Annotated in this window: 50 protein-coding genes, 1 tRNA gene and 1 pseudogene (1 of these 52 cut by a window edge); 22 read left to right on the top strand and 30 right to left on the bottom strand. The window is 72.8% G+C overall.

Going from position 1 to position 57,118, the window contains the following annotated elements; all coding sequences use genetic code 11:
* From IF37_RS0122275 to rsmI, 8 genes are all read right to left on the bottom strand, one after another.
* Window positions 1–1,781 carry the 5' portion of a PQQ-binding-like beta-propeller repeat protein gene (locus tag IF37_RS0122275; RefSeq protein WP_030745223.1) on the bottom strand. Its footprint begins 34 nt before the window's first position, so the window shows 1,781 of its 1,815 coding nt (coding positions 1–1,781); its start codon is at window positions 1,779–1,781; its stop codon lies off the left edge, out of view.
* Window positions 1,782–2,189: 408 nt separating this feature from the next.
* A complete protein-coding gene (locus IF37_RS0122270; RefSeq protein WP_030745221.1) occupies window positions 2,190–3,998 on the bottom strand; it encodes an ABC-F family ATP-binding cassette domain-containing protein in 1,809 nt (602 codons plus the stop codon).
* Between the two features lie 102 nt (window positions 3,999–4,100).
* A complete protein-coding gene (locus tag IF37_RS0122265) occupies window positions 4,101–5,018 on the bottom strand; it encodes a 4-(cytidine 5'-diphospho)-2-C-methyl-D-erythritol kinase (protein WP_030745219.1) in 918 nt (305 codons plus the stop codon).
* Complete coding sequence (gene rsmA, locus IF37_RS0122260; RefSeq protein ID WP_030745217.1) at window positions 5,015–5,920, bottom strand: 16S rRNA (adenine(1518)-N(6)/adenine(1519)-N(6))-dimethyltransferase RsmA; 906 nt, start codon at window positions 5,918–5,920, stop codon at window positions 5,015–5,017. Before rsmA ends, IF37_RS0122265 begins: the two co-directional genes overlap by 4 nt.
* Before the next feature lie 124 nt (window positions 5,921–6,044).
* Window positions 6,045–7,499, bottom strand: coding sequence for a resuscitation-promoting factor (locus tag IF37_RS0122255; RefSeq protein WP_030745215.1), 1,455 nt, complete (start codon window positions 7,497–7,499; stop codon window positions 6,045–6,047).
* A 155-nt stretch (window positions 7,500–7,654) separates the two neighbouring features.
* Entirely contained in the window at window positions 7,655–8,554 is a 900-nt protein-coding gene (locus tag IF37_RS0122250; RefSeq protein ID WP_030745213.1) for a TatD family hydrolase, read from the bottom strand.
* A gap of 47 nt (window positions 8,555–8,601) precedes the next feature.
* On the bottom strand, window positions 8,602–9,033 hold the full coding sequence (locus IF37_RS0122245) for a hypothetical protein (protein ID WP_030745211.1): 432 nt from the start codon (window positions 9,031–9,033) through the stop codon (window positions 8,602–8,604).
* A 313-nt stretch (window positions 9,034–9,346) separates the two neighbouring features.
* Window positions 9,347–10,195, bottom strand: coding sequence for a 16S rRNA (cytidine(1402)-2'-O)-methyltransferase (rsmI, locus tag IF37_RS0122240; RefSeq protein ID WP_030745209.1), 849 nt, complete (start codon window positions 10,193–10,195; stop codon window positions 9,347–9,349).
* A gap of 125 nt (window positions 10,196–10,320) precedes the next feature.
* Between rsmI and IF37_RS0122235 the strand changes: the two genes are divergently transcribed.
* The 4 genes from IF37_RS0122235 (at window position 10,321) to IF37_RS0122220 (ending at window position 16,395) form a co-directional block, all read left to right on the top strand.
* A complete protein-coding gene (locus tag IF37_RS0122235) occupies window positions 10,321–12,078 on the top strand; it encodes a dolichyl-phosphate-mannose--protein mannosyltransferase (RefSeq protein WP_030745207.1) in 1,758 nt (585 codons plus the stop codon).
* Window positions 12,079–12,222: 144 nt separating this feature from the next.
* A complete protein-coding gene (locus IF37_RS39595; RefSeq protein WP_052845300.1) occupies window positions 12,223–12,789 on the top strand; it encodes a DUF4142 domain-containing protein in 567 nt (188 codons plus the stop codon).
* A 197-nt stretch (window positions 12,790–12,986) separates the two neighbouring features.
* Window positions 12,987–14,624, top strand: a complete 1,638-nt coding sequence (locus tag IF37_RS0122225; RefSeq protein WP_030745203.1) for a penicillin-binding transpeptidase domain-containing protein — start codon at window positions 12,987–12,989, stop codon at window positions 14,622–14,624.
* A 109-nt stretch (window positions 14,625–14,733) separates the two neighbouring features.
* Window positions 14,734–16,395 carry a penicillin-binding transpeptidase domain-containing protein gene (locus IF37_RS0122220; RefSeq protein ID WP_030745201.1) on the top strand — a complete coding sequence of 554 codons (1,662 nt, stop codon included), beginning with the start codon at window positions 14,734–14,736 and terminating at the stop codon, window positions 16,393–16,395.
* A gap of 52 nt (window positions 16,396–16,447) precedes the next feature.
* Here IF37_RS0122220 and IF37_RS0122215 read toward each other — a convergent pair whose 3' ends face one another.
* Window positions 16,448–16,786 (bottom strand): SsgA family sporulation/cell division regulator, encoded by a 339-nt coding sequence (locus IF37_RS0122215; protein ID WP_030745199.1) that lies wholly within the window; start codon window positions 16,784–16,786, stop codon window positions 16,448–16,450.
* Window positions 16,787–16,934: 148 nt separating this feature from the next.
* Between IF37_RS0122215 and IF37_RS0122210 the strand changes: the two genes are divergently transcribed.
* The 4 genes from IF37_RS0122210 (at window position 16,935) to IF37_RS0122195 (ending at window position 20,780) form a co-directional block, all read left to right on the top strand.
* Window positions 16,935–17,987, top strand: a complete 1,053-nt coding sequence (locus IF37_RS0122210; protein ID WP_030745197.1) for an energy-coupling factor ABC transporter permease — start codon at window positions 16,935–16,937, stop codon at window positions 17,985–17,987.
* Window position 17,988: 1 nt separating this feature from the next.
* Window positions 17,989–18,750, top strand: a complete 762-nt coding sequence (gene cbiQ, locus IF37_RS0122205) for a cobalt ECF transporter T component CbiQ (RefSeq protein WP_030745195.1) — start codon at window positions 17,989–17,991, stop codon at window positions 18,748–18,750.
* Window positions 18,738–19,505, top strand: coding sequence for an energy-coupling factor ABC transporter ATP-binding protein (locus IF37_RS0122200; protein WP_030745193.1), 768 nt, complete (start codon window positions 18,738–18,740; stop codon window positions 19,503–19,505). The genes cbiQ and IF37_RS0122200 overlap by 13 nt, the downstream gene beginning before the upstream one ends.
* Before the next feature lie 102 nt (window positions 19,506–19,607).
* Window positions 19,608–20,780 carry a serine hydrolase domain-containing protein gene (locus tag IF37_RS0122195; RefSeq protein ID WP_030745191.1) on the top strand — a complete coding sequence of 391 codons (1,173 nt, stop codon included), beginning with the start codon at window positions 19,608–19,610 and terminating at the stop codon, window positions 20,778–20,780.
* A 28-nt stretch (window positions 20,781–20,808) separates the two neighbouring features.
* On the opposite strand, the gene IF37_RS0122190 is transcribed toward IF37_RS0122195, so the two are convergent.
* From IF37_RS0122190 to IF37_RS0122180, 3 genes are all read right to left on the bottom strand, one after another.
* Window positions 20,809–21,090: a DUF1876 domain-containing protein gene (locus IF37_RS0122190; RefSeq protein WP_030745189.1), complete on the bottom strand. Its 282-nt coding sequence runs from the start codon at window positions 21,088–21,090 to the stop codon at window positions 20,809–20,811.
* Window positions 21,091–21,283: 193 nt separating this feature from the next.
* On the bottom strand, window positions 21,284–23,488 hold the full coding sequence (locus IF37_RS0122185) for an MMPL family transporter (protein ID WP_030745187.1): 2,205 nt from the start codon (window positions 23,486–23,488) through the stop codon (window positions 21,284–21,286).
* Between the two features lie 98 nt (window positions 23,489–23,586).
* Complete coding sequence (locus tag IF37_RS0122180; protein ID WP_030745185.1) at window positions 23,587–24,186, bottom strand: TetR/AcrR family transcriptional regulator; 600 nt, start codon at window positions 24,184–24,186, stop codon at window positions 23,587–23,589.
* A 156-nt stretch (window positions 24,187–24,342) separates the two neighbouring features.
* Here IF37_RS0122180 and IF37_RS0122175 point away from each other — a divergent pair, with 156 nt between their 5' ends.
* Complete coding sequence (locus tag IF37_RS0122175) at window positions 24,343–27,708, top strand: S41 family peptidase (RefSeq protein WP_030745183.1); 3,366 nt, start codon at window positions 24,343–24,345, stop codon at window positions 27,706–27,708.
* 142 nt (window positions 27,709–27,850) lie between these two features.
* Here IF37_RS0122175 and IF37_RS0122170 read toward each other — a convergent pair whose 3' ends face one another.
* From IF37_RS0122170 to IF37_RS0122155, 4 genes are all read right to left on the bottom strand, one after another.
* Window positions 27,851–28,057, bottom strand: coding sequence for a hypothetical protein (locus IF37_RS0122170; RefSeq protein ID WP_030745181.1), 207 nt, complete (start codon window positions 28,055–28,057; stop codon window positions 27,851–27,853).
* A gap of 89 nt (window positions 28,058–28,146) precedes the next feature.
* Entirely contained in the window at window positions 28,147–29,031 is an 885-nt protein-coding gene (locus IF37_RS0122165; RefSeq protein ID WP_030745179.1) for an SDR family oxidoreductase, read from the bottom strand.
* Window positions 29,028–29,981 (bottom strand): alpha/beta fold hydrolase, encoded by a 954-nt coding sequence (locus IF37_RS0122160; protein ID WP_030745177.1) that lies wholly within the window; start codon window positions 29,979–29,981, stop codon window positions 29,028–29,030. Before IF37_RS0122160 ends, IF37_RS0122165 begins: the two co-directional genes overlap by 4 nt.
* Window positions 29,978–31,546: an NAD(P)/FAD-dependent oxidoreductase gene (locus IF37_RS0122155; protein WP_253915819.1), complete on the bottom strand. Its 1,569-nt coding sequence runs from the start codon at window positions 31,544–31,546 to the stop codon at window positions 29,978–29,980. The genes IF37_RS0122160 and IF37_RS0122155 overlap by 4 nt, the downstream gene beginning before the upstream one ends.
* A gap of 214 nt (window positions 31,547–31,760) precedes the next feature.
* On the opposite strand from IF37_RS0122155, the gene IF37_RS0122150 reads away from it, so the two are divergent.
* On the top strand, window positions 31,761–32,381 hold the full coding sequence (locus IF37_RS0122150) for a MerR family transcriptional regulator (RefSeq protein WP_030745168.1): 621 nt from the start codon (window positions 31,761–31,763) through the stop codon (window positions 32,379–32,381).
* Between the two features lie 42 nt (window positions 32,382–32,423).
* Here IF37_RS0122150 and IF37_RS0122145 read toward each other — a convergent pair whose 3' ends face one another.
* The gene (locus IF37_RS0122145) at window positions 32,424–33,239 is read right to left on the bottom strand and encodes an exodeoxyribonuclease III (protein ID WP_030745167.1); all 816 of its coding nucleotides are present in this window, start codon (window positions 33,237–33,239) and stop codon (window positions 32,424–32,426) included.
* 80 nt (window positions 33,240–33,319) lie between these two features.
* Here IF37_RS0122145 and IF37_RS0122140 point away from each other — a divergent pair, with 80 nt between their 5' ends.
* The gene (locus IF37_RS0122140; RefSeq protein WP_030745164.1) at window positions 33,320–33,796 is read left to right on the top strand and encodes a GNAT family N-acetyltransferase; all 477 of its coding nucleotides are present in this window, start codon (window positions 33,320–33,322) and stop codon (window positions 33,794–33,796) included.
* Window positions 33,797–33,952: 156 nt separating this feature from the next.
* Here the strand turns inward: IF37_RS0122140 and IF37_RS0122135 are convergent.
* The 8 genes from IF37_RS0122135 to galU all read right to left on the bottom strand — a co-directional run bounded on the left by IF37_RS0122135 (window position 33,953) and on the right by galU (window position 39,568).
* Window positions 33,953–34,026: transfer RNA gene (locus IF37_RS0122135), tRNA-Ala, on the bottom strand.
* 92 nt (window positions 34,027–34,118) lie between these two features.
* On the bottom strand, window positions 34,119–35,357 hold the full coding sequence (gene glpR, locus IF37_RS0122130) for a gephyrin-like molybdotransferase receptor GlpR (protein WP_030745162.1): 1,239 nt from the start codon (window positions 35,355–35,357) through the stop codon (window positions 34,119–34,121).
* Window positions 35,358–35,382: 25 nt separating this feature from the next.
* Window positions 35,383–35,529 carry a hypothetical protein gene (locus tag IF37_RS44525; protein WP_158727367.1) on the bottom strand — a complete coding sequence of 49 codons (147 nt, stop codon included), beginning with the start codon at window positions 35,527–35,529 and terminating at the stop codon, window positions 35,383–35,385.
* Window positions 35,530–35,539: 10 nt separating this feature from the next.
* Window positions 35,540–36,178 (bottom strand): GNAT family N-acetyltransferase, encoded by a 639-nt coding sequence (locus IF37_RS0122125; protein ID WP_030745160.1) that lies wholly within the window; start codon window positions 36,176–36,178, stop codon window positions 35,540–35,542.
* Complete coding sequence (locus IF37_RS0122120) at window positions 36,175–36,723, bottom strand: molybdenum cofactor biosynthesis protein B (RefSeq protein WP_052845299.1); 549 nt, start codon at window positions 36,721–36,723, stop codon at window positions 36,175–36,177. Before IF37_RS0122120 ends, IF37_RS0122125 begins: the two co-directional genes overlap by 4 nt.
* A complete protein-coding gene (gene moaC / locus IF37_RS0122115; protein WP_030745157.1) occupies window positions 36,720–37,199 on the bottom strand; it encodes a cyclic pyranopterin monophosphate synthase MoaC in 480 nt (159 codons plus the stop codon). Before moaC ends, IF37_RS0122120 begins: the two co-directional genes overlap by 4 nt.
* A gap of 138 nt (window positions 37,200–37,337) precedes the next feature.
* The gene (gene glp, locus IF37_RS0122110) at window positions 37,338–38,660 is read right to left on the bottom strand and encodes a gephyrin-like molybdotransferase Glp (RefSeq protein WP_030745155.1); all 1,323 of its coding nucleotides are present in this window, start codon (window positions 38,658–38,660) and stop codon (window positions 37,338–37,340) included.
* A complete protein-coding gene (gene galU / locus IF37_RS0122105) occupies window positions 38,657–39,568 on the bottom strand; it encodes a UTP--glucose-1-phosphate uridylyltransferase GalU (protein WP_030745154.1) in 912 nt (303 codons plus the stop codon). The genes glp and galU overlap by 4 nt, the downstream gene beginning before the upstream one ends.
* A 94-nt stretch (window positions 39,569–39,662) precedes the next feature.
* Between galU and IF37_RS0122100 the strand changes: the two genes are divergently transcribed.
* Window positions 39,663–40,283, top strand: coding sequence for a 5-formyltetrahydrofolate cyclo-ligase (locus IF37_RS0122100; protein ID WP_079165830.1), 621 nt, complete (start codon window positions 39,663–39,665; stop codon window positions 40,281–40,283).
* A gap of 110 nt (window positions 40,284–40,393) precedes the next feature.
* On the opposite strand, the gene IF37_RS0122095 is transcribed toward IF37_RS0122100, so the two are convergent.
* Window positions 40,394–43,270, bottom strand: coding sequence for a penicillin acylase family protein (locus IF37_RS0122095; protein ID WP_030745152.1), 2,877 nt, complete (start codon window positions 43,268–43,270; stop codon window positions 40,394–40,396).
* A 223-nt stretch (window positions 43,271–43,493) separates the two neighbouring features.
* Here IF37_RS0122095 and IF37_RS0122090 point away from each other — a divergent pair, with 223 nt between their 5' ends.
* The 5 genes from IF37_RS0122090 to IF37_RS42335 all read left to right on the top strand — a co-directional run bounded on the left by IF37_RS0122090 (window position 43,494) and on the right by IF37_RS42335 (window position 48,886).
* A complete protein-coding gene (locus IF37_RS0122090) occupies window positions 43,494–45,008 on the top strand; it encodes a potassium/proton antiporter (RefSeq protein WP_030745151.1) in 1,515 nt (504 codons plus the stop codon).
* Window positions 45,009–45,366: 358 nt separating this feature from the next.
* A complete protein-coding gene (locus IF37_RS0122085) occupies window positions 45,367–46,665 on the top strand; it encodes an MFS transporter (protein WP_030745149.1) in 1,299 nt (432 codons plus the stop codon).
* A gap of 68 nt (window positions 46,666–46,733) precedes the next feature.
* Entirely contained in the window at window positions 46,734–47,054 is a 321-nt protein-coding gene (locus tag IF37_RS0122080; protein WP_030745147.1) for an FmdB family zinc ribbon protein, read from the top strand.
* A 120-nt stretch (window positions 47,055–47,174) separates the two neighbouring features.
* Window positions 47,175–48,008, top strand: coding sequence for an S-methyl-5'-thioadenosine phosphorylase (locus IF37_RS0122075; RefSeq protein WP_030745145.1), 834 nt, complete (start codon window positions 47,175–47,177; stop codon window positions 48,006–48,008).
* Window positions 48,009–48,358: 350 nt separating this feature from the next.
* Window positions 48,359–48,886, top strand: coding sequence for an RcpC/CpaB family pilus assembly protein (locus tag IF37_RS42335; RefSeq protein ID WP_106981826.1), 528 nt, complete (start codon window positions 48,359–48,361; stop codon window positions 48,884–48,886).
* A 134-nt stretch (window positions 48,887–49,020) separates the two neighbouring features.
* Here the strand turns inward: IF37_RS42335 and IF37_RS45905 are convergent, their stop codons facing one another.
* Window positions 49,021–49,191, bottom strand: a complete 171-nt coding sequence (locus tag IF37_RS45905; RefSeq protein WP_253915818.1) for a hypothetical protein — start codon at window positions 49,189–49,191, stop codon at window positions 49,021–49,023.
* On the opposite strand from IF37_RS45905, the pseudogene IF37_RS42330 reads away from it, so the two are divergent.
* A pseudogene (locus IF37_RS42330) lies at window positions 49,109–49,390 on the top strand (MscL family protein); the annotation flags it as partial. The gene IF37_RS45905 and the pseudogene IF37_RS42330 sit on opposite strands and share 83 nt — an antisense overlap.
* Window positions 49,391–49,564: 174 nt before the next feature.
* On the opposite strand, the gene IF37_RS0122055 reads toward IF37_RS42330, so the two are convergent.
* Complete coding sequence (locus IF37_RS0122055) at window positions 49,565–49,744, bottom strand: hypothetical protein (protein WP_030745137.1); 180 nt, start codon at window positions 49,742–49,744, stop codon at window positions 49,565–49,567.
* Between the two features lie 104 nt (window positions 49,745–49,848).
* Here IF37_RS0122055 and IF37_RS0122050 point away from each other — a divergent pair, with 104 nt between their 5' ends.
* From IF37_RS0122050 to IF37_RS0122035, 4 genes are all read left to right on the top strand, one after another.
* Window positions 49,849–51,087, top strand: a complete 1,239-nt coding sequence (locus IF37_RS0122050; RefSeq protein ID WP_030745135.1) for a low temperature requirement protein A — start codon at window positions 49,849–49,851, stop codon at window positions 51,085–51,087.
* A gap of 63 nt (window positions 51,088–51,150) precedes the next feature.
* Window positions 51,151–52,176, top strand: a complete 1,026-nt coding sequence (locus IF37_RS0122045) for a P1 family peptidase (protein WP_030745133.1) — start codon at window positions 51,151–51,153, stop codon at window positions 52,174–52,176.
* A 183-nt stretch (window positions 52,177–52,359) separates the two neighbouring features.
* A complete protein-coding gene (locus tag IF37_RS0122040) occupies window positions 52,360–53,580 on the top strand; it encodes an Ig-like domain-containing protein (RefSeq protein ID WP_030745131.1) in 1,221 nt (406 codons plus the stop codon).
* 157 nt (window positions 53,581–53,737) lie between these two features.
* Window positions 53,738–54,484, top strand: coding sequence for a DUF6227 family protein (locus IF37_RS0122035; protein WP_030745129.1), 747 nt, complete (start codon window positions 53,738–53,740; stop codon window positions 54,482–54,484).
* Window positions 54,485–54,579: 95 nt separating this feature from the next.
* On the opposite strand, the gene IF37_RS0122030 is transcribed toward IF37_RS0122035, so the two are convergent.
* Together IF37_RS0122030 and IF37_RS0122025 are read right to left on the bottom strand one after the other, a co-directional pair.
* On the bottom strand, window positions 54,580–54,831 hold the full coding sequence (locus IF37_RS0122030) for a hypothetical protein (protein WP_030745127.1): 252 nt from the start codon (window positions 54,829–54,831) through the stop codon (window positions 54,580–54,582).
* 122 nt (window positions 54,832–54,953) lie between these two features.
* Window positions 54,954–57,068, bottom strand: a complete 2,115-nt coding sequence (locus IF37_RS0122025) for a fructose-specific PTS transporter subunit EIIC (RefSeq protein WP_030745125.1) — start codon at window positions 57,066–57,068, stop codon at window positions 54,954–54,956.
* Window positions 57,069–57,118 lie beyond the last annotated feature (50 nt).

Genomic DNA, 57,118 nt, shown 5'->3' with positions numbered 1-57,118 from the left:
GAGTCGTCGTCGCCGGACAGCCGGCCCGAGGAGATGTAGAACCGCCCGCCGGTGAAGTCGACGACACCGTCGTAGAAGGTGTTCTCGACACCGGCGGCACCCCGCGGGTTGCGGAGCAGCCCGGTCGTCCGGTGGGAGGAGCCGGCGACCGGCACCGAGACCACCTGACCGCCCGTGTCGTACGACGGCTGCACATAGGCGATGAGCTTGCCGCCCTCGACCTTCACCGGTGCCATCGGCCGGTCGCCCGGGGACTTGACCCGCCACTTCTCCTTGCCGTCGGACAGGCTGATCGCGACGACCTCGTTGGCGCTGACGGTCGCGTCGGTGGGCAGGTAGAGCGTGTCGGCGTCGACCGCGACCCCCTGGCAGCCCTGGAGTTCGCGCTCGAGGACCGCCCAGCCGCAGCGGGGGGCGAACTTCTCGTCCACCTTCACCTCCGAGCGGAACTTGCCGCTGTCGGTGAAGGTGGAGATGTTCCACGTCTTCTTGTCCCGGTTGGTCAGGTAGACCACGAGCGGGTCGACCGAGTAGGCGCGGCTCACCTCCCAGCCTTTCTTGACCCGCTGGGTCCAGCGCACCTTGCCGCCGGCCGGGTCGAGCATCTGGATCTCCTCGTGCTCGTCCGAGGTGCCGACGCCGCAGGAGGCCACCTGGACCAGCCGGTCGGTGCCGCCCGCGTAGGCAGCCGGGAAGCAGGCCTGGCCGTACCGCTTCTTGTCGTACAGCTTCCGGCCGCTGTCGATGTCGTACGCCGTGCCCGACTGGGAACGGCCCACCATCAGCGTCTTGCCGCTCACCGTCAGCTCGATGGTGAGCGCGCTGTCGAACAGTCCGCCGTCGGGGACCTCGCCGCTCCAGCCCTTCTCGCCGGTGCGCAGGTCGAACTGCTGGAGCCGGTTGCACTTGGCGCGGTCGCTGCCGCCGCTCATGTACGCCACGACGATTTTGTCGTCGGCCGACTTCGCGGGGGTGACCGCGCATATCTTCTGCGGGAGCGTGACCGGCCCCCAGGCCGTGCCGCCGTCCGCCGCGCCGAAGGCGAAGACCTGCTTGTACGCCGCCTTGACCACCGTGTCACCGGTGATCCACATACCGGGCGCGTCGGCGCCGGACGCCGGCGCGTCGGGGGCCGGCGCGTACCAGAGCACCTTGGCCTCACCGGGCCCGCGCCCCTCGTTGAGGTGGTCCGGGTCCGCGCCGCCGGCGGCCGTCGGGGAGGCGGTGGCGGAGTGCCCGGGAGCGTCGCTCCGCTGGGCGACGGGCTTCTTCGTGCCGCCGCCGCCCTCGTCGTCGCCGCCGGTGAGCGCGAGCACCGTGCCGCCGATGACGACCAGCGCGGCCACCGAGGCCCCGACGATCAGCGCCGTCTTCTTCCGGGAGCCCGGTCCGCCGGGCGCGGAACCGGGCGGGCCCGGGTACGGCTGCTGCTGCGGGTGGCCGTAGCCCGGCTGCGGGGCGCCGTACGGGCCCGGCTGCTGCGGGGGTTGCGGATAGCCGTAGGGGCCCGGGGTACCGCCGTAGGGGCCGGGCTGCTGCGGGTGGCCGTAACCCGGCTGGGGCTGGCCGTAACCCGGCTGGTGCGGGGGTGCCGCGGGCGGCTGGGGCGCGCCGAAACCGCCCTGGCCGGGAGGCGCCTGCGGGGCGCCGAAACCACCCTGGGCACCGGGCGCCTGCGGGGCGCCGAAACCGCCCTGCGCGGGCGGGGCGCCGGGGCCCGGCGGCTGGTCCTGCGGTGGTCCGAACCCGCCGTGCGGCGGCTGGTCGGGCGGCTGGGTCATCAGCGCTCTTCCCCCTCGTTCACTGATTTTTAGCCACGCCCTGAGGCTCGTCACGGAGCCGAGGTCGTATCTCAGACAGTTCTCGGACGGCTCTTTCTATCACCCGGCACCGACAGCCCAGGGGCTCGTGTCCACCGCTGTTCCCAAGGGAGAACCGGCCCGTGATGCCCCTGTTACGCGCCTTCACGCCCCCTTCACGGGGCGCGCGCGACCGCGGCGGGCGCGGCCGGATCACACCGTCCGCGCCCGCCGCGCCCGTTCCGTCTGGCCCGGCCGTCCGTCTGTTCCGTCCGGCCCGGCCGTCCGTCGGTCCGTCGGTCCGACTGGCCCATCCGGCCCGTCCGGTCCGCCCGTTCAGCCCGTTCAGCCCGTTCAGCCCGTTCAGCCCGTTCAGCCCGTCACGCCGGACTACGCGTCCTCCGCCAGCTCCAGCCAGCGCAGCTCCAGTTCCTCGCGCTCCCCGGCGAGATCGCGCAACGCGGCGTCCAGTTCGGCCACCTTCGCGAAGTCGGTGGCGTTGTCGGCGATCTGCGCGTGCAGCCTGGACTCCTTCTCGGAGATCTTGTCCAACTGGCGCTCGATCTTCTGGAGTTCCTTCTTCGCGGCGCGCTGGTCGGCGGCGCTCTTCTCCACCGTGGCCGGCTTGGGTGCCGCGGCGGCGGTCTGTGCCGCGACCGCCTCCTCCATGCGCCGGCGCCGCTCCAGGTACTCGTCGATCCCGCGCGGCAGCATGCGCAGGGCGCCGTCGCCGAGGAGGGCGAACACCCGGTCCGTCGTCCGCTCCACGAAGAACCGGTCGTGGGAGATGACGATCATCGAGCCGGGCCAGCCGTCGAGCACGTCCTCCAGCTGGGTCAGGGTCTCGATGTCGAGGTCGTTGGTGGGCTCGTCCAGGAAGAGGACGTTGGGCTCGTCCATGAGGAGCCGCAGCAACTGGAGCCGGCGCCGCTCGCCGCCGGAGAGGTCGCCGACCGGCGTCCACTGCTTCTCCTTGCCGAAGCCGAACGTCTCGCACAGCTGCCCGGCCGTCATCTCGCGCCCCTTGCCGAGGTCGACGCGCTCGCGGACCCGCTGCACGGCCTCCAGCACCCGCCAGGTGGGGTCGAGTTCGGCGACCTCCTGGGAGAGGTAGGCCAGCTTGACGGTCCGTCCGACGGCGATCCGGCCGCCGGCCGGCTGCTCCTCGCCCTGGGTGCGGGCCGCCGCCGCCATGGCGCGCAGCAGGGATGTCTTGCCGGCGCCGTTGACGCCCACGAGGCCGATCCGGTCACCGGGTCCGAGCTGCCAGGTGACGTGCTTGAGCAGCACCTTGGGTCCGGCCTGCACGGTGACGTCCTCCAGGTCGAAGACCGTCCTGCCGAGCCGCGAGGAGGCGAACTTCATCAGCTCGCTGCTGTCCCGGGGCGGCGGCACGTCCGCGATCAGCTCGTTGGCGGCCTCGACCCGGAAGCGCGGCTTGGACGTGCGCGCGGGCGCGCCGCGCCGCAGCCAGGCCAGCTCCTTGCGGATCAGGTTCTGCCGCTTGGCCTCCTCCGTGGCGGCGATCCGCTCGCGCTCCGCGCGCGCGAAGACGTAGTCCGAGTAGCCGCCCTCGTACTCGTACACGTCACCGCGCTGCACGTCCCACATGCGGGTGCAGACCTGGTCCAGGAACCAGCGGTCGTGCGTCACGCACACCAGCGCCGAACGCCGGTCGCGCAGGTGGGCGGCGAGCCAGGCGATGCCCTCGACGTCGAGGTGGTTGGTGGGCTCGTCGAGGACGAGCAGGTCCTGCTCCTCGATGAGCAGCTTGGCGAGCGCGATGCGGCGCCGCTCGCCGCCGGAGAGCGGGCCGATCACGGTGTCGAGCCCCTTCGGGAAGCCCGGCAGGTCCAGCCCGCCGAACAGCCCGGTCAGCACGTCACGGACCTTGGCATTGCCGGCCCACTCGTGGTCGGCCATGTCGCCGATCACCTCGTGCCGGACGGTGGCGGCGGGGTCGAGGGAGTCGTGCTGGGTGAGCACGCCGATCCGGAGTCCGCCGGAGTGCGTGACGCGCCCGGTGTCGGCCTCCTCCAGCTTGGCGAGCATCCGGATGAGGGTGGTCTTGCCGTCGCCGTTGCGTCCGACGACCCCGATCCGGTCCCCTTCCGACACACCGAGCGAGACGCCGTCCAGCAGGGCACGGGTGCCGTACACCTTGCTGACGTTCTCGACATTGACCAGGTTGACGGCCATTTCACTCCTGTGCGCGGGGCTGAGTCGGCGTGCGGCTCCGCCGCATGGGTCAGCCTTCTAGCGTAGGGCCTCGGGAGTGCCCGGCGGGGCGCGAGGGGGTGGTCACCCTCCGGAGGGCCGGTCCCCGCGGAGCACCGTCGCGCCCGGCACGGGTCCCGCCGCGGTCCGCACCGTCCGGCACGTTCCCGACGTCCGCAGCGCCGCCGCCACCTTCCGGGCCGACTCGGCGTCGCGGGTGAGGAACGCCGTCGTGGGTCCGGAGCCGGAGACCAGCGTGGCGAGCGCACCCGCCGCGCGTCCCGCCTCCAGCGTCCGCGCCAGCTCCGGGAAGAGGGACAGCGCCGCGGGCTGGAGGTCGTTGGAGACGGCTCGGGCCAGCGCCTCCGCGTCCCCCTTCGCCAGCGCCTCCAGCAGTTCCGCCGAGGCCACCGGCTCCGGGATGTCCCGGCCCCGCGCGAGCCGGTCGAACTCGCGGAAGACCGCCGGTGTGGACAGCCCCCGCCCGGCCATCGCGAAGACCCAGTGGAAGGTGCCGCCGGTCTCCAGGGCGGTCAGCCGCTCACCGCGCCCCACGCCCAGCGCGGCCCCGCCCACCAGGCTGAACGGCACGTCACTGCCCAGCTCGGCGCAGATCTCGAGCAGCTCGGCCCGCGAGGCGCCGGTGCCCCACAGCGCGTCGCACGCGAGCAGCGCGCCCGCGCCGTCCGCGCTGCCGCCCGCCATGCCGCCGGCGACCGGGATGTCCTTGGCGATGTGGACGTGGACGTCCGGCTCGATGCCCCGGCGTCCGGCGAGCGCGATCGCCGCGCGCGCGGCGAGGTTGGTGCGGTCCAGGGGGACCTGGTCGGCGTCGGGGCCCTCGCAGGTGATCCGGAGCCCGTCGGCGGGGGTCACCGTCACCTCGTCGTACAGGCCGACGGCGAGGAAGACGTTGGCGAGGTCGTGGAACCCGTCGGGGCGGGCGGCGCCGACCGCGAGCTGGACGTTGACCTTGGCCGGAACCCGTACCGTGACGCTCACTCGCCGCTCTCCTCGTGCCCCGCGCCCTCGTGCCCGGCGACCGCGCCCTTGTGCTCGGCGATCCGCGCGAACTCCTCGACCGTCAGCGACTCCCCGCGCGCCCGCGGCGAGACCCCGGCCGCGACCAGGGCCGCCTCGGCCGCCGCCGCGGACCCGGCCCAGCCGGCGAGGGCGGCCCGCAGGGTCTTGCGGCGCTGCGCGAAGGCCGCGTCGACCACCGCGAAGACCTCCCTCTTGGAGGCCGTCGTCTTGATCGGCTCGGCCCGCCGGACGAGCGAGACGAGCCCGCTGTCGACGTTCGGCGCGGGCCAGAAGACATTGCGGCCGATGGCGCCGGCCCGCTTCACCTCGGCGTACCAGTTGGCCTTCACGGAGGGCACGCCGTACACCTTGTTGCCGGGCCCGGCGGCGAGCCGGTCGGCGACCTCCGCCTGCACCATCACCAGCGTCCGCTCGATGCTCGGGAACGTGTCGAGCATGTGCAGCAGCACGGGGACGGCGACGTTGTACGGCAGGTTCGCCACCAGGGCGGTCGGCGCGGGGCCGGGCAGTTCCCCGACGTGCATCGCGTCGGAGTGGACCAGTGCGAACCGGTCGGCCCGCTCCGGCATGCGCGCGGCGACCGTCGCGGGCAGCGCGCCGGCCAGGACGTCGTCGATCTCCACGGCGGTGACCCGGTCGGCCGCCTCCAGCAGCGCGAGGGTGAGCGAGCCGAGGCCCGGTCCGACCTCGACGACCACGTCGTCGGGGCGCACGTCGGCGGTGCGCACGATCCGGCGGACCGTGTTGGCGTCGATCACGAAGTTCTGGCCGCGCTGCTTGGTCGGACGGACACCGAGCGCTGCCGCCAGCTCGCGGATGTCGGCGGGGCCGAGGAGGGCGTCGGGGGTGGGGCTGCTCACGGGACAAGGGTACGGGGGTGTGGGTGCCCGGGTTGCCAGGTGCCCGGCGCGGGGGCCGGGCGATGGCCGGGCGGAGGCCGGACGGGGTGTCCCGCCGCGCCGCCGCGGGCCCGGACCCGCTCGCTCACCCCCGCAGCCGCGCCCCGCAGTGCGGCCAGGGGCTGGTGCCCCGGCGGATGTACAGCTTCTTCGCGCGGTACGTCTGCTCCGCCGCCGGCGCGTCCTCGGGGCGCCCCTTGCCGCCGAGGCTGTGCCAGGTGCGGGCGTCGAACTGGTACAGCCCGCCGTACGTCCCGGAGGCGTCGACCGCGTCGGCCCGGCCGCCGGACTCGCAGGCCGCGAGGGCCTGCCAGTCCAGGTGGTCGGCGCCGTGCACGGAGGGGGGCAGCGGCTTGGCGCCCACCTTCACCACCTGGGTGCGCGGCTCGCGCACCACCTCGGCCCGCTCCGGGCGCGGCTTCTGTCCGACCCCGTTGACGGTGCGCAGGTAGTAGGTGGTGCGCAGCAGTCCGGTCCGGCCGGGCCGGCTGACGACCTCGGTGCCCTTGAAGAGCGAGGGGTCCACGGCCCGCTCGACCCGGAACGGGATCGGTTCCTCGCGGACCTCGTGCCTGCCGCTCACCCGCAGCACGGTCACCGTCTGCCCGTCGCGCGGGAAGCTGTCCGGCGCGACGGAGAGGGAGTCCTGGCCGTGCAGGGCGATCCCGGCCTGCTCGACCGCCTCGCGGACGGTGGCCGCGTTGGTGCGGACGGTGCGGGTCCGGCCGTCCGCCAGCACCGTGACGGCGCGTTCGGTGCGCACGTCGAGCGTGAGCCCGGCGCGTCCGATGGACTGGGAGCGCGCGGCGGAGAGGTGGGCGCCCTCGGCGCGCACGCCCATCTCGTCCAGGGCGCCCTCCACCGTGCGGGCCGTCGTCCACACCTGGTGCCGTCGGCCGTCCAGGGTGAGCCGGACGGGCCGCCCGTAGCGCACGGAGATCGCGTCGCCGCTGGTGAGGGCCGCGCCGGTGGCGGGCGCGACCCTGTCGTGCGCCCCCACCCGTACGCCCTCCTCGGCGAGCAGTTCGCGCACGTCGTCGGCGAAGGTGTGCAGGGTGCGCTGCCGGCCGTCGACGTTCAGCTCGACCGCCTTGTCCTCGGCGACGAAGGCGGTGGTGCCGCCGGCCAGGAAGGCCACGACGAGCGCCTGGGGCAGCAGACGGCGCATGGCGGAGTCGGGGCGCCCGGTGTTCCGCGTCCCGTGCCGGCGCGGGGGCCGTCCGCTCGTCGCGCCGGGCACGTCCCCGTGCCGGCGCGGCGGCACCGCCTGGTCGACCAGCGTGGGCGCCGGGCCCCGCGCCACCACGGGCGCCGTCCCGGGCGCCGTCGTCGCGGGCGCCGTCGTCGCGGGCGCCGTCGTCGCGGGTGCCGTCCCGCGTGTCGTCGCGGGCGCCGCCACGGGTGTCACCGTCGGGTACGCCGTCACTCCGTACGCCACCGTCTCCGCGTCGTGCGGACCGGGCCAGGCGCCGCCGGGTGTGCCGGACGGCGCGGCGTAGGGGCCGTACGCCTCGTACGTCTTGTACTGCCAGTCGCTCACGCCGACACGCTCCAGGGGGCCAGAGGGGTCCGGTTCGGGCCCCAGAACCTAGCGGAGCGATGGAAACTCTCCAAAGCGGCGCGACTACGCTGAGTGCCTAATGGGGTGCGCGGAAGACCCGGCGGGGGTGATTCAGCCGGGCCGGGTCGCGACTCTCAGTAGTCGAAGGCGCGGGCGGTGTTCGCGCCCAGGGCCGTCGCCAGCGCGTCCTCGTCGATGCCGCGCACGGCGGCCATCGCGCGGACCGTGACCGGAACGAGATACGGGGCGTTCGGCCGTCCGCGGTACGGCGCCGGGGTCAGGAACGGCGCGTCGGTCTCCACCAGGACCAGTTCCAGCGGGGCGACGGCGAGGGCGTCGCGCAGGTGCTGGGCGTTCTTGAAGGTGACGTTGCCGGCGAAGGACATGAAGTAGCCCTCGCGCGCGCAGACCTCGGCCATCTCGGCGTCGCCGGAGTAGCAGTGGAAGACGGTGCGCTCGGGGGCACCTTCCTCCTTCAAGATGCGCAGCACGTCGGCGTGGGCGTCGCGGTCGTGGATGACCAGCGCCTTGCCGTGCCGCTTGGCGATCTCTATGTGGGCCCGGAAGGACCGCTCCTGGGCGTCCTTGCCCTCGGGACCGGTGCGGAAGTGGTCGAGGCCGGTCTCGCCGACGCCCTTGACGTGCGGCAGGGCGGCGAGCCGGTCGATCTCGGCGAGGGCCTCGTCCAGGGCGGCGTCCCCGCCGGGCACCCGGGCGCCCTGCCGGGACCATCCGTCGGGGTCGCCGTGGACGATGCGCGGGGCCTCGTTGGGGTGGAGGGCGACGGCGGCGTGGACGTGTTCGTGGGCGGCGGCGGTCTCGGCGGCCCACTGCGAGCCCTTGACGTCGCAGCCGACCTGGACGACGGTCGTGACGCCCACCGAGGCCGCCTTCGCCAGGCCCTCCTCGACCGTGCCCGACTGCATGTCGAGGTGGGTGTGGGAGTCGGCGACGGGCACCCGCAGGGGTGCCGGGAGCGGCGGTGCCGCGTTCTTGTCGTCGCCCTTGGAGCTCTGGCCGGCGTTCGAAGGCATGCCCCGATCCTACGGAAGGGGCACGCCGTCGCGGACCGGCGAGCGGGTCAGCCGGCCTTGCGCTGGAACGCGTGCAGGAGGTCGGACAGGTGCCAGTGGTGCGGCTCGCGGTCCGGCAGGGACGGCCGCGGCCGGTCGGCGGACACGGGCACCCGGGGCACCTCGACCGGTCCCGCCTGCGGCACCGGGTGGTGCGAGCCGTCGGCCGGTCCGCGCGCCGAGGAGACCTGGCCCGCGCGCATGATCCGCAGGACGTGACCCTCGCAGTTCTGGCAGTTCGGCCGGCTCAGCGGCGACGGCACGACCCGGCCGTCGGCCACGTAGAGCACGAACTCCTCCCCCTCGGCGTCCGTGTGGTGCTCTATCTCGTACGACTGTTCCCAGCCGTGCCCGCAGCGCATGCAGGCGAACGAATACGACTCGTGAACGACGGCTGTGGCGGTGCCGCGGAGGCCGGTCTGCCCTGCTATGTCACTCATGCCAGCTCCCTGTTGGACAGGTGCGTCCCTGTTGGGCGGGGTGCATCCCCGTTGGGCGGGTGCGTCCCTTCGACCAGTGGACGCCTCCCCTGGCCTGAATGCATCAGGTCTGTCGAGTGTTGGAGCCGATTTGGTCAGCGCTTGCCCGAAGGTCGCGCGTGGGGCGTCTGGGCTTTGCCATCGGCGCCGACGCTTTGCCCTCCCATGGGAAGCGGAGGGCGCCCGGCCCGCCCGGAGCCACCGCCGACCCGGAGCCACCGCCCGCCCGGAGCCACCGTCCGCCCGCTGTCACGGCACACCCGGGCGGGCCCCGTCACCCGTCGGCGCGCTTGGCCGCCACCACGGCGTCGAAGACGACCCGCTTGGGCAGTCCGGCCTCCACCGCCACCGCCGCGATGGCCTCCTTGCGGCGCTCGCCGGCCTCCTCCCGGACCCGGACCCGGCGGACCAGCTCGGCGTCGTCCAGCTCCTCGGGTCCGGCCTCGGGCGCGCCCTCGACCACCACGGTGATCTCGCCGCGCACGCCCTCTTCGGCCCACCGCGCCAGCTCCGCCAGCGGACCGCGCCGCACCTCCTCGTAGGTCTTGGTCAGCTCGCGGCAGACGGCGGCCCGCCGCTCCGCGCCGAAGACCTCGGTCATGGCGGCGAGGGTGTCGTCGAGCCGGTGCGGTGCCTCGAAGTAGACGAGGGTGCGCCGCTCGTCCGCGACCTCGCGCAGCCGGGACAGCCGCTCGCCGGCCTTGCGCGGCAGGAAGCCCTCGAAGCAGAACCGGTCGACGGGCAGCCCGGACAGGGCGAGCGCGGTGAGCACGGCGGACGGGCCGGGGACGGCGGTGACCCGGATGTCCTGCTCCACGGCGGCGGCGACCAGCCGGTAGCCGGGGTCGGAGACGGACGGCATGCCCGCGTCGGTCACCAGCAGCACGCGCGCGCCGCCGGCCAGCTCCGCGACCAGCTCGGGGGTGCGGGCGGACTCGTTGCCCTCGAAGTACGACACCACGCGGCCCTTGGGCGTGACGCCGAGGGCCTGGGTCAGCCGGCGCAGCCGCCGGGTGTCCTCGGCGGCGATCACGTCGGCGCCGGCCAGCTCCTCGGCCAGCCGGGGCGGCGCGTCCGCGATCTCGCCGATGGGGGTACCTGCCAGGACAAGGGTTCCAGTCACCCCTCCATCCTCCCAGGAGCCGCGGACCCGCCTCCGGGCACCCGTGGCGGAGCGAATCCGACCGTGTCCCGACCGGTACCCCGCATGCGCGGGACTCGCACAGCGCGGTTCCCTACGATGGCGCGGTGACCAGTACCGCGTCCTCCATGGACCTCCGGCAGGGCCAGGCACCGCACGAGGGGCGGCCGTCGTGGCGGCAGCGGCTGCGGCGATTCGGGTACGTACCGGCCGCGGACGCGCCCTCGGGCGACGTGCGCGACCGGCTGGTGCCGCCGTACGCGCAGCCCGGCCCGCGGCTGTGGCGGGCGCTCGGCGTGCCGCCGGTCCTCGCCGAGCGGATCACGCGCTGGTCGGGCTGGGGCGGCCCGCTGCTCGTCACGCTGATGGCGGGCCTGATGCGGTTCTGGAACCTGGGCAGCCCGCGCGCGGTGATATTCGACGAGACGTACTACGCGAAGGACGCCTGGGCGCTGGTCCACCGCGGTTTCGAGGTCAGCTGGGACCAGTACGGCAAGAACGCCAACGACCTGGTGCTCCAGCACCACGGGCGGCTGGCGGTCCCGACGGACCCGGCGTACGTGGTGCACCCGCCGGTCGGCAAGTTCGTGATCGGGCTGGGCGAGCTGATGTTCGGGTTCGACCCGTTCGGCTGGCGGTTCATGACGGCGCTGCTCGGCACGCTGAGCGTGCTGCTGCTGTGCCGGATCGGGCGCCGGATGTTCCGCTCCACGTTCCTGGGCTGCCTGGCGGGCGCGCTGATGGCGGTGGACGGGCTGCACTTCGTGATGAGCCGGACGTCGCTGCTCGACGGCGTGCTGATGTTCTTCGTGGTGGCCGCGTTCGGCGCTCTGGTGGTCGACCGGGACCGGGCGCGGGAGCGGCTGGCAGCCGCGCTGCCCGTGGGGGCGGACGGCCGGGTACGGCCGGACGCGTCCGTCGCGGACACCTTCCGCTTCGGCTGGCGGCCGTGGCGCTGGGGGGCCGGGGTGATGCTGGGCCTGGCCGCCGGCACCAAGTGGAACGGCCTGTACGTGCTGGCGGCGTTCTGCGTGCTGACGGTCCTGTGGGACGTCGGCACCCGCAAGGTGGCGGGCGCCCGCCAGCCCTACGTCGCGGCCCTCAAGTACGACACCGGCATCGCCTTCGTGGCGACGGTTCCGGTGGCGCTGGTGGTGTACGTGGCCTCCTGGACCGGCTGGATCCTCTCCCCGGCCGACGGCAACGGCGGCTATTACCGCAACTGGGCGGCGACCGACGGCAAGGGCGACACCTGGTCGTTCCTGCCGGACTGGCTGCGCAGCCTGTGGCACTACGAGCACGAGGTGTACAAGTTCCACGTCCACCTCGACCAGCCGCACACGTACCAGTCCAACCCGTGGAGCTGGATCGTGCTGGGCCGTCCGGTGTCGTACTTCTACGAGTCGCCCTCCCCCGGCGTCGACGGCTGTCCGGCGGACGCGGGGCAGAAGTGCGCCCGGGAGGTGCTGGCGCTCGGCACGCCGCTGCTGTGGTGGGCGGCCTGCTTCGCGATCGGCTACGTGCTGTGGCGCTGGGCGTTCCGCCGCGACTGGCGGGCCGGTGCCATCGCGTGCGGGATCGCGGCCGGCTACCTGCCGTGGTTCCTGTACCAGGAGCGGACGATCTTCCTCTTCTACGCGGTCGTCTTCCTGCCGTTCCTGTGCCTGGCGGTGGCGATGATGATCGGCGCGATCGTCGGCCCGCCGGGTTCCTCCGACACCCGCCGGGTGATCGGCGCCACGGCGGCGGGCGTCCTGGTCCTGCTGATCGCCTGGAACTTCATCTACTTCTGGCCCCTGTACACCGGCACGGCGATCCCGATCGACTCGTGGCGGGCGCGGATGTGGCTGGACACCTGGGTCTGAACCGGCCAGGTCAGGGGAGGTCCGGACGTCCTCGGTTTGCCGGGGAGTCCGTCCGGATGAACCATGGCATGGCCGCTTCTCACCCTTCGAGCACCGTGGATGGGGGTTTCACCGAGGCTTGCACGTGCGACCTGTGGAGGACACATGTACACGACTCGATCCCGCGCCCGTTTCGCCACCGTCTGCGCCACCGCCCTGTGCGTCACGGGAGCCGTGTCGCTCCCGGCCCTCGCGGCGTCGTCGCCCACGCCGTCGACGACCTCCGCGCTGGACCGGCAGTTCCTGGCCGCGGCCCACCAGGGGAACCAGTGGGAGATCACGACCGGCCGGCAGGCCGAGACCGCCGCGACCACCGCCTGCGTGAAGCGGATCGGCGCCGACTTCGTCCGCGACCACAAGACCCTCGACGCCGGTGTCGTGAAGACCGCGGCCCAGCTCGGCGTGACCCTGCCGGCCGGGCAGACGAACGCGCAGCTGAGGCAGACCGCCGCCCTCAATACCCTCGCCGGGACACCCGCGTACGACACCGCCTGGCTCAAGGCGCAGTACCCGGCGCACACACAGACCCTCGCGCTCATCGACAAGGAGATCGCCACGGGCACGAACCCGCTCGTGAAGTCCCTGGCCAAGAGCGCCCGCCCGGTGGTCGCCCAGCACACGCAGATGGTCAACCAGCACATGCAGATGGCCCACGGCATGTGCCACAGCTAGCCCCGGCTCACGGACGTGAGCGGGCGCCCGGTCCGCCCCGCCCCCGGTCGGCCGCGCGACGCGCTGACCGGGTGCGGCGTTCCGGGCCTGATCACGTTTTCGAAAACTGTCCTCCCGGTGACCCCGCGACCGCCTACAGTGCTCCCCGGCACCTGTTTTGAACGTGTTCAACGGTTGAACGGGAGGGGATCCGGGCCATGCGCACCGGGATCAAGGCCGTCGTCATCGGCGGTGTGTGCGTCACGCTGCTGGGCGGGGCCGGTTACGGGGTCTACAACCTCGCGTCCGCGCTGAACGGTGACGACGGCACGGCGGGCTCGGCGGCACCCGTGGAGACGGGGCCGCCCAGCGGTTCCGAGGTGCGGGAGACGACCCGGGCCTTCTTCGCCGCCTGGGCGAGGGGGGACGCGGCGACCGCGGCGTCGTACACCAACTTCCCGCAGGCCGCCGAGGAGTTGCTGACGGCCTACGGCGAGGACGCGCACATCGGCCGGATGCGGATCACGCCCGGTGCGGCGACCGGCGACACCGTGCCGTTCACGGTGCGGGCGACGGTGTCGTACGACGGCGGCTCCCACCCGCTGTCCTACCACAGCGCGCTGACCGTCGTACGCGGCGAGACCTCGTACCGGCCGCTGGTCGACTGGCGGCCCTCCGTCGTCCACCCGGACCTGCGCAAGGGGGACACGCTGCTCACCGGCGAGTCGGCCGCTCCGGAGATCGAGCCGGTGGACCGGGACGGGAAGGTGCTGACCCGGCAGAAGTACCCCTCGCTCGGCCCGGTCCTGGACGAACTGCGCCGGCGGTACGGCGACCGGACCGGCGGCCGGCCCGGGGTGGACCTGGTGATCCGGCACCAGGCGGCGGCCGACGGCAGCGAGGTCGCGGACACCACGCTGCTCACCCTCGTCAAGGGCAAGCCGGGCAGACTCCCGACGACGCTCAGCGCGAGCGCCCAGGCGGCGGCCGAGACGGCCGTCATGAAGTACCCCGAGTCCTCCGTCGCGGCCGTCGAACCGAGCACCGGCGAGATCCTCGCCATCGCCAACAACCGCCGGGACGGCTTCGACGCGGCGCTGCTCGGCGAACGCGCCCCCGGCTCCACGATGAAGATCATCAGCGCGGCGACCCTCATCGACATCGGCAAGACCACCGCGAACGGCCCGGCGCCCTGCCCGCCGTCGGCCGTCTGGCAGAGCCAGACCTTCCACAACCTCAAGGGCCTCCGGCCGGACGAGCACGCCACCCTCGCCGACAGCTTCGCCCGCTCCTGCAACACGGCGTTCGTGAAGTACGCGGACGAGGTGAAGGTCGACTCCCTCACCCGGGAGGCCGAGGACCGGTTCGGGCTCGGCCGGAACAACTGGCAGGTCGGCGTGACCTCCTTCGACGGCCGGGTGCCCGCCTCCGGCGGCCCGGACACCGCGGCCAACCTGATCGGCCAGGGCCAGGTCCAGATGAGCCCGCTGAACATGGCGTCGGTGACGGCGACCGCGGCGACCGGCGCCTTCCGCCAGCCGGTGATCGTGCCGCTGAAGCTGGACGGCCGCGAACCGGCCCGCGCGCGCGGGCTCTCGCCGGGCACGACGGGGCAGTTGCGCGCGATGATGAACCGCACCGCGCGCAGCGGCACCGCGGCCGGCGTGATGGCCGGGCTGGGCGGGGACATCGGCGCGAAGACCGGTTCGGCCGAGGTCGACGGCGAGGCCGGGTCGGACAGCTGGTTCGCCGGGTACCGGGGTGACGTGGCCGCGGCGGCGATGGTCCAGGAGGGCGGGCACGGCATCGACGCGGCCGGTCCGATTGTCGCAAGCGTGCTACGGAACGCGGGCTGAGATCACGGTTGTGATCACCCGCGGAGGCGGGGACCTTAGGGTGAGTGCCGTCGTTGGGGGAGTGTGAGGGCTGCGGAGACCCTGGGAAAGGCGCGGAGGAACTGAAACCGTGGGCAAGAGAAGGCACGCCGCCGAACGGCGCAAGACCCGGCCGGCCGTACTCGGCGGGATGATCGCCGTGGTGGTCGGCGGCGCCGGGGCCGGCGTCTACGCGCTGTACGACGGCGGGGCCTCCGCCGACGAGCGGACCACCGCGGCCCACCGGACCGTGAAGACCGGCCCGCTCAGCGCGGCCGAGGTCCGCACGGCCTCCACCCGCTTCCTCACCGCCTGGCAGCACGGCAAGGTCGCCGAGGCGGCGGCCGCCACCGACGACCCGTCCGCCGCGGGCAGCCTGCTCACCGGCCTCGCCAAGGACGCCCACCTGACGAACGTCACCCTCGCCCCCAAGGCGGCGAAGGGCGCCGTGGTGCCGTTCGACGTGAAGGCGACCCTGGCCTACCGGGGCCTCGCCAAGCCGCTGGCCTACGGCAGTTCGCTCACCGTCGTGCGCCGGACGAGCGACGGCGCGCCGCTGGTGGACTGGCACCCGGCCGTGGTCCACCCCGAGCTGAAGGACGGCGACAGGCTGGTGACCGGCGAGTCCGGCACCCCGCCGGTCAAGGCGCTGGACCGCGAGGGCGGCGAGATCACGACCGCCAGGTACCCGTCGCTGGGCACGGTGCTGGACGGGCTGCGGGAGAAGTACGGCAAGACGGCGGGCGGCAAGGCGGGCGTCGAGCTGCGCGTGGTGCGCGGCAAGGCGTCGAAGGCCGCCAAGCTGTCCGACAAGACGCTGGCCGAGCTGAGCGAGGGCACGCCGGGCACGGTGCGGACGACGCTCAGCCCCGCCCTCCAGAAGGCGGCCGAGGAGCAGGTGGACAAGCGCGCCCGGGCCTCGGTGGTCGTGCTGCGGCCCTCCACCGGTGAGATCCTGGCGGTCGCCAACAACGGGCACGGCTTCAACACCGCCTTCCAGGGCTCCCTCGCGCCCGGCTCCACGATGAAGGTCATCACCTCGTCGCTGCTGATCGACAAGGGTCTGGCGTCGGTGGACAAGCGGCACCCCTGCCCGAAGACGTTCACCTTCGGCGGCTGGAAGTTCCACAACGACGACGACTTCGAGATCAAGGGCGGCACGTTCCGGGCGAGCTTCGCCCGCTCCTGCAACACCGCGTTCATCAGCCAGGCGAAGAAGCTGAAGAACGACGACCTCACCAAGCAGGCCCAGCAGGTCTTCGGGCTGTCGATGAACAACTGGGCGATCGGCGTGCCGACCTTCGACGGCTCGGTGCCGGTGCAGTCGGCGGCGCAGATGGCGGCCTCGCTGATCGGGCAGGGCGGGGTGCGCATGAACCCGCTGAACATGGCCTCGGTCGCGGCGACCGTCGAGTCGGGCACCTTCCGCCAGCCGTACCTGGTGGCGCCGTCGGTGGACCACCGCACGCTGGCCACGGCCTCCCGCACCCTGTCGGCGAAGACGCTGTCCCAGCTGCGCGAGCTGATGCGGTACACGGCCGCGTCCGGCACCGCGGCGGAGGCCATGGCGGGGCTCGGTCCCGACTACGGCGCGAAGACCGGCTCGGCCGAGGTCGACGGCCAGAAGAAGCCGAACGGCTGGTTCACCGCCTACAAGGGCGACCTGGCCGCGGCGGGCGTCGTCCAGGCGGGCGGGCACGGCGGCGACACGGCCGGGCCCATCGTGGCGAAGCTGCTGAAGCTCGGGAGCTGACGCAAGCCGGCGGGTACCGACGAAGAGCCGACCCGGAACCGACCGGAGCCGGTCAGCCCCGCACCGGCTCCACGACGTAGGTCCGCCGCAGGAATCCGAGCAGGGTCTTCGACTCGAACTGCACCACTTCGACCCCGTGGTCGCTGTGGAACTCGACGACGGCCTGGACCCGCCCGCAGGGCCACACCCGGACGTCACCGCTCGCGGCCGGCGTCCGCAGTCCGCGCTCCAGCAGCGCGCGGGAGAAGGTCCACTCGTGCGGTCCGGGCAGCCCGACCCGGACCGAGCGGGGATCGTTGTCGGGGTCGTACCGCAGCACGACGGGTACCGCCCCCGGGTCCTCCTCGTCCGTGACGATATGAGCGCGCGCGTACTGTTCGACCACAGACATCGGACCGCCCTCTCACGCACCGTGACCTATGCGAAAGCCGTGCATCCGCTTTCCCTCAAGGCTCGCACATTTCCCGGCGGGCGCCCGGTGAGAGCCGAGACTCCGTCTCTCTTGCACATGCTTCGCAACAAGGCCCTAAAATCGTCGGGTGCATGTACCTGACGGATTCATAGACGCCCCGACCTCCGCGGTCACCGGAGTGGTCGCCGCCGGCGCCCTCGCGGTGAGCCTGCGCGGTGCCCGCCGCGAGCTGGACGAGCGCACCGCGCCCTTGGCCGGCCTGGTCGCGGCGTTCATCTTCGCCGTGCAGATGCTGAACTTCCCGGTCGCCGCCGGCACCAGCGGGCACCTGCTGGGCGGGGCGCTCGCCGCGATCCTCGTCGGCCCGTACACGGCGGTGCTGTGCGTGTCGGTGGTGCTGCTCATGCAGGGCGTGCTGTTCGCCGACGGCGGGCTGACCGCGCTCGGCGTGAACATCACCGACATGGCGATCGTCACCACCGTCGTGTCGTACGCCGTCTTCCGCGGCCTGCTCGCCGTGCTGCCCCGCAAGCGGCGCTCGGTGACCGTGGCCTCCTTCGTCGCCGCGCTGGTCTCGGTGCCCGCCGCCGCCGTCGCCTTCACCCTGATCTACGCGATCGGCGGCACCACCGACGTCTCCATCGGCAAGGTCGCCACCGCGATGATCGGCGTCCACGTGCTGATCGGCATCGGCGAGGCCGTCATCACCGCGCTGACGGTCGGTGCCGTCGTCGCCGTCCGCCCGGACCTGGTGTACGGCGCGCGCGGCCTGCGCCAGCGGCTCCGGCTGCGGGTGAACGGCGCCCTCGTCGACGCCCCGGCCGCCCCGGCCGCCGCGGCGCCCGTGGCGGTGCGCACCTCGCGGCGCACGCTGTGGGTGACCGGTCTCGTCACCTCCCTCGTCCTCGCCGGCTTCGTCAGCTTCTACGCCTCCGCGAACCCCGACGGCCTGGAGAAGGTCGCGCACGACAAGGGGATCGACGCGAAGGCGGAGAAGCACGCCTCGGCGGACTCGCCGCTCGCCGACTACGGCGTCAAGGACATCTCCGACGCCCGGCTGTCCGGCGGCCTCGCCGGTGTGATCGGGGTCGGCGTCACGGTCGTCGCGGGCAGCGCGGTGTTCTGGGCCCTGCGCAGGCGGCGCCACGACGACGTCTCTCCCGTGAACACCGGCGTCTGAGGTGGGGGCGGGACACACGCACCGGCTCTACCGGCACGGGCACTCGCCCGTGCACGGGCTGCCGCCGCACACCAAGCTCGCCGCCGCGTTCCTGTTCGTGGTGGTCGTGGTGTCGACCCCGCGGGAGGCGATGTGGGCGTTCGCGCTGTACGCCGTGCTGCTCGCGGCCGTCGCCCGCCACGCGCGCGTGCCCGCCGGCTTCCTGCTCCGGCGGCTGCTGATCGAGGTGCCCTTCGTCGCGTTCGCGGTGCTCATGCCGTTCGTGGCGGAGGGCGAGCGGGTGCACGTGCTGGGGCTCTCGCTGAGCGTGAACGGGCTGTGGGGCGCCTGGAACGTGCTCGCCAAGGGCACCCTCGGCGTCGCCTCCTCGGTGCTGCTGGCCTCCACCACCGAGCTGCGCGAACTGCTGCTCGGCCTCCAGCGGCTGAAACTGCCGCCGCTGCTCGTGCAGATCGCGTCCTTCATGATCCGCTACGGCGACGTCATCACCGACGAGATGCGCCGGATGCGGATCGCCCGGGAGTCGCGCGGCTTCGAGGCCAGGGGCGTACGGCACTGGGGTGTGCTCGCCAAGTCCGCCGGCGCGCTGTTCATCCGCTCCTACGAGCGCGGGGAGCGCGTGCACCTGGCCATGGTGAGCCGCGGCTACGCCGGCTCGATGCCGGTCATCGACGAGGTGACCGCGTCCACGGCCCAGTGGCGGCTCGCCCTGGCCCTCCCCTGTGCCGCCCTCGTCGTCTGTCTGCTGGGATGGTTCCTGTGACTGCTTCTCTGGAGGTCTCCGGCCTCGCCTTCGCCTACCCGGACGGGCACCAGGCCCTGTTCGGCGTGGACTTCTCCCTCGCGCGCGGCGAACGGGTCGCCCTCCTCGGCCCCAACGGCGCGGGCAAGACGACCCTGGTGCTGCACCTCAACGGCATCCTGAGCGGCGGCACCGGCACGGTGACCGTGGCCGGGCTGCCGGTCGGCAAGGAGCACATGGCCGCGATCCGGCAGAAGGTCGGCATCGTCTTCCAGGACCCGGACGACCAGCTGTTCATGCCGACCGTGCGGGAGGACGTGGCGTTCGGGCCGGCCGCCGCCGGGCTCAGGGGGGCCGCGCTGGAGGAGCGGGTGCACACCGCGCTGGAGCGGGTCGGGATGCGGGACTTCGCCGACCGGCCGCCGCACCACCTGTCCTTCGGCCAGCGCCGCCGGGTCGCGGTGGCCACCGTGCTCGCCATGGAGCCGGAGATCCTGGTCCTGGACGAGCCCTCGTCCAACCTCGACCCCGCCTCCCGCCGGGAGCTGGCCGACATCCTGCGCTCCCTGGACGTCACGGTCCTCATGGTCACGCACGACCTGCCGTACGCGCTGGAGCTGTGCCCGCGCTCGCTGATCCTCAGCGACGGCGTGATCGCGGCGGACGGCCCGACCGGCGAGCTGCTCTCCGACGAGGAACTGATGCGGGCCCACCGGCTGGAGCTGCCGTTCGGCTTCGACCCGAAGTCCGTCCGGTCGACGACAACGTCGGCGTAACGATTCCATCCGGCCGGTTCCACCGAGGAATCAGAGGTACTCGCCCCCCGTTGCACCCACTGTCGCAGGCGATAGGACAGGCAAGGGGAAGGGACGGCGGACGTGGACGTGAACGGCACTGTGGCCGAGGGCTTCGAGCCGGTCAGGGAGGCGTTCGCCGCGAACTTCGCGCTGCTCGGCGAGCGCGGCGCGGCGGTCGCCGTCTACCGCGACGGGCACCGGGTCGTGGACCTGTGGGCCGGCACCCGGGACATCGACGGCGACGACGGCGGCGCCCCCTGGGAGCCGGGGACCGCGCAGGTCGTACGCTCCGCCACCAAGGGCGTCGTCGCCGCCGCGCTGCTGCTCCTGCACCAGCGCGGCGCACTGGACCTGGACGCCCCGGTCGGCGAGTACTGGCCCGAGTTCAAGGCGGCCGGCAAGGACCGGACCCTCGTACGGCACCTGCTCGCGCACCGCGCGGGCGTGCCCGTGCTGGACCGCCCGCTGACCCCCGCCGAGGCCGCCGACCCCGACCTCGGCGCCGCGGCCGTCGCCGCCCAGGCGCCGGTGTGGGAGCCGGGCACGGATCACGGCTACCACGCCCAGACCTACAGCTGGCTCACCGGCGAACTGCTCCGCCGGGTCACCGGCCGCCCGGTCGGCGCCTGGCTGGCGGACGAGATCGCCGGTCCCGTCGGCGCGGACCTGTGGCTCGGCCTGCCGGAGGCGGAGCAGGGGCGCGTGGGCCGCGTCGGTCCGGCGGACACGCCCGAGGCGGCGGGCGGCGGCCTGCGGACGCGCCCCAAGCGCGCGGTCGCCGAGGCCTACGCCGATCCGGACTCGCTGACCCGGCGCGCGTTCGCCGCGATCACCCCGCTGCCCGACGAGAACGACCCCGGTTACCGGGCCGCCGCCCTGCCCGCCTCCAACGGCATCGCCACGGCCGACGGACTGGCCCGCTTCTACGCGTCGCTGATCGGCGAGGTGGACGGCGGCACCCGCCTGTTCACCCCGCGGACCATGGAACTGGCCCGCACCGAGCAGTCCGCCGGACCCGACCGGGTGCTGGTGGTGAACACCCGCTTCGGGCTCGGCCACATGCTGCACGGCGCCGCGGCCCCGCTGCTGTCCCCCGGCTCCTTCGGCCACCCCGGCCGCGGCGGCCCCCTGGCCTTCGCCGACCCGGAGACCGGCGTCGCCTTCGGCTACGTCACCAACGGCTTCCGGCAGAGCGTGACCGCCGACCCGAGGGCGCAGGCGCTGGTGCGGGCCGTCCGCGCGGCGCTCGCCTGAGCCGAGGGCGCGCGCGGGCCGGCGGCTGTCACACGTGGATCGGGTGCGAGGTCCGCCCGGACTCCGCGTCGATCTCCTCGTGGGCCTTGGTCAGCAGTCGCATCGCCAGTTCGTTGAGGGCACGGGCACCGGCGATCTCCTCGCCGACCCGCGGCTGGTTGGCGTCGACCTGGTGCCTGCTGGCCCGGCCGTGCGCCCGTACCTCCGTACCGTCCGGCAGCCGCACCAGGGCCGCCGCGCGGGTGTGCTGGTCGTCCTCCTCCTTGAACTCCAGCTCGACGTGCCAGCCGACAGCGGTGTGCATCGTCATCACGACCACCTCCGAGATTCGCTGCTTCCAGGGTGCGCCACGGCTCCGGGCCCGTCATGTCGACGCAGCCCGTACCCGTGCCCACGCCCGGTCGGGCGGGGCGCACGTCGTGACGAACAGGGGAAAGCCGGTGAGGGTGCAGCCCCGTCCCCACGGGCACCCTCACCGGCCGCTCTGTGTCAGGCGCGGTACGTCAGGCGCGTACCAGCTCCTTCTCCTCGTCGAGGTCGGCGTGGGCGCGCAGGCCCTCGCCCTCGACGTCCACGTTGGGCAGCGCGCGGTCCAGCCACTTCGGCAACCACCAGGCCCGCTTGCCGAGCAGCGCGAGCACCGCCGGGACGATCGCCATGCGGACGACGAAGGCGTCGAAGAAGACGGCGATCGCGAGACCGAAGCCGATCATCTTGATCATCGACTCGCTGGAGCCGATGAAGCCGGAGAAGACGGCGATCATGATGACGGCGGCGGCGGTCACGACCCGTGCACCGTGCCGGAAGCCGGTCACCACCGCCTGGCCGGGCTTCTCGCCGTGGACGTACGCCTCCCGCATCCGGGTCACGAGGAACACCTCGTAGTCCATCGCGAGGCCGAAGACGACGCCCACCATGAAGATCGGCATCATCGACATGACGGGGCCGGTCTCCTCGACGTTCATCAGATCGGACAGCCAGCCCCACTGGAAGACCGCGACGACGGCGCCGAGCGCGGCGAGCACCGACAGCAGGAAGCCGAGGGCCGCCTTCAGCGGGACCAGGACCGACCGGAAGACCACGATCAGCAGCAGGAAGGCCAGGCCGACCACCAGCGCCAGGTACGGCAGCAGGGCGTCGTTCAGCTTCTGCGAGACGTCGATGTTCATCGCGGTGGAGCCGGTGACCAGCAGCGTGGAGCCGGTCTTCGCGGCGATGTCCGCGCCCTTGTCGCGGATGGCGTGGACCAGGTCCTCGGTGCTGGCCGAGGACGGCTTGGAGTCGGGCACCACGGTGATCGTCGCCGTGTCACCGGCCTTGTTGGGCGCGGCCGGGGTGACCGTGACGATGTCCTTCAGGCCCTTGATCTCGTCGCCGACCTCGGTGAACGCGGCCTTCGGGTCGTCGCTGCCCCGGGCGTCGACGACGACCATCAGCGGGCCGTTGAAGCCGGGGCCGAAGCCCTCGGAGAGGAGGTCGTAGGCGCGGCGCTGGGTGGTGGAGGTGGGCTGGGAGCCGTCGTCGGGCAGGCCCAGTTCCAGGGAGGAGGCCGGGAGCGCCGCCGCGCCGAGGCCGAGCACGCCGAGCAGCAGGACGGCGACCGGGCGGCGGACGACGAAGCTGGCCCAGCGGGTGCCCATGTTCGGGCGGCCTGGCTGCCGGGGCGTCCGGCCGCCGCCGAGCAGCTTGCTCTTCTCGCCGGCCGGCTTGACCTTGCGGCCGGCGTAACCGAGCAGCGCCGGGATCATCGTCAGGGCGATGAGGACGGCGATGGCGACCGTGCCCGCTGCGGCGACGCCCATCTTCGTCAGCATCGGGATGTTGACGACGGACAGGCCGACCAGGGCGATGACGACGGTCAGACCGGCGAAGACCACCGCGGAGCCCGCGGTGCCGACGGCGCGGCCGGCGGCCTCCTCGCGCTCGCGGCCCTCGGCGAGTTCGGCGCGGTAGCGGGAGACGATGAACAGGGCGTAGTCGATGCCGACGGCGAGGCCGATCATCGTCGCCAGGGTGGAGGTGGTGGAGCCCAGGTCCAGGGCGGAGGCGAGCGCGGTGATCGAGGCGACGCCGATGCCGACGCCGATGATCGCGGTCAGCAGCGGCAGCCCGGCGGCGAGCAGGGAGCCGAAGGTGATGACGAGGACGACGGCGGCGATCGCGATGCCGATGACCTCGCTGGAGCCGGTCTCGGGCGTCGCGCTCAGCGCGTCACCGCCGACCTCGACGGTCAGTCCGGCGTCCCGCGCCTTCTGCGCGGCGTCCTCCAAGGCGTCCCGGGTGGAGTCCTGGAGCTCCATGCCGGAGACCTCGTACTTCACCGAGGCGTAGGCGATGGTGCCGTTCGCGCTGACGGTGTGCCCGGTGTAGGGGTCGGCGACGGAGACGACCTCGGAGCCGCCGGCCAGCTCCTTCACGGTCTTGCGGACGGTCGCCTCGTTGCCGGCGTCCGTCATCTTCTCGCCGCTCGGGGCCTTGAAGACGACCCGGGCGGTGGCGCCGTCGGCGCTCATCCCGGGGAAGCGCTGTTCCAGCAGGTCGAAGGCTTTCTGCGCCTCCGTGCCGGGGATGGAGAAGGAGGTGTTGCCGGGCGTCGGCGCGGAGGCGGCGCCCACCCCGGCGAGGGTGAGCAGCGCGACCCATATGAGGGCGACGAAGTGCCGTCGCCGGAAGGCGAGCCGGCCTAGCTTGTAGAGGAACGTGGCCACGGAGGCGTACTCCCGGTCAGGTCGTGGGTGTGGGCAGGGGGGATCAGCCCGACGACGTGAGCGGTGACGTCAGGTGGTGGGCTTGTGCTGGGGAGGGTTCAGCTCGTGGGAACGCCGAGGGCGGGGAGGACCACGGCGTCGATGTACGAGGTGAGGAAGGCTCCGGTGGGCGGCTGGTCGTCCAGGAGTGCCCGGGTGGCGAAGCCGCCGACCATCATGTGCAGCAGGAAGTCGATCGCCGGGCAGTCCGGTCGGACCTCGCCCCGGTCGATCGCGCGTTGCAGCACCTGACGGAAGCCGCCCATCTCCGGTTCCACGAGCTGCGCACGGAACGCCTGGCGCAGATCGTCGTTGTGGTGCATCGCCATGGCGACACCCCGCATCAGCGCCGAGTTCCGCTCCATGGTGCAGTCGTCCTCCAGCGCCACGAGGGCGTGCAGATCGCCGCGGAGGGAACCGGTGTCGATGTCCTCCACATGGCGCTTGCCGTGCCGCAGCGCCATGACGACCAGCTGGGCCTTACCGCCCCACTGGCGGTAGAGCGTGGCCTTGCTGGACCGGGTGCGGGCGGCGACGGCGTCCATGGTGAGGGCGTCGTAGCCGACCTCCCGGAGCAGGTCGAGCACGGCCTCGTACAGCTCGGCCTCGCGCTCGGGGGTGATCCGGCTGCGACGAGTCGCCGCGACGGCCTCGGTCATGCCCGTCACCTTCCCGCTCCGGAGTCTTCGTCTTCGTACCTTCATGAAGATACCCCGTCCTTATACGAAACGAAACCGTTTCGTACGTGTGTTGGATCACGAACGTGAAGGCGCCATAAGTTGCTGGCGGCCTGGGACCGGAAAAGCATGGGGAGAGTGAGCTATCTGCGCCTTCCCCATCTCAGCGGTGACCTGCTCTGCTTCGTCGCCGAGGACGATCTCTGGCTGGCCCCCCTCGACGCGCCCGGCCGCGCCTGGCGGCTCACCGCGGACCGCACCAAGACCGGCCACCCGCGCTTCTGCCCGGACGGCCGCCGGATCGCGTACACCACCTGGCGCAGCCTGGTCCCCGAGATCCACCTCGTCGACGTGGCGGGCGGACCGGCGCGCCGGCTGACGTACTGGGGCAGCGTCGACACCCAGGTCTGCGGCTGGACCCCGGAGGGCGACATCCTGGCCGTCGCCTCCCACGGCCAGCCCTTCTCCCATTTCACCTGGGCCTACAAGGTGCCGCCCGACGGCGATCCGGGCAGGCGGCTGCCCTGGGGCCCGGTCTCCGACATCCAGGTCGCCGACGTCGAGGGACAGCACAAGACCCTGCTGCTCACCGGCACCCCGCCGCACGAACCCGCCTCCTGGAAGCGGTACCGCGGCGGCGCCACCGGCCGCCTCTGGCTGCACGGACAGCGCCTGCTGTCCGACCTCGACGGACATCTGACCTGCCCCATGTTCGTCGCCGGCCGGATCGCCTTCCTCTCCGACCACGAGGGCGTCGGCAACCTCTACTCCTGCGCCCACGACGGCACCGACCTGCGCCGCCACACCGACCACGACGCCTTCTACGCCCGGCACGCCGCCGGGGACGGCAGCCGGGTGGTCTACCAGTGCGCGGGCGACCTGTGGCTGGTGGACGACTTCTCCCCGGGCGGCGAACCGCGCCGGCTCGACATCCGGCTCGCCGGGCCGCGCACCGGCCGCCGCCCCTACCCGGTACCGGCCGCGCAGAACGTCGACGGCATCTCCGTGGACGAGACCGGCCGGGCCAGCGCGGTCGTCGTCCGCGGCAGCCTGTACTGGCTCACCCACCGCGACGGACCCGCCCGCACCATCGCCGACACGCCCGGCGTGCGGGTGCGGCTGCCCGAGATGCTGGGCTCGACCGGCCGGCTCGCCTACGTCACCGACGCCGAGGGCGCGGACGCCGTCGAGATCGCCCAGCTCCCCCGCGCGACGGGTGACCGCCCGCCCCTCCGGCTGGCCTCGGGCGCGCTGGGCCGCGTCCTGGAGCTGGCCTGCGACCCGCTGGGCGAACGGCTGGCGGTGGCCTCGCACGACGGGCGGCTGCTGCTGATCGACGTACCCGATGAGACGGAGACAGAGACAGAGACGGGGACGGGGGCGGTCACGGAGGCGGGGGCCGCGCCGGGAACGGAGGCGGACGGGGTCACCGAGCTGATCCACTCCCTCAACGGCCCGGTCCGCGATCTCGCCTTCTCCCCCGACGGCTCCTGGCTCACCTGGTCGCACCCCGGCATCGGCCGCTCGCTGCGCCAGATCAAGCTGGCCCGGATCAAGGACCGGCTGATCGTGGACGTCACCAACGGCCGCTTCGAGGACGAGAACCCCGTCTTCACCCGCGACGGCCGCTACCTCGCCTTCCTCTCCTGGCGCGGCTTCGACCCGGTCTACGACGTGCACACCGGCGACCTGTCCTTCCCGCTCGGCTGCCGCCCCTACCTCGTCCCGCTCTCCTCGGCGACCCCCTCCCCCTTCGCCCTGAGCCCCGAGGGCCGCCCGGCCGCCGGCGGGCTCGACCCGCTGGAGGACGAGGAGACCGGCGAGGCCGGCGCGGTGACGGTCGAGGTGGAGGGGCTGGCGAACCGGGTCACCCCGTTCCCGGTCATCGCCTCCAAGTACTCCGGGCTGTACCCGGTCGCGGGCGGCGGTCTGGTCTGGCTGCGCTGGCCGATCTCCGGCGCGCTCGGGGAGACCTTCGTCAACCCGGCCGACATCAGCGGGCGTCCCACGCTGGAGTACTTCAACATCACCAAGGCGAAGAAGTCCGAACTCGTCGGCCACCTGGACTGGTTCACGGTGAGCGGCGACGGCACCCGGCTGGTCGTGGTGGACGAGGGAGAGCTGCGGGCGGTGCCGTCGACCGAGGTCGGCGACGCCGACACGACGGTCTGGATCGACGCGCGCCGCATCCTGCACGAGGTCGACCCGCCCGCAGAGTGGCGCCAGGCGTACGACGAGGCGGGGCGCCTGATCCGCGCCTACTTCTGGGACCCGGGCATGAGCGGCATCGACTGGGACGCGGTCCTCGCCCAGTACCGCCCGCTGGTCGAACGGGTCGCCTCCCCCGACGAGTTCGCCGACCTGCTCCGCGAGGTGCTGGGCGAACTCGGCACCTCCCACGCCTACGTCACCGCCGCCCGCCGCAACGAGGGCCCGCCCCACTACCAGCGCCTCCAGGGACTGCTGGGCGCCAACTTCGTCCGCTTCGACGGCCGCTGGGTGGTCCGGCGCATCCTGGCCGGCGACTCCTCCGACTCCAAGGCCCGCTCCCCGCTGGCCGGCATGGGCATCCGTGAGGGCGCCGCCCTGACCCATGTGGACGGCCGCCCGGTCGACCCGCTGACCGGCCCGTACCCGCTGCTGGCCGGGGCGGGCGGCACGACCGTGGAGCTGACCTTCGTCCCCGCGGAAGGCCCCGCGGAAGGGCCCCCGGAAGGTTCCGCTCCCGTTGAGGACTCCACGGAAGGCTCCGCGCGAGGCGGCGGGCGGCCCCGCCGGGTCGCGGTCGTCCCGCTCGTCGACGAACGGCCGCTGCGTTACCAGGACTGGGTGGCCAAGCGCCGCCAGGTGGTGCGGGAGCTGAGCGACGGCACCTGCGGCTATCTGCACATCCCCGACATGGGCGGCTCCGGCTGGGCCCAGTTCAACCGCGACCTGCGCATGGAGGTGTCACGGCCCGCGCTGATCGTGGACGTGCGCGGCAACGCGGGCGGCCACATCAGCGAACTCGTCGTGGAGAAGCTGACCCGGAAGATCCTCGGCTGGGACCTGACCCGGGACGCCCAACCGGTGTCGTACGCCTCCAACGCCCCCCGCGGCCCGGTGGTCGCCCTGGTGGACGAGGCGACGTCCTCCGACGGGGACATGATCACCGCCGCCTTCAAGCTGCTCAGGCTCGGCCCGGTCGTCGGCCAGCGCACCTGGGGCGGGGTCGTCGGCATGACCGGCCGGCACCGGCTCGGCGACGGCACGGTCATCACCGTGCCGATGAACGCGGCCTGGTTCGACGCCTACGGCTGGTCCGTCGAGAACCACGGCGTCACTCCCGACGTGGAGATACTGCGCACCCCGCTGGACTGGGCGGAGGGCCGCTACCCCGTCCTCGGCGAGGCGGTCCGGCTGGCGCTGGAGCTGCTGGAGTCCGACCCCGCGGCCGTCCCCCCGGACCGCGGCGACGTACCGAACCGGACCCGGCCCAAACTGCCGCCCAGGGACGGCCGGTAGGACCCGCGCGAGAGGACCCGCGCGAGAACGGCCCGGCAGGACCCGCGGCCCCGCCCGCGGCCCGGCCCCACGACGCGGGGTGCCCCTCCGCCGGGAAGGGCACCCCTCGTCACATCAGTCCGGCCTGGGCCGAGCGCGGTGGTTACGCGTCGTAGTCCTGGTCGAAGCGGTCCTCGACCTGGCGCTGCGTGTCCTCGATGTCACGGTGGTTCTGGCCGCCGCGCTCGCGCTGCGACTGCGACTGCCCCGGACGGTCCTGCTGGCCACGCTGTCCGGCCTTCTCGCGGGCCTGGCCCGCCTTCTCCTTGGCCTGACGCGACTTGTCCTGCATCTGGTCCTTCATACCCATGTGGGTTCACTCCCGTGGTGAGTGGGGGGTTCGGCCCCTCGCTGGGGCCTCGACCAGATTCACACGGCCCAAAACGGAGTGCATGTCGATCAGTTACGGTGCGTGGCGCGCGCGGCCTCGTCAGCCGCCCCACCTGCGCCGACGAGCCCGGAACTCATCCCTTGCAGCCGGGGCGCGAAGCGCTTCATCTCGCGCTGCCCGACCGTCCCGATGAGCGCCGGCAGATAACCGCGCACGCCCTGCATGCCGCGCAGCCACCACTGCCCGTACACATGGGCCGAGCGCCGCTCTATCCCGGCGACGAGCCGGTCCACCGCCGGACCCAGCGGGTAGGTCTTGTTCGACGGCCACGGCAGCCGCTGCCGCAGCTCGCGCATCACGTCGTCCTGGTCGGCGCCGCGCACCATGTCGGTGTCGGTCCAGGACAGGTACCCGACGCCGACGCGCACGCCCTGGTGGCCGACCTCGGCGCGCAGACTGTGCGCGTACGCCTCCACACCCGACTTGGACGCGCAGTACGCCGACATCATCGGCGCCGGTGTCATCGCCGCGAGCGAGGCGATCTGGAGCAGATAGCCCCGGCTCTCGGCCAGCACCGGCAGGAACGCGCGCGCGGTCACCGCCGAGCCGATCAGGTTCACCTCGATCACGCGGCGCCAGGCCCGCGGGTCGGAGTCGGCGAACGGACCGCCGGTCGCCACACCGGCGTTGGCGACCACGATGTCGACCTTCCCGAACCGCGTCTTCACCTCCCGCGCGACCCGGCTCATGGTCTCGTCGTCGGTGACGTCGGCGTGCCAGTAGGCGCTGTCGCTGTGCAGGCGCCCGGAGACCTCCTTGAGCGCCTCCTCCTCCAGTCCGACCAGCGCGACCTTCGCACCGCGCGCGGACAGCTTGCGCGCCAGCAGCTCCCCCACGCCGCGCGCCGCTCCCGTGACGACCGCGACCTGTCCTTCGAGGCTGACCCTGCTCATGCGCCCTCCTTGATCTGCGCCGGGGTGGCACCGTGCCCGGATGCGGCCCCGGTGACGTGTGTGGTGACGAGCTCCCGGATCATGGCGGTCACCGGCTCGGGAGCCTCGACGGGGGTCATGTGGCCGATGCCGGGCAGCTCGGTGTGGCCGACGCAGCGCGGCAGCGCGGCGACCAGCGCGCGGGCGTGCACCGGGGGCGTGAGCCGGTCGGAGGCGCCGTTCAGCACCGCGGTGGGCACGTCCAACCGCCGTACCCCGTCGTCGAGATCGAGCGCCGCGAGGACGGCCGACCAGGCGTGGCGCACGGCGCGCGGACAGGCGTGCACGATCCGCGCGCACGCCTCCACCCGGTCCGGGGCGGAACCGGCGCCCATCGTGGCGTACTTGAGGACGCGCCGCGCGACCGGCGTGACCGGTCCGAGGGGAGCGCGCGAACCGAGGACGCGGCCGGTGAGCCAGGTGCGCACGCGCCCGGCGCGCAACGGCACCACACGCGCCTGGGCGACCAGCCGCGAACTGCCCGTGCTGCACAGCAGGACCGCGGCGGCGTGCTCCCGGAAACGGGGGCGCTCGGACGCGGCCATGACCGTCATGCCGCCCATGGAGTGGCCGACGACCAGCGCCCGTTCCCCGGGGGCGAGCGTCTCGGCGAGCACCGCTTCGAGGTCGTCCGCCAGCGCCCGGGTCGTGCACGCGGGGCTCGCGGGGCTGCGCCCGTGCCCCCGCTGGTCGTAGGCGATCACCCGGTGATCGGCCGCCAGCTCCCGTATCTGGGCCGCCCAGAACGCCGTCGAGCAGGTCCAGCCGTGGGAGAGGACGACGGGGGGCGCGTCCTCGGGGCCGTGCACCTCGACGTGCAGCCGGGCGCCGTCGGCGGAGACGGCGGTGAGGGTGCGGGCCGGAGCGGGCGGGGCGTAGGGGCCGCTCGTGACGGAGGCGGTCCGGTTCATGCGGTGGCCCCGCTCGTGCGCGCCTCGCCCGTGCGGGCCCCGTCCTCGCGGGCGCCGTCGGTCCGGGCGCCGTCCCTCTGACCGGGCGTCGCCGCGGGCTTCCGGATCACCTCGTACTCGGCCAGGTCCACCCGCTGGGTCGCGCGCCGGAACTCGGTCGTCGTACCGGGCCAGATGGTGGTGTTGCGGCCGCTCGCGTCCAGGTACCAGCTGGTGCAGCCGCCGGTGTTCCACACGGTCCGCTTCATGCGCTCCTGGACCCGGTGGTTCCAGGAGTCCACGGCGGCGGGCCGGGCGTCGAGGGCGGTCCGGCCGCCGAGCACGTCGAGCTGGCGCAGGTAGTCGGCCATGTAGTTCAGCTGGGACTCGATCATCAGGATCATCGAGGAGTTGCCGAGCCCGGTGTTGGGCCCGATGATCGTCATCCAGTTCGGGAACCCGGCCGCCGCGGCGCCGCGCAGCGCCCGCATGCCGCTCTTCCAGGACTCCGCCAGCGTGACGCCCTCCGCGCCGACCACGCGCTCGGCGATGGGCATGTCGGTGACGTGGAAGCCGGTGCCGAAGATGATCGCGTCGACCTCGGCCTCGGTGCCGTCGGCGGCGACCACCGTCGATCCGCGGATCTCGCTGAGCCCGCTCGCCACGACGTCCACGTTGGGCCGGGCCAGGGCCGGGTAGTACGTGCTGGACAGCAGGATCCGCTTGCAGCCGATGCGGTAGTCCGGGGTGAGCTTGGCGCGCAGCGCCGGGTCCTTGACGGCGCGGGCCATGTTGCGCTTGGCGAGCTGCTCGACGAGGCCGAGTTCGTCCGGGTGCTTGGTGAACGCCTGCACCTGGAGTTCCCGGATGCCCCAGAGCAGTCCGCGCCGGACCCGGGCGGTGACGGGCAGCCGCCGGTGCAGCCACCGCTCGGCGCCGCTGATGGCGCGGTCCACCCGGGGCATCACCCACGGCGGGGTGCGCTGGAAGAGGGTGAGCCGGCCGACCTGCGGCTGGATGGCGGGCACGATCTGGATCGCCGAGGCGCCGGTGCCGACCATGGCGACCCGCTTGCCGCGCAGGTCGTAGTCGTGGTCCCAGCGGGCGGAGTGGAACACCTTGCCCGGGAAGGTCTCGAGGCCCGGGATCTCGGGGACCTTCGGGTCGGACAGCGGTCCGGTGGCGGAGACCACGACGTCGGCGCGCAGCGAACCGCGGGTGGTCTCGATCTCCCACCACAGGTTCTCGTTGTCCCAGGTCATCAGCTTGACCTCGGAGTCGAGGCGGAGGTGCGGACGCAGCCCGAACAGGTCGGTGACGTGCTCCAGGTAGGCGCGGATGTGCCGCTGCCCGGAGAAGGTGCGCGGCCAGTCCGGATGGGGCGCGAAGGAGAAGGAGTAGAGGTGCGAGGGCACGTCACAGGCGCACCCGGGGTAGCTGTTGTCCCGCCAGGTGCCGCCGACGCTGTCGGCCCGCTCCAGGACGACGAAGTCCGTGATCCCCTCACGGCGCAGCCGCACGGCGGCCCCCAGCCCGCCGAACCCGGACCCGATCACCGCCACCCGTACATGCTCGTGCTCGGCCATCCCGAAGCCTCCACGCATCACCTAGAAACTCTGCCAGTGAACACTGGCGCAATTGGACTGTAGAACAGCTCCGTACCGAGCGGTAGGGGGCGGAGGAAGGAAAGTTACCGGCAGTACGCCATAGGCTGCGGGCGTGGCAGAGGACGCAGAACACCCGGAGACACGCCCGGAGACACCCGCGGGGACACCCGCGCGGGCACCGCGCGAATACCGCATGGAGGAGCTGGCCCGGCTGGCCGGCATCACCGTGCGCACCCTGCGCTTCTACCGCGAACGCAAGCTGCTCCCGCCGCCCCGCCGCGAGGGCCGCATCGCCTGGTACGACGACCACCACCTGGCCCGGCTGCGCACCATCGCGGCCCTGCTGGAGCGCGGCCACACGCTGAACGGCATCGCGGAACTCGCCGAGGCCCTGGACCAGGGCCGCGACGTCGCCGACCTGCTCGGCGTCGGCACCCCCACCGAGGAGGAACCGGTCCGCCTCACCCCCGAGGAACTGGCCGCCCGCTTCGAAGGGGAGGTCACGCCCGAGAACCTCGCCGCCGCCATGGAACTGGGCTACCTCGGCACGGACGGCGACGAGATCGTCCACATCAGCCGGCGCCTGCTGGACGTCTCCTCGGCGCTGGTCCGCGAGGGCATCCCGCTCGCCGAGGTGCTGACGGCCGCGGCCCGCGTCCGCGAACACGCCGAGGCGCTCGCGGAACTCTTCGCCGGCGTGATCCTGCGCCACGCCCCCGAGGAGGACCTCCGGCGCCTGCGCCCGCTGGCCCGCAGCGTGGTCGAGGCGGAACTCTCGCTGGCCCTGGACCGGCGGCTGAACAAGCGGGACTAGGTCAAGCCCGGGCCCGGAGGCCGTAGACGACGCGGGACCAGGTCAGGCCCGGGCCCCGAGGTCGTAGACGACCGTCACGGGCGCGTGGTCCGACCAGCGCTCGGCGTGTGTGGCCGCGCGCTCCACGAAGCCCTTGACCGCGCGGCCGGCCAGCCCGGGAGTCGCGACGTGGTAGTCGATCCGCCATCCCGAGTCGTTGTCGAAGGCCCGCCCCCGGTACGACCACCAGGTGTACGGCCCCTCCACGTCCGGGTGCAGGGCGCGCACCACGTCGACGTAACCGCCCTCCCCTTCGGCGAGGACGCCGCCGAGCCAGTCCCGCTCCTCGGGCAGGAAGCCGGAGTTCCTGGTGTTGCCGCGCCAGTTCTTGAGGTCGGCCTGCCGGTGGGCGATGTTCCAGTCGCCGCAGACGAGGACCTCACGGCCCTCGGCGGCGGAGCGCTCGCGCAGCTCCTTCAGATGACCGAGGAACTCGCCCATGAAGCGGACCTTCTCGTCCTGCCGCTCGGTGCCGACCTCGCCGGAGGGCAGGTAGAGGGAGGCGACGGTCACCCCGGGCAGCTCGGCCTCGACGTACCGTCCGCTGCCGTCGAACTCGGCGGAGCCGAAGCCGACCCGGACCCGGTCGGGTTCGCGCCGGGTGTAGAGGGAGACGCCCGCGCGGCCCTTGGCGGCGGCCGGGGCGTGCACGACGTGCCAGCCGGCGGGCTGCCGGACCTCCTCGGGCAGCTGGTGCGGCTCCGCGCGCACCTCCTGGAGGCAGACCACGTCCGCGTCCGTCCCGGCGAGCCACTCCACGAAGCCCTTCTTCGCGGCGGCCCGCAGCCCGTTCACGTTCACCGAGGTCACAGTCAGCACCAGGGCACCCTACCGGCACACTGGTCGGGGTCCGCACGATCCCGACCACCCGACGGCCGCATAGAAATACGATATACAGCATGATGATTCGCCGCGTTCGCTTCGACCACCCCGACGCCATGAAGCTCAACGACGAGGTCCAGGCCGAGTACCACGTGCGCTACGGCGACGGGGGCGACGCCACGGTCCTGGAGGCCGCCGACTTCGACCCGCCCCGAGGCGTGTACCTGATCGCGTACGACGAGTTCGACCGCCCCGTGGCCACCGGCGGCTGGCGCAGCCAGGACCGCAACGAGGAGGGCAACGAGGACGGCGACGCCGAGCTGAAGCGCATGTACGTCATAGCGGAGATGCGCGGCCGGGGCCTGGCGCGCCGGCTCCTCACGGCCCTGGAGGAGGACGCCCGCACGGCCGGGCGCGTCCGCATGGTCCTGGAGACGGGCACCAAGCAGCCGGAGGCGATCGCCCTGTACGCCTCCAGCGGTTACGAACCGTGCGCGAAGTTCGGCTACTACCGCCACCACGAGGAGAGCCTCTGCTACGCCAAGCGGCTCTGAACCGGCGCCCGCCGAAGCACCGCCCCGGACTCCCGGCGCCGGCCGCGCACAGCGGCCGGCGCACACCGGGCCCCCGCGCGCGGCCGGTCCTTCCCGCGCGCGAAACGACGAAGATCCCGACCGATCGTGATGATCGACGGGATCTTCGTCGTGCAGTGGACCTGAGGGGATTTGAACCCCTGGCCCCCTCGATGCGAACGAGGTGCGCTACCGGACTGCGCCACAGGCCCTTGCAACGAGTGAAACTCTAGCATCCCGATCCGGGTGCTCGGAAATCCGCTCCCTGACTGGTCAGGGCGTGGGTCGCCGGGAGTGACCCGGGTCACTCGTTGGCCGCGCGGGGGCGGTCGCCGTCCTCGTACTGATCGAAGAGCGGGGTGCGTCCGCGCTCACGCGCCCGGCGGGCCGAGGCCGCGGCGGAGCCCGCCCCGCGCGTGCGGGACCGGGCGGACGGGCGCGCGTCGCCGCGGCCGGCCGCCGGCTTCTCCGCGGTCGCCGGCTCGGTCCGCTCGCCCGTCTGGGCCTCCGGCACCCGGGCCGCCTCCTGCTCCGGCAGGATCGCGCTGGATCGCGCCGAGCTCCAGGTGCCGGGCGCTCCCAGGTCCACGTCGGAGGTGGCGCGCGGCGCCACGGGCGCGGTCACGTACGTCGGCAGGGGAACCGGCACCGGTTCCCAGCTGTCCCCGTGTCCGGGCCGCCGCTGCCGCTCCCGCTGCTGGTCGACCCACTCGGCGTGGTCGGTCTGCTCGACCAGCGCGCGCCGGTCGGCGGCGAGCGCGGCCAGACCGGTGTCGGTACCGGCGTCCCTCGGCTCGGCCGGCTCGGCCGCGGCGGTCTCCTCCTCCACGGGCGTCCGCCGGCGCGGCAGGCGCTCGCGCAACCGCTGGGCCGCGGCCTCGGCCCGCTGGCGGTCCATCTGGTAGGCGAAGCGGCGCCGCTCCTGCGTCCGCAGGTAGGCGATGTAAGCGCTGAGCAGTACGGCCGGGACGCCGGGCACCCAGAGGAAGGCGAGCCCGCCGACGGCGGCGACGATCGCGCCGGCCGTGAAGGCGACGAAGAGCAGCACGGTGGTGCGCCGACGGCGTGCGAGCACCTTCGAGCGCTGGGCGCGTGCCGCGGCCGTCTGCGCCGAGGGCGCGCGCCGCGCCACCGGTTCACGCTGCGGTGCGGGCACGGGGGCCGGCTCGGGCGCCGGCCCGGGCACCGGTGCGGGCGTCTGCTCCGGCGGCGCCGGTTCGGTGCCGCCGGGCGTCCCGGGCTCGGCGTCCGCACCGGGCTGGCGGCGGGTCGGAGGCACGGCGAAGGCCCGGACGTCCACCGAGTCGGTGACGGCGTCCGGATCGACGGCGCCCGGCTCCCCCTCCAGGGTGGAGCGCGCCCGCAGGTCCCTGGCGTACCGGCGCTCCATGCCCGCCCGTCCGGAAAGCAGCCGGATGGCGGTGCTGAAGCGTTCCGTCGGACGGGCCTCGTTCAGCTCGTCCTGCCTACGGAGCCACATCGGCACCAAGTAGGCGGCCCAGGCCCCGACAATGACTGCGTAGATGAGGCCGCTGCTGCTCACGCCTCACACCGTAGAGGGGTTTGCGTCAGAGCATCCGCCAATTGGGCCGGTGTGTCGCACGATCTGGCTGATATTTCCAGCATCTTTTGCGACCGCCGCCGATCGGCGAACCACCGCCCGCGATGAATTCCGGCGCCTCGGGATGACCGGAGGCCGATTCAATTTCGAACATATATTCAATTTCACGGGCTGTCGGTGCGCTGGTTCCCCCGTGAGCGAGCCCGGTGCCACCGCGCGAGCAACCCGTCGGACACCTCTTCCGCGGTGAGCGCGAAGACGAGATGGTCGCGCCAGGCGCCGTCGATGTGCAGATATCGCGGCCGGAGCCCCTCCTCGCGGAATCCGAGTTTCTCCACGACGCGGCGGCTCGGCCGGTTCTCCGGGCGAATGCAGACCTCGATGCGGTGCAGCCCGACGACGCGGAAACAGTGGTCCACGGCCAGTGCGACCGCCGTCGGCATCACCCCGCGGCCGGCCACCGCCTCGTCCACCCAGTAGCCGATGTGCCCCGAGCACATAGAGCCCCAGGTGATCCCGGCGACCGTCAGCTGGCCGACGAGCTGCCCCCGGTATTCCACGACGAACGGCAGCATCCGGCCCGCGCCGGCCTCGGCGCGCAGGTGCCGGACCATCTGGCGGTAGGTCGGCCGGTGCGCGACCGGCCCGCTGGGCGTGGGCGGCGGGATGGTCGCCTCCCAGGGGCGCAGCCAGTCGCGGTTGCGCCGGTTCACCTCGCGCCAGGCCCGCTGGTCGCGCAGCTTTATCGGCCGGAGGACGACATCGCCGTCCGCCAGTACGGCGGGCCAGGAAGGGGTGTTCAGCTCGCACCCCCACTGCCCGGTCCGGGATGGTCGCCGCCGCGGATCTGGTCGACGGCGTGGACCAGCAAGGGCTCCAGCACGGCGAGGCCGTCGCGCACCCCGCCGGTCGAGCCCGGCAGGTTGACGATCAGCGTCCGTCCGGCCACTCCCGCCAGGCCCCGGGAGAGCGCGGCGGCCGGCACCTTCGCCCGGCCGTGGGCGCGGATGGCCTCCGCGATGCCCGGCACCTCGTAGTCGATCACCGCGCGGGTCGCCTCGGGGGTGCGGTCGGTGGGCGAGACGCCGGTGCCGCCGGTGGTGACGACGACGTCGTACGCCGCCGCCACGGCCGTCCGCAGCGCCGCCTCCACCGGAGCCCCGTCCGGCACCACCCGCGGCCCGTCCACGGCGAACCCGAGGGCTTCGAGGCCCCGCGCGATCAGCGGGCCGCCCCGGTCCTCGTAGACGCCGGCGGCGGCCCGGTTGGAGGCGGTGACGACCAGCGCGGCGTACGGCGCCCGCCGCGCGCCCCCGCTCGTGTCGTCAGCCGTGTCGTCGAAGGTCATGCCCGGCTCCAGTCGCCCGACTTGCCGCCCGTCTTCTCCTCCACCCGTACGTCCGTGATGACCGCTCCCTTGTCGACCGCCTTGACCATGTCGATCACGGTCAGCGCGGCGACCGTCACCGCGGTGAGGGCCTCCATCTCGACGCCCGTGCGGTCCGTCGTCCGCACGGTGGCCTGGATCTCCACGGCGTCGTCCGCGACCGACAGGTCCAGTTTCACACCGGACAGCGACAGCGGGTGGCACAGCGGGATCAGGTCCGGGGTCCGCTTGGCGCCCATGATCCCGGCGATCCGCGCGGTGGCGAGCGCGTCCCCCTTGGGCACGCCCTCGCCGCGCAGCAGTTCCACCACGCGCGGTGCGACGAGGACCCGGCCGCTGGCACGGGCGGTGCGCGCGGTCACGTCCTTCCCGGAGACGTCGACCATGCGGGCCGCCCCCGCCTCGTCGATGTGCGTCAGTCGGTCCTGCGTACTCATGGCTGTGGCGCTCCCGGTCCCGGCCCGGCGCGCTGCTGAGCGCGGGCCTGCTGTGCGCGACACGGTACCGCCAAGCCGGCGCGCGCAGCGGACCAGGACCGGCCCGTGGACGGGCGGGCACGCGTGCGTGCGCGCCCGTCAGCCGAGCGGGACGACCTCCACCTCGGCGCCGGGCTCCAGGGACTCGACTTCCTCGGGCACGACGATCAGCGCGTCGGACTGCGCGAGCGCCGCGATCAGGTGGGACCCGGCACCCCCGACGGGGGTCACCTCGTCACCGGCGTACGCGCCGCGCAGGAACTGGCGGCGGCCCTTCGGCGAGCGGAGCGCCGCGTCCGCCTTCAGGACGGCCCGCACGCGGGGCCGGTGCACGTCCGTGAGCCCCATCAGGGCGCGGACGGCGGGACGGACGAACAGCTCGAAGGAGACGTACGACGAGACCGGGTTGCCGGGCAGGGCCAGCACGGGGGTGTGGTCGGGGCCGATGGAGCCGAAGCCCTGGGGCTTGCCCGGCTGCATGGCGAGCTTGCGGAACTCCACGCCGCCGCCCGCCTCGTCCTCGTCGCCGACGTACGACAGCGCCTCCTTGACGACGTCGTACGCGCCCACGCTCACCCCGCCGGTGGTCACCAGCAGGTCCGCGCGGATCAACTGGTCCTCGATGGTGGAGCGCAGCGTCTCGGCGTCGTCGGCGACGGCGCCCACCCGGTAGGCGATGGCACCCGCGTCCCGCGCGGCGGCGGTCAGGGCGAAGCTGTTGGAGTCGTAGATCTGGCCCCTGGCCAGTTCCTCGCCGGGCTGCACGAGTTCGCTGCCGGTGGAGAGGACCACCACGCGCGGGCGCGGGCGCACCCGGACCGTGCCGCGGCCGATGGCGGCGAGCAGCGCGATCTGCTGCGGGCCGAGGACCGTCCCGGCCTCCAGGGCCCGCTCGCCGGCCCGCACGTCGCTGCCCTCCGCCCGCACGTGCGCGCGTGCCTCGGCCGGGCGGTACACGTGGACGTGGCCCTCGGCGCCCTCGGGCGCCAGGCTGCGCGCCCGCATGCCGGTCACCGGCCCCTCGCCGAGCCCGCCGTCGGTCCACTCCACGGGGACGACGGCCTCGGCGCCGGGCGGCAGCGGCGCGCCGGTCATGATCCGCGCGGCCTGCCCGGGGCCGACCCGCACCGGGTCGGCCGCGCCCGCCGCGACGTCCCCGACGACCTCCAGGACGGCCGGGAACTCCTCGCCGGCGCCCGCCACGTCCGCGACCCGCACCGCGTACCCGTCCATCGAGCTGTTGTCGAACGGCGGCAGGGACACCGGCACCGTGACGTCGTCGACCAGGACACAGCCCTGGGCGTCGAGCAGTTGCAGCTCGATGGGTTCGAGGGGGCGGACGGTCGAGAGGATGTCCTCCAGGTGCTCGTCCACCGACCACAGGTCGTCCGGGCCGGCGGGGCGGGTCGCGGCGCTGCTCAAGATTCCTGCATCTCCTCGGCTACGTAACTGCGAAGCCAGGTCCGGAAGTCCGGTCCCAGGTCTTCACGTTCGCACGCGAGCCGGACGATGGCACGCAGGTAGTCGCCGCGGTCGCCGGTGTCATAGCGGCGGCCCTTGAAGACGACGCCGTGCACCGGGCCGCCGACCTTCTCGTCCTGCGCGAGCTGCTGGAGGGCGTCGGTGAGCTGGATCTCGCCCCCGCGGCCCGGCTCGGTCTGGCGCAGTATGTCGAAGACGTGCGGGTCGAGGACGTAACGGCCGATGATCGCGTAGTTCGACGGGGCGTCCGCCGGGTCCGGCTTCTCCACCAGCCCGGTCACCTTCACCACGTCACCCTCGGACGTGGTCTCCACGGCCGCGCAGCCGTAGAGGTGGATCTGCTCGGGAGCCACCTCCATGAGGGCGATCACACTGCCGCCGTGCTGCTCCTGGACCTCGATCATGCGTCGCAGCAGCGGGTCCCGCGGGTCGATCAGGTCGTCGCCGAGGAGGACGGCGAACGGCTCGTGGCCGACGTGCGGGGCGGCGCACAGCACGGCGTGGCCGAGCCCCCTGGGGTCGCCCTGGCGGACGTAGTGCATGGTGGCCAGGTCGCTGGACTCCTGCACCTTCGCGAGCCGTTCGGCGTCGCCCTTCTTCTGGAGCGCCGACTCCAGCTCGTAGTTGCGGTCGAAGTGGTCCTCGAGCGCGCGCTTGTTGCGTCCGGTGATCATGAGGACGTCGTCGAGCCCCGCCGACGCGGCCTCCTCGACCACGTACTGGATCGCCGGCTTGTCGACTACCGGCAGCATCTCCTTGGGAGTGGCCTTGGTGGCCGGCAGGAACCGGGTGCCGAGACCGGCTGCGGGAATGACAGCCTTGCTGATCCTGGGGTGGGACTGAGTCATGCCCGCCACAATATCCGGTGCCTTCGCTCGGAATCTGGGGCTCCGGTGGCTTGACCCTCATATGACCTGCATTAAGAAGGGTACGAGAACACCAGTGGCACACGGCGGACGTACGGACGAGCCTGACAAGCGCGGGTTGCGGAGACATCTCCTCTCGGTAAGGAACAGGTTGACGGCGGACGACCTCGGGGAGACGGGCCGCGCGCTGGCCGAGCGCGCCCTGGAGCTGCCCGAGCTGGCGGGGGCGCGCACGGTGGCGGCGTACGTCTCCGTGGGGACCGAACCGGGCACCCCCGCCCTGCTGGACGCGCTGCGCACGCGGGGGGTGCGTGTCCTGCTGCCCGCGCTGCTGCCCGACAACGACCTGGACTGGGGGGAGTACGCCGGTCCGGACTCCCTCGCACCGGTCCGGCACGCGGGGCGGATGGCGCTCTTCGAGCCGTCCGGCGCGCGCCTCGGGCCGGACGCCGTGACGGCCGCGGACGTCGTACTGCTGCCCGGACTCGCGGTGGACGCGCGCGGGATGCGCCTGGGGCGCGGCGGCGGGTCGTACGACCGCGTACTGGCCCGACTGGAACGCGCCGGCGCCCGCCCCCGGCTCGTGGTGCTGCTGTACGACAGGGAGGTCGTCGCCCGGGTCCCGGCCGAGGCGCACGACAGGCCGGTGCACGCGGTGGTGACGCCGTCGGGGGTGCACCGCTTCGCGCGCCCCTGACCGGACGGTCCGCCCCTCCCCTGCCCCGGGCACCGAAACGGCCCTCCACGCGCGCGTGGAGGGCCGTCTCAGTGGTGTGCCGGGGACTTCAGGGCTTCGTCAGGGCTTCCTCAGGGCTTGAGGACGAGGGTGTCGCTCGTGCTCTTGTCCACGGCCTTGGCCGAGAACGACCAGGGCAGCAGCTCGCCCTTGGCCCACTTGCCGGTCTGGTCGGTGTAGTGCGCGCTGAAGGCGTGCCCGGAGGCGCCGGCCAGGTTGATCCACTTGGACTTGTCGAGGTCGGCGAGGTTGACCACCATCCGCATGGACGGCACCCAGACGACGTTGTAGCCGCCGGCGGCGTTCCAGCCGCTGGCGTTCACCGCGGCCTCGCCGCCGCTGAGCTTCCAGGGGCCGCGGTTCAGCAGGTACTGGAGGACCTTCGGACCCTCGGTGCCGAGCGTCTGGTTCTTCAGGAACAGCCGGTGCAGCCGGCCCCAGCTCCAGGTGTCGATGTCCTTGCCGAGCTTGGCGGTCAGCTCCCAGCGGGCGTCGATCATGGCGCGGGCGAACAGCTGGTCGCGGTTGGCGGCCTTGGGCCGGGTGCCCGACGCGGGGGTCTTCCACCAGTCGCTGTCCGGCTTGTCCATCAGGGTGCGCACGACCTCGAACCAGCGGTCGCCGCCGTCCGGCTGCGCCTGGTCGGCGTCGCGCTGACCGCACTCGCGCACCTTGGTGTCGTCGTCCACCGGGCCGGTGCTGTCGATCTTGTCGACCCACAGGCACTGTCCCTTGACGCGCACCTCCTTGGGCAGCTTGTTGCCGAAGGCGAGCTTGAGGATGTTGCGCCAGACCGAGTTGAAGTACGCGGCGGCCGCGGAGTCGGCGTCCTGGGTGTAGTCCCAGCCCTCCAGCAGCTTCTGCGCCTGGCGGACCTCCGGGTCGTCGAGGTTGATCTTCAGCAGCTTCGGCACCAGCAGCTTGGCGATCTCGCTGCTGTTGTCCATCTGCATCTGCCGCATGTCGTCGGTGGAGATCTTGCCGCCGTCCTTGATCTTGGACTCGATCAGGTCGGTGATGCGCTGGCTGCGGGTGCCGTAGCCCCAGTCCGTGGTGAGCGTGTAGGGGTACTTGTCCGGGTCGACCACGGCCTGGTTGGCGGTGACGATGTAACCGCGGTCCGGGTCGTACTCGTAGGGCAGCTCGTCCTGCTTGATGAAGCCCGTCCAGCGGTACTTCGAGTCCCAGCCCGGCGCCGGGACGGCACCGGCGTCCTTGGCGGACCGCGTGGGGATCTTGCCGGGCAGCGTGTAGCCGATGTGGTTGTCCGTGCCGGCGTAGACCAGGTTCTGCGACGGGACGTCGAACAGGGCCGCCGCCGCGCGGAAGTCGCCCCAGCCGGCCGCCTTGTCGAGGGCGAACACGGCGTCCATGGAGGTGCCCGGGTCGAGCGCGGTCCACCGCAGGGCCACGCCGTAGCCGTCACCCCGGTCGGGGGCGGCGGCGTTCACGGACGCCTTCCTGCCGACCTGGACGAGTTCGTCGTCACGGTCGGACAGCAGCGGCATCCCGTCCTGGGTCTGGCGGACGACGATCGTCTTGGCCTTGCCGCCGGCGACGTCGATGGTCTCCTCGCGGGTCTTGAACGGCCGGACCTTGCCGTCGTACAGGTAGCCGTTGGCGCTGACCTTCTCCAGGTACAGGTCGGTGACGTCGACACCGGAGTTGGTCATGCCCCAGGCGATCTTGCCGTTGTGACCGATGATCACACCGGGCATCCCGGCGAACGTGTAGCCCGTGACGTCGTACTGGCACTTGGCGGAGACGGTCCGGCAGTGCAGGCCCATCTGGTACCAGACGGACGGCAGGGACGCCGACAGGTGCGGGTCGTTGGCGAGCAGCGGCTTGCCGGTGATGGTGTACTTCCCGGCGACCACCCAGGAGTTGGAGCCGATGCCCTGGCCGTTCACGCCGACGGCCGCGGGGAGGTCGTCCATGACCTCGGTGAAGCCGCCCAGCTGGCTGCCGAGGGAGGTTCCCGTCCCGGTGGGGCCGGTGGTTCCGGTCGTGCCGGTTGCGCCCTGGGTGGTGCCGGTGGTGCCGGTGGTGCCAGCCGTGCCGGTGGTTCCGGTCGTGCCGGTGGTGCCCGTCGTACCGGTCGTACCGGTCGTACCGGTCGAGCCCTGGGAGCCCGTGGCGCCGCTCTGCTGGAAGGTCTTGGTCAGCTCGTCGTACCGGCCGTCCTGCACGATCGGCTTGTTGCGGCCGGCCGGGTAGGCCGGGTACAGGTCCTGGATCTGCTGCGGGCCGAGGCGGCTGGTCATCAGGGCGCGGTCGATCTCGTCGCGCATGTTGCCGCGCAGGTCCCAGGCCATCGCCTTCAGCCACGAGACGGAGTCGACCGGGGTCCACTGGGCCGGCTTGTAGTCGTTGGTGAGGCCGAGGGCCGCGTACTCCAGGGAGATGTCCTTGCCCTCGCGGCCCTGGAGGTAGGCGTTGACGCCCTTGGCGTACGCCTGGAGGTACTTCTTCGTGGAGTCCGACAGCTTGGTCTTGTACTCCTGCTCGGCGACCCGGTCCCAGCCGAGGGTGCGCAGGAACTCGTCGTTCTTCACCTGGCCCTTGCCGAACATCTCCGACAGGCGGCCGGAGGTCATGTGCCGGCGCACGTCCATCTCGTAGAACCGGTCCTGCGCCTGGACGTAGCCCTGCGCCATGAACAGGTCCTCGTCGGAGGAGGCGTAGATCTGCGGGATGCCGTAGCCGTCCCGCTTGACGTCGACCGGCCCGGACAGGCCGTCGAGCTTGATCGTGCCGGTGGTCTGCGGGAAGGAGGCGCGGACCGTGCTGATCGACCAGTACGCCCCGTAGGCGATGCCCGCGATGACGGCGAGAACCAGGACCAGCACGAGCAGTCGGGCTTTGCGCCCCTTCTTCCTGCCGGACTTGACGGACGTGGCACCCGTGGTGGCGGTGTCACCCGTTGTGGCGGTGGTATTGGGGGGCATCGCTGTCCTTGCTGTCCTAACGCGAGCGGCAGGTCGGGCTGTGACTTTGAATGAGCGCTGGAGCAACCATAGGCGCAGGGCCCCGTGCCGCTTGACGCGGAGTCGGGAACGAGCGCGTACGAGCGTTCGATCTTGCCCTGTGAACGTCAAGAAAGCGTCAAGAGTTAGGTAAGGTAACGAAGTAACCGGACATCCCCGGCCAGGCTCCGAGGAGGAATGCCCGCTGACTGTTCACCACCTCAACCAGCTCCTGCTCATCTGCTCCCTCGTGCTGCTCGTCGCCGTGGCGGCCGTCCGGATCTCCTCACGCAGTGGGCTCCCCAGCCTGCTCGTCTACCTGGGGATCGGCGTCGTCATGGGCCAGGACGGCATCGGCCACATCCACTTCGACAGCGCCGCGGTGACGCAGGTCATGGGATACGCGGCCCTGGTCGTGATCCTCGCCGAGGGCGGCCTCGGCACGAAGTGGAAGGAGATCCGCCCGGTCCTGTCCTCCGCCTCCGTCCTCGCGACGGTGGGCGTCGCGGTCAGCGTGGGGGTCACCGCGGTGGGCGCGCACTACCTGGTCGGGCTGGAGTGGCGGCAGGCGCTCATCATCGGGGCGGTGGTGTCGTCCACGGACGCGGCGGCGGTCTTCTCGGTCCTGCGGAAGATCCCCCTGCCCGCGCGCGTGACGGGCACGCTGGAGGCGGAGTCCGGCTTCAACGACGCCCCGGTGGTCATCCTGGTCGTCGCCTTCTCCACGGCCGGCCCGGTCGAGCACTGGTACGTCCTGCTGGGCGAGATAGTCCTGGAACTGGCCATCGGCGCGGCGATAGGCATCGCCGTGGGCTGGTTCGGCTCCTGGGGGCTCCGGCACGTGGCGCTGCCGGCGTCCGGCCTCTACCCGATCGCCGTGCTCGCCATCGCCGTCAGCGCGTACGCCGCCGGCGCCCTCGGGCACGGCAGCGGCTTCCTCGCCGTCTACCTGGCCTCCATGGTGCTCGGCAACGCGCGGCTGCCCCACTGGCCCGCCACCCGCGGCTTCGCCGAGGGGCTCGGCTGGATCGCCCAGATCGGCATGTTCGTCGTCCTCGGCCTGCTGGTCACCCCGCACGAACTGGGCGACGACGTGGTGCCCGCCCTGGTCATCGGGCTGGTGCTGACCATGGTGGCCCGGCCGCTCAGCGTGGTCCTCAGCCTGGCGCCGTTCCGGGTGCCCTGGCCGGAACAGGCCCTGATGTCATGGGCCGGGCTGCGCGGCGCCGTGCCCATCATCCTGGCGACCATCCCCATGGTGAACGGCGTCTCCGGCAGCCGCCGCGTCTTCAACATCGTCTTCGTCCTGGTCGTCGTCTACACCCTGCTCCAGGGTCCGACCCTGCCCTGGCTGGCCCGCAAGCTCCGGCTGGGCGAGCAGGGCGAGGCCGCCGACCTCGGCATCGAGTCGGCGCCCCTGGAGCGGCTGCGCGGGCACCTGCTGTCCGTCACCGTCCCCGAGGGCTCCCGGATGCACGGCGTGGAGGTCAGCGAGCTGCGGCTGCCGCCCGGCGCGGCCGTCACCCTCGTCGTACGCGAGGGGAAGTCGTTCGTGCCGCTGCCCTCGACGGTGCTGCGCCGGGACGACGAACTGCTGGTCGTCGCCACCGACCCGGTCCGCGACGCGGCGGAACGGCGGCTGCGCGCGGTCGCCCACGGCGGCAAGCTGGCGGGCTGGCTGGGCACGGACGGCGACGCGGGCCGCGGGGCCGCGTCGTAGCGCTCGGCCGCGGGGCGCGCTCGGTCGCGTCATAGCGCTCGGCCGCGGATCGCGCTCGGTCGCGTCGCAGCGCTCGGCCGCGGGGTCGCCTCATGGCGCTCAGCTGCCGGGAAATCCCAGGTGACCCCGCGCACGGTGCTCGTTTTCACAGCCGCGCGACGCGGTGATCCCTGTACGATGAAGGCGCACCCTGATCGAACCAACTCTGCCTGACGCAGAGCTGGCGCGACCGTATGGCGGCCGGGACTCCCCACCCGCAGTGGGCGCCGGCATCTACCGCAGTCCGCGCAAGAGGACAGCTCTCGGCGCCCGGCCCGCACGGGGTCCGCGCGCTACCAGGCGGCAGAAAGGCACGGCCGTGGGATCCACGGTCACCACCACCGAACCGGAGAAGACCCCGCCGGCGTCCTCCCGCCCCGGGTACGGCCGGCTGCTGCGCACCCGCGGCGCCTGGACGTTCCTGCTCCCCGGCTTCGCGGCGCGCCAGCCGTTCGCGATGCTCACCATCTCGATCGTGCTGCTCGTCCAGCACACCACCGGCTCGTACGGCGCCGCGGGTGCCGTCGCGGCCGCCACCGGCGTCTCCATGGCCTTGTTCGCCCCCTACAGCGGCCGGCTCGCCGACCGCTACGGCCAGCGCGCGGTACTGGTCCCCGGCGTGCTGGTGCACACGGTCTCCGGGCTCTCCCTGACGGCGCTCGCGCTGGCGCACGCGCCCTTGTGGGCGCTGTTCCTGGCGGCCGTCCCGACCGGCGCCTCCGTGCCGCAGGTCGGCCCGATGGTCCGGGCCCGCTGGGGTGTGCGGCTCCAGGGCTCGCCCCTGATGAGCACCGCGGCGGCGTTCGAGTCGGTCACCGACGAGCTGACCTTCGTCTTCGGGCCGCTGCTGGCCACCGCGCTGTGCACCGCCGTGACGCCGGCCGCGGGTCTGGTGACGGAGGGCGCCCTGACCCTGGTCGGCGGTCTGCTGTTCGCCGCGCGGAAGAGCACCCAGCCGCCGGTGGCCGGCGCGGACGGGCACGCGCGCCTGCGGCACGCCTCGGCCCTGCGCATCCCGGGCGTGCGCGTGCTGATCGTGACCTTCCTGGGCATCGGTTCGGTCTTCGGCGGCATGCAGGTGTCGCTCGCCGCCTTCACGGAGTCGATCGGCGAGCCCGGCCTGAACGGCGTGCTGTACGGCGTGTTCGCCACCGGCAACATGCTGTCCGGCATCGTCTGCGGCGCCATCGCCTGGAAGGCGGCTCCGCGGAAGCGGATGGTCGTCGGTTACACGGCGCTCGCACTGGCCGCGTCCGCCCTGTGGACGGCGCACTCCGTGCCGCTGCTCGCCGCGCTCGGCCTGCTGGTCGGCATGTGCATCGCGCCGTCGCTGATCACCGGCTACACGCTGGTCGAGGCCCTGGTCCCGGCCGGTGCCCGCACCGAGGCGTTCACCTGGCTGACCGGCGCGGTGGCGCTCGGCCAGGCCGCCGCCGTCACGGTCTCCGGACAGCTGGAGGACCGGCTGTGGGACGGCGCGGGATTCCTGGTGCCCATGGCCGGCACGGTGCTCGCGCTGGTGACCCTGGTGGCCCTCGCGTCGAGGCTGGTCCCGCCGCACCGGAACCACCCGGTCGCGCGTGGCGTCGGTCACCGCGTCCCGGTGACGGTGGACTGATCCCCGGGAATACGTCACTATGGACCGTCGTTAGCACTCATTGAGTGAGAGTGCCAGGAGGAAGACAAGTGCCGACCTACCAGTACCAGTGCACCGAGTGCGGCCAGGGCCTCGAGGCGGTGCAGAAGTTCACCGACGACGCCTTGACCGTGTGCCCCAACTGCGGCGGCCGCCTGAAGAAGGTGTTCTCCGCGGTCGGCATCGTTTTCAAGGGCTCCGGGTTCTACCGCAACGACTCCCGCGGCTCCACGTCGAGCAGCACCCCGGCGTCGAAGCCGGCCGGCTCGTCGTCCGACGCGAAGTCGTCCGACTCCAAGACGTCCGACTCGAAGACGTCCTCGTCGTCGTCCTCGTCGTCGTCGAGCTCCGCCAGCAGCTCCGCCGCCTGACATCTCCCGCTCCGGACCCTGCCGTCGTGCGACGGCAGGGTCTTCGGCGTTCCCGGCAGGGTCTTCGGGGTTCCCGGCAGCGGCTGCCCCGCGGCGCCACGGCCCGCTAGTGTGCTGGTCATGGCGAACGCAGAGATCGGCGTAATCGGCGGTTCGGGGTTCTACTCCTTCCTCGACGACGTGACCGAGGTCCAGGTGGACACCCCCTACGGAGCGCCCAGCGACTCCCTCTTCCTCGGGGAGATCGCCGGCCGGCGGGTCGCCTTCCTGCCCCGGCACGGCCGCGGCCACCACCTGCCGCCGCACCGCATCAACTACCGCGCCAACCTGTGGGCCCTGCGCTCGGTCGGGGTCCGGCAGGTCCTGGGCCCGTGCGCGGTGGGCGGGCTGCGCCCCGAGTACGGCCCGGGCACCCTGCTGGTGCCGGACCAGTTCGCGGACCGTACGAAGACCCGCGCGCAGACCTACTTCGACGGGCTGCCGCTGCCCGACGGCACCGTGCCGAACGTCGTGCACGTCTCCATGGCCGACCCCTACTGCCCCACCGGACGGTCCGCCGCGCTGAAGGCCGCCCGCGGGCGGGACTGGGAGCCGGTGGACGGCGGCACGCTGGTCGTGGTCGAGGGACCGCGGTTCTCCACGCGCGCGGAGTCCCTGTGGCACCAGGCCCAGGGCTGGTCGGTGGTGGGCATGACCGGCCATCCCGAGGCGGCGCTCGCCCGCGAGCTGGAGCTGTGCTACACCTCGCTGACCCTGGTCACGGACCTGGACGCGGGTGCCGAGACCGGCGAGGGCGTCTCGCACGAGGAGGTGCTGCGGGTGTTCGCGGCCAACGTGGACCGGCTGCGCGGCGTCCTGTTCGACGCGGTGGCGGCACTGCCGGAGACCGGCGCGCGGGACTGCCTGTGCGCCGACGCGCTCGGCGGGATGGACCCGGGGTTCCGGCTGCCGTAGGGGGTTCGGGTTCCGGCTGCCCAGGGGCGGGGCGCTCCGCAGGCAGGAGAGCGGGGGCGCTCCGCAGGCGTGGGGCAGGGGCGCTGCGTTGGGCGCGCGGTCCGCCCCGACCAGGGCGGATGAGCGGAACTCCTCCTTCGGGTGAGCGAGTTGTCCACAACCGGCGCGCGGTCCACCGGCACCGGCGGGATCCGGCGCGAGGCGTCATCGTGACATCGCAAGCCGAAGCCCCCGTCGCAGGCGGTGATCCCATGCCCAGCTCGCCCACGCCCACGCCCTCGTACTCGCCCTCGCCCTCCCGGAACCTCTCCTCGGCCTCTCCCCGTTCCCCCTTCCCGCCACCCTTCCGATTGCCGCGCCCGCTGGGCACGGACGCCCCGGCGACCTGCGAGGTGCCGCCCTTCACCCCGGTGCGGGTGCGCGGCGGCCGGTACCGGGCGCCACGGCGACGCGGCCGGGCCGTCGCGGCGGGGCTCGCGGTGACCGCCGCGGCACTGGTGGCCGCGGGACCCGGGACCGGGGCGCGGCCGCACGACGAGGGGCGGTCGCCCGGGCACCGGGTCGCGGACCCCGTACGACGGCACGCCCCGGCGGAGCCGGTGTCGGGTCCGGTGTCGGCTCCGGTGCGGATCGCCGACGCCGCCACGGTGCGGCTGCTCCGGCCCGGTGACCGGGTGGACGTCGTCGCGGCGCCGGACCCGTCCGCCGGGAGCGGGGCCCGCGTGCTCGTGCGCGGCGCGCGGGTGACGGCGGTGCCGGAGCCGCCGGACGGCACGGCCGAGAACGGGGCGCTGGTCGTGCTGTCGGTGCCCCGGGCGACGGCGGCCCGGCTGGTCGGCGCGAGCACCACCACACGGCTGGCGGTGACGCTGTGCTGAACACTCCGGCACGCAACCTTGGCGGCTCGCTGTCAAGTCGCTCGATCGAGGGATGGAATTCGACACGATGGCCGTACCGTGCCGTAGGTTGCGGAGCGTTCCCTTCCACCCCCTGTGCATACGAGGAGAGTCCCCTAGGTGAGCGCGAAGAAGGAACCGAGCGTCTGGCACGGCTTCAAGGCCTTCCTGATGCGCGGCAACGTCGTCGATCTGGCGGTCGCGGTGGTCATCGGCGCGGCCTTCACGAACATCGTCAACTCGTTGGTGAAGGGGATCATCAACCCGCTGGTCGGGGCGATCGGCACGCAGAACCTCGACAACTACAGCACCTGTCTGAAGGACCCGTGCAAGGTGGCCGCGGACGGCACGGTCCAGAGCGGTGTGCCGATCCTGTGGGGCTCCGTCCTGGGAGCCACGCTCACCTTCCTGATCACCGCAGCGGTGGTGTACTTCCTGATGGTCCTGCCGATGTCGAAGTACCTGGCCCGGCAGGCGGCCCGGAAGGCAGGTCGGATCAGGCCGCGGCGTCCGGTGCGGTGCATCGCAAGGCGGAGGATCACCCGCGTACTGGGCGTACTCGGGTGGTCCGACAACGCGGCGAGGCACCGTGCCGGGCGTCGCGGACCCGGGCTGATCCAAACGAAACCCCCTAGGGGACCCCGGCGCCGCGGCGGGTGCTCACAGGTGGTGGGGCGGCTTCTCGTCCAGGAAGCGCTTCAGGTCGGCGGCGCTGTCGCCGCCGCCCGGGCGGTCGCCCCATCCGCGGTCGGTGTCGTCCGAGGACTGCTGGTCCAGCGGGTCGTCGAAGACCAGCGCGGGCTTCGGGGCGCGCGGCTCGGGTTCCGGGGCGGTGCTCATGCCTCAAGGGTACGGCTCCGGCGGTGCCGGTCCGGCGGGCCGGCCGCCCCCCTCGGGCGGACGCGCACGGGATTTCGTGGCCGATTTCTGCTGTGCTGGGAACCATGACGCCGAGTTCCGCTTCCGCTCCCGCCTCCCCGGGTGCCCCGCAACCCCCGAACCCCCTGCGCCGGCTCACCGCGCGCGGACGCCACGAGGCGCACCGCGTCGCGTCCCCGCTGGAGCTGTTCTTCGACCTGTGTTTCGTCGTGGCGATCGCGCAGGCGGGCGTGCAGCTGGTGCACGCCGTCGCCGAGGGGCACGCGGGCCGCGGGATCCTCGACTACGCGATGGCGTTCTTCGCCATCTGGTGGGCGTGGATGAACTTCAGCTGGTTCGCCTCGGCGTACGACAACGACGACGCGCTCTACCGGATCGTCACCCTGGTGCAGATCGCCGGCGTCCTGGTCCTGGCGGCCGGCATCTCCCGGGCCTTCTCGCACCACGACTTCCTGCTGGTCTGGCTCGGCTATGTGATCATGCGGCTGGCGATGGCCGCGCAGTGGCTGCGGGCGGCCGGATCCGCTCCGGGCGCGGAGCGGACCATGGCGCTGCGCTACGCGGGCGGCGTGCTGCTGTGCCAGGTGGGCTGGGCCGGGCTGGTGGTGCTGCCCGAACCGGCGCGGCCCTGGGTGTTCCTGGTGATGGCGGCCCTGGAGCTGTGCGTGCCGCTGTACGCCGAGAAGGACCACGAGACCTCCTGGCACCCGCACCACATCGCCGAGCGGTACGGCCTGTTCACCATCATCGTGCTCGGCGAGACGATCGCCGCGGCCACGGTCGCCGTGAAGTCGGCCGTGGACGAGCACGGCTCGACGGGCGAGTTGCTGCCCATCGCGGGGGGCGGACTATTGATCGTCTTCTCCGCGTGGTGGATCTACTTCGTGGTCCCCATCCACGGTCATCTGCGCTCCAGCGGGCGCGCGTTCATCTGGGGCTACGGGCACTACCTGGTCTTCGCCTCGGCGGCGGCCATCGGCGCGGGCCTGGAAGTGGCCGTGGAGCAGGCGGTGGGCAAGGCGCACATCTCCACCCTGTCCGCCTCGGCCGCCGTCACCCTGCCGACGGCGCTGTACCTGCTGACCGTCTGGACACTGCACTCCCGCCACTTCAAGGTGGGCATCGCCCAGCAACTGGTGCTGCCGATCGCGGCGCTGCTGGTGATCTGCTGCACCTTCCTGGGCGAGTGGGCGGTGCTCGCGGCGGGGCTGGTCGCCTCGGCCGCGGTGGCGGCCGGGGTGCTGCTGACGGCGCGTGGGGCCGGTCGGCAGCGGCGGGCGGACGCCACCGCTCCGGCCGGCTGAGCCCGCGGAGGAGCGCCGGGAAGTGCGCCGGGAAGTCCACCGCGCTGGGCCAGACTGGCGTGCATGAGAGCTGACGCATTGACGGACGTCGCCGGAGTGCGGGTGGGGCACGCCACCCGCACCGGTGACGGCTGGCTCACCGGCACCACGGTCGTCCTCGCACCCGAGGGGGGTGCCGTCGCCGCCGTGGATGTGCGCGGCGGCGGCCCCGGCACCAAGGAGACCGACGCGCTGGACCCGCGCAACCTCGTGCAGAAGGTGGACGCGGTCGTGCTGACCGGGGGCAGCGCGTACGGGCTGGACGCGGCGTCGGGGGTGATGGCCTGGCTGGAGGAGCGGGGGCGGGGCGTGCTGGTGGGGCCGGATCCGGCGCACGTCGTGCCGGTGGTGCCCGCGGCGTGCGTCTTCGACCTGGGGCGCGGCGGGGACTTCCGGGCGCGTCCGGACGCGGCGACGGGACGGGCGGCGGTGGAGGCCGCGGCGGCGAGCGCGCCGGGCGGACGGGTGCCGGAGGGCTGCGTGGGCGCCGGCACGGGTGCCGTCACCGGGCGGCTCAAGGGCGGGGTGGGCACCGCGAGCACGGTGCTGGACTCGGGGATCACCGTGGCCGCGCTGGTGGTCGCGAACGCCGCCGGGGCGGTGCTGGATCCGGACACGGGGGTGCTGTACGGGGATTTGTTCCAGGGGCGGGTGGCCTATCCGGAGGACCGTGTGCACGCGGCCGCGTGCCGGCGGCTGGACGAGGTCGCCGCGCGGAACGCGCCGCCGCCGCTCAACACGACGCTGGCGGTGGTCGCGACGGACGCCGGCCTGTCCAAGGCACAGGCGCAGAAGCTGGCGGGCACGGCGCACGACGGCATCGCGCGCGCGGTGCGGCCGGTGCACCTCCTGCACGACGGGGACACGGTGTTCGCGCTGGCGACCGGCGCCCGTCCGCTCGACGCCCGCCCGGAGGCGTTCAACGCCGTCCTGGCCGCCGGCGCGGATCTCGTGACGCGCGCGATCGTCCGGGCCGTGCGCGCGGCCGAGACGGTGGACGGGCCGGGCGGAATGTGGCCGTCGTACGGGGAGTTGTACGGGCGGGGATAGCGACGGTGCCCGCTCCGGCAGGTGCGGCGGAGAGGGCCGGCGGGGGCTTCCGGGACGGGATTGTCGCGGTTCTGTCACGTGATGACCTTCGAGTGGTGCCGGAGGGAACCTTCTCCGGCACCGGTGCCCTCTATCCCCACGACTGGAACGGATCACTCACCTCACACGAATCTGGAGCAGCCCGTGACAACGCCGGACATTGCAGCGCGGCGCGTACTCGGGGCCTGTGCCGCCCTGATGGTCGGCGCCCTCACCCTGACGGCCTGCGGCGGCAGTGCCAACGCGAACAGCGACGACGACAAGGGCGGCAAGGGTGCCGCCAAGACGTCGACCGCGAAGATAGCCATATCGGCCAAGGACGGTTCGACCGGGGCGTCCATCAACGCCACCGGGGTCAAGGTCAGCGACGGCAAGCTGACCGAGGTGAAGATGACCGTGGCGGGCTCGGGAGAGGCGGTGCCCGGGGCGATATCGGGGGACGGCCACGACTGGAAGCCGAAGCAGCGGCTGGAGCGCGGGACGAAGTACGAGATAAACGCGACCGCGCAGGACGCCGAGGGGCGCCCCGCGGCGGCCAACTCCATCTTCACCACCGTCACCTCGGCGGACAGCTTCATCGGCACCTACACGCCGGACAACGGCACGACGGTCGGGGTGGGCATGCCGGTGTCCTTCACCTTCGACAAGTCGATCACCGACAAGAAGGCCGTGCAGTCGCACATCACGGTCCGCTCCAGCAGCGGCCAGCAGGTGGCCGGGCACTGGTTCGGCAGCCAGCGGCTGGACTTCCGGCCGCAGGACTACTGGAAGGCCGGCTCCAAGGTCACGCTCGACATCGACCTGGACGGGGTCGAGGGCGCGAAGGGCGTCTACGGCGTGCAGAAGAAGACCGTCTCCTTCACCATCGGCCGGTCGCAGGTCTCCACGGTCGACGTCAACACGCAGACCATGACGGTCGTCCGGGACGGCAAGACGTTCAAGACGGTGCCGATCTCGGCGGGCAGCCCGCAGCACACCACGTACAACGGCCAGATGGTGATCTCGGAGAAGTTCGTGCAGACCCGCATGAACGGCTCGACGGTCGGCTTCGGCGGCGAGTACGACATCCCGGACGTGCCGCACGCGATGCGGCTGACGACGTCGGGGACGTTCATCCACGGCAACTACTGGTACAACAAGGGCAACCCGCCGTTCGGGCGGGAGGGCACCAGCCACGGCTGTGTCGGCCTCGCGGACGTGCAGGGGGCGCAGGGCGCCACGTCCGCCAAGTGGTTCTACGACAACTCGCTCATCGGGGACGTCGTGATCGTCAAGAACTCCCCCGACACCACGGTCTCCCCCGACAACGGCCTCAACGGCTGGAACATGTCGTGGAGCGCCTGGACCGCCGGGAGTGCCGCCTGAGCGGCGGGTTTTGACAGGTCGACGGGCCACGCGGGAACTTTTCGCGTGGCCCGCGCGTTTTCCCGGCGTACGTTTTCTCGGTTCCCGGACATGATGTCCGACCGAGGGGCTACGGTATGCACCCACAAGGTGACATGCAGCAACGCCGGGAGATGCCTTGAGCGTTCCGTACGAGACCACAGCGTACGAACCAGCCGAGTCGCCCGAGTCTCCGGAGGAGCATCTCGTGCGGCTCCTCGGTCGTGCCCTGAACTCCTTCGAGCTGCCCGACGAGGTGATAAGGCGACTCGACTGCGCACTGGCGTACGACAGTTCGCTGCACTCCGCCTACCACAGCTCGGGACTGCACCGTGAGACGTACCGGCACACCTGGCTGCTGGCCGACGGCTGCGCGGTCACGCTGTGGGAGCTGGTGCACAACGCCGTACCGGGCGGCCCTTCGGACCACGAGGTGTACGCCGACGAGGAGGAGTTGCAGACCGCGGCGGGACGGCTCGGTCTGCCGCCGAACACGCGGGACTTCGAGCTGCCCGCGCTGATGCGGCTGTGGGCGGTCCCCGAGCCCCGGCACATGTACGCCTCCGACGACTCGGCGGACCACGCGCGCCGACTGCTGCGCCGTGCGGAAAACCCCGACTGCCCCGGTACGGAGACGGCGGCGCTGCTGGCGACGGCGACCGCGCACGAGATCACGCAGGCGTTCGGGCGGCCCGGGCGGGCCGGCCGGTCGGGCCTGAGCTACGCGCTGTACGAGCACGCCTTCCTGCTGCCGGACGGCACCGAGACCTCCCTGTGGGAGGTGGAGCACACGGCCACCCCCGACGGGCGCCACATGTGCGAGGTGTATATGTCGGAGGACGCGGCCCGGGACGCCATGGAGCGGCGCGCGGCGCGTCAGGGGTGACGGACGGCGGCGCCGCGGCCCCTCGGAGACGGTGGCGATGGACGGCGGCACGCCCCGTGTCCGCCGGATGCCGGAGGTCGCGGGTCGCCGTGCGGTCAGCCGCCCGCGAGTCGCCGTACCAGGCCCGCGAACGCGTCCCGTTCGGCGGGAGTCAGCTCGACGGCCTCCCGCGGGGGGCCCACCCGGTTCTGCCGCGGCAGGGCCGGGAGCAGGGTCGCGGGGCGCCGGACGACGCCCTGAAGGGTCGCACGGCGCAGGACGCGCAGCAGGACACCGGTCCACACGACGGCCGCCACGGCGAGGACGGTCGCGCCGATCAGCTGGAGGGTCGGGGCGTGCTCAGGCATACGTACCAGTACACACCACGGTCCGGGACTTTGGCCCCGGACCGTGATGTATCTCGCAGGTGCCGTGAACAACTCACAGCGAACTAAAGGGACAAGGAGCGTCGGGGGGAAGGGACGCCCCGTCAGGCCGCTATGGGCTGCCCGGTTCCCTTCGTCGTGCCGGCCGGGTCCGCGGTGGAGCCGGCGGCGGCGGACTCCGGTGCCCGCGTGCGCAGCCCCTTGAGGAGCACCACCAGCGCGGTGGTGACGCACACACCGGCCGCGATGGCCACCAGGTACAGGAACGGGTTGCCGATCAGCGGGACCACGAAGACGCCGCCGTGCGGGGCGCGCAGGGTGGCGCCGAAGAGCATCGACAGGGCGCCGGTGAGCGCGCCGCCCACCATGGAGGACGGGATGACCCGCAGCGGGTCGGCCGCCGCGAACGGGATCGCGCCCTCGGAGATGAAGGAGGCGCCCAGTACCCAGGCGGCCTTGCCGTTCTCCCGCTCGGTCGTAGTGAAGAGCCTGCCGCGCACGGTGGTGGCCAGGGCCATCGCCAGCGGCGGCACCATGCCGGCCGCCATCACCGCGGCCATGATCTTCATGGCCGAGTCGCTGGGATCGGCGACGGCGATGCCGGCGGTGGCGAAGGTGTAGGCGACCTTGTTGACCGGGCCGCCCAGGTCGAAGCACATCATCAGGCCGAGCAGGGCGCCGAGCAGGACGGCGTTGGTGCCGGTGAGGCCGCCCAGCCAGTCGGTGAGGCCCTTCTGGGCGGAGGCGATCGGCTTGCCGATCACCACGAGCATCAGGAAGCCGACGACCGCCGAGGAGAGCAGCGGGATGACCACCACCGGCATGATGCCGCGCATCACCGGGGGTATCCGCACCCGTTGGATCGCCAGCACCACCCCACCGGCGATCAGACCGGCCGCCAGGCCGCCGAGGAAGCCCGCGTTGATGTCCAGGGCGATCGCGCCGCCCACGAATCCGGGGACGAGACCGGGCCGGTCCGCCATGCCGTAGGCGATGTAACCGGCCAGGACCGGGACGAGGAACTTGAAGGCGACGCCGCCGATCTGGAACAGCAGGGCGCCCCAGCTGTCGGTCTGCGTCCACACGAAGTGGTCCATGACCGAGGGTGCCTTGTTGACCTGCCAGCCGCCGATCGCGAAGCCCAGGGCGATGAGGAGGCCGCCGGCGGCGACGAACGGGACCATGTAGCTGACGCCGGACATCAGCCACTTGCGGAGCTTGGTGCCGTAGCCCTCGGTGGAGTCGCCGGCGCGCTCGACCGGCGTGCCGGCGGGCGTGTGCGCCGGAGCGCTCACCTCGCCGCGCGCCGCCTTCCCACGGACCTCCGTGATGAGTTCGGCGGCACGGTTGATGCCCGCCTTCACCCCCACGTCCACGGTCGGCTTGCCCGCGAAGCGGTCCTTGTCGCGCACGGGGACGTCGTGCGCGAAGATCACGCCGTCCGCCGCCGCGACCACCGCCGGGTCCAGCCGGGCGAAGCCGGCCGAGCCCTGTGTCTCGACGACCAGTTCGACGCCCGCCTCCCGGCCTGCGTTCTCCAGGGACTCGGCCGCCATGTAGGTGTGGGCGATGCCGGTCGGGCAGGAGGTGACGGCGACGATGCGGAAGGGGCGCCCACCGGAGCCGTCCTCGGCACCAGTGCCGGTACCGGCGACCGCGGGATCGTCGGCTTCCGGGGTGCGCGCCGTACTGCCCGCCGCGGCGCCGGTGGAGGCCGCCACCGGCGCCGCGGCGGTGTCCTCGGGGGCGCTCGCGACCGCCCGGGCGTCCGAGGGCGTCATGTCCCCCCGGATCAGCGCCGCCGCCGTACGCGCGTCGCCCACCGCCCGCAGCGCCGCGGTGAACTCGGCGTTCATCAGCTGGCGGGCGAGGGAGGAGAGGATCGTGAGGTGGGCGTCGTCGGCGCCGGCGGGGGCCGCGATCAGGAAGATCAGGTCGGCCGGGCCGTCCGCGGCGCCGAAGTCGATGCCGGCGGCGCTGCGGCCGAACGCCAGGGTCGGCTCGGTGACATGGGCGCTACGGCAGTGCGGGATGCCGATGCCGCCGTCGAGACCGGTCGGCATCTGGGCCTCACGGGCGGCGACGTCGGCGAGGAAGCCCTCCAGGTCGGTCACCCGGCCCCGGGCCACCATCCGTGCGGCGAGGGCACGGGCCGCCGCTTCCTTGGTGTCGGCGGACAGGTCGAGGTCGACCAGGTCCGCGGTGATCATGTCACTCATCGCGGGCTCCTCTGCTCGCGTATCGCCCGGGGAGCGGGGTGGGCGGGAGG

It is taken from the genome of Streptomyces sp. NRRL S-31, assembly GCF_000718775.1.
In the GTDB taxonomy this organism is placed as follows: Bacteria; Actinomycetota; Actinomycetes; order Streptomycetales; family Streptomycetaceae; genus Streptomyces.
This window is presented reverse-complemented; position numbering and strand designations above follow the sequence as displayed.

Bases quoted from the DNA above. Each gene is read 5' to 3' on its own strand.
- IF37_RS0122095 (WP_030745152.1), bottom strand. From the start codon at position 43,270: ATGCCCCCCAATACCACCGCCACAACGGGTGACACCGCCACCACGGGT.
- IF37_RS0122165 (WP_030745179.1), bottom strand. From the start codon at position 29,031: ATGAGCAGGGTCAGCCTCGAAGGACAGGTCGCGGTCGTCACGGGAGCG.
- galU (WP_030745154.1), bottom strand. From the start codon at position 39,568: ATGACTCAGTCCCACCCCAGGATCAGCAAGGCTGTCATTCCCGCAGCC.
- IF37_RS0122225 (WP_030745203.1), top strand. From the start codon at position 12,987: ATGCGCACCGGGATCAAGGCCGTCGTCATCGGCGGTGTGTGCGTCACG.
- IF37_RS0122120 (WP_052845299.1), bottom strand. From the start codon at position 36,723: ATGACCTTCGACGACACGGCTGACGACACGAGCGGGGGCGCGCGGCGG.
- IF37_RS0122140 (WP_030745164.1), top strand. From the start codon at position 33,320: ATGATGATTCGCCGCGTTCGCTTCGACCACCCCGACGCCATGAAGCTC.
- IF37_RS0122025 (WP_030745125.1), bottom strand. From the start codon at position 57,068: ATGAGTGACATGATCACCGCGGACCTGGTCGACCTCGACCTGTCCGCC.
- IF37_RS0122160 (WP_030745177.1), bottom strand. From the start codon at position 29,981: ATGAACCGGACCGCCTCCGTCACGAGCGGCCCCTACGCCCCGCCCGCT.
- IF37_RS0122150 (WP_030745168.1), top strand. From the start codon at position 31,761: ATGGAGGAGCTGGCCCGGCTGGCCGGCATCACCGTGCGCACCCTGCGC.
- IF37_RS0122155 (WP_253915819.1), bottom strand. From the start codon at position 31,546: ATGGCCGAGCACGAGCATGTACGGGTGGCGGTGATCGGGTCCGGGTTC.
- IF37_RS0122045 (WP_030745133.1), top strand. From the start codon at position 51,151: ATGAGAGCTGACGCATTGACGGACGTCGCCGGAGTGCGGGTGGGGCAC.
- IF37_RS0122270 (WP_030745221.1), bottom strand. From the start codon at position 3,998: ATGGCCGTCAACCTGGTCAATGTCGAGAACGTCAGCAAGGTGTACGGC.
- IF37_RS0122075 (WP_030745145.1), top strand. From the start codon at position 47,175: ATGGCGAACGCAGAGATCGGCGTAATCGGCGGTTCGGGGTTCTACTCC.
- IF37_RS0122250 (WP_030745213.1), bottom strand. From the start codon at position 8,554: ATGCCTTCGAACGCCGGCCAGAGCTCCAAGGGCGACGACAAGAACGCG.
- IF37_RS0122170 (WP_030745181.1), bottom strand. From the start codon at position 28,057: ATGGGTATGAAGGACCAGATGCAGGACAAGTCGCGTCAGGCCAAGGAG.
- IF37_RS0122180 (WP_030745185.1), bottom strand. From the start codon at position 24,186: ATGACCGAGGCCGTCGCGGCGACTCGTCGCAGCCGGATCACCCCCGAG.
- IF37_RS0122190 (WP_030745189.1), bottom strand. From the start codon at position 21,090: ATGACGATGCACACCGCTGTCGGCTGGCACGTCGAGCTGGAGTTCAAG.
- IF37_RS0122055 (WP_030745137.1), bottom strand. From the start codon at position 49,744: ATGAGCACCGCCCCGGAACCCGAGCCGCGCGCCCCGAAGCCCGCGCTG.
- IF37_RS0122050 (WP_030745135.1), top strand. From the start codon at position 49,849: ATGACGCCGAGTTCCGCTTCCGCTCCCGCCTCCCCGGGTGCCCCGCAA.
- IF37_RS0122200 (WP_030745193.1), top strand. From the start codon at position 18,738: ATGGTTCCTGTGACTGCTTCTCTGGAGGTCTCCGGCCTCGCCTTCGCC.
- moaC (WP_030745157.1), bottom strand. From the start codon at position 37,199: ATGAGTACGCAGGACCGACTGACGCACATCGACGAGGCGGGGGCGGCC.
- IF37_RS0122030 (WP_030745127.1), bottom strand. From the start codon at position 54,831: ATGCCTGAGCACGCCCCGACCCTCCAGCTGATCGGCGCGACCGTCCTC.
- IF37_RS0122245 (WP_030745211.1), bottom strand. From the start codon at position 9,033: ATGAGTGACATAGCAGGGCAGACCGGCCTCCGCGGCACCGCCACAGCC.
- IF37_RS44525 (WP_158727367.1), bottom strand. From the start codon at position 35,529: ATGTTCGAAATTGAATCGGCCTCCGGTCATCCCGAGGCGCCGGAATTC.
- IF37_RS39595 (WP_052845300.1), top strand. From the start codon at position 12,223: ATGTACACGACTCGATCCCGCGCCCGTTTCGCCACCGTCTGCGCCACC.
- IF37_RS0122215 (WP_030745199.1), bottom strand. From the start codon at position 16,786: ATGTCTGTGGTCGAACAGTACGCGCGCGCTCATATCGTCACGGACGAG.